The sequence below is a fragment of the Nonomuraea sp. NPDC049400 genome, assembly GCF_044466425.1.
GTDB lineage: Bacteria > Actinomycetota > Actinomycetes > Streptosporangiales > Streptosporangiaceae > Nonomuraea.
Genome location: NZ_JBITMP010000061.1, coordinates 1 through 53,870, shown reverse-complemented (window position 1 = coordinate 53,870; position 53,870 = coordinate 1). Strand labels below are relative to the sequence as shown.

Annotated in this window: 62 protein-coding genes and 2 pseudogenes (1 of these 64 running past the window's edge); 26 read left to right on the top strand and 38 right to left on the bottom strand. The window is 67.5% G+C overall.

Features of this window, described 5'->3' with window-relative positions:
- Window positions 1-586, top strand: the 3' portion of a protein-coding gene (locus tag ACIBVN_RS51750) for a class I SAM-dependent methyltransferase (RefSeq protein ID WP_397148783.1). 233 nt of this gene lie to the left of the window's left edge; 586 of the gene's 819 nt are visible here — the last part of the coding sequence; the start codon falls outside the window, past its left edge; the stop codon is at window positions 584-586.
- A gap of 17 nt (window positions 587-603) precedes the next feature.
- Here ACIBVN_RS51750 and ACIBVN_RS51745 read toward each other — a convergent pair whose 3' ends face one another.
- Window positions 604-915 (bottom strand): hypothetical protein, encoded by a 312-nt coding sequence (locus tag ACIBVN_RS51745; RefSeq protein WP_397148781.1) that lies wholly within the window; start codon window positions 913-915, stop codon window positions 604-606.
- Between the two features lie 50 nt (window positions 916-965).
- On the opposite strand from ACIBVN_RS51745, the gene ACIBVN_RS51740 reads away from it, so the two are divergent.
- The 3 genes from ACIBVN_RS51740 (at window position 966) to ACIBVN_RS51730 (ending at window position 2,254) form a co-directional block, all read left to right on the top strand.
- Window positions 966-1,121 carry an alpha/beta fold hydrolase gene (locus ACIBVN_RS51740; RefSeq protein ID WP_397148779.1) on the top strand — a complete coding sequence of 52 codons (156 nt, stop codon included), beginning with the start codon at window positions 966-968 and terminating at the stop codon, window positions 1,119-1,121.
- A gap of 201 nt (window positions 1,122-1,322) precedes the next feature.
- Window positions 1,323-1,580 carry a hypothetical protein gene (locus tag ACIBVN_RS51735; RefSeq protein ID WP_397148777.1) on the top strand — a complete coding sequence of 86 codons (258 nt, stop codon included), beginning with the start codon at window positions 1,323-1,325 and terminating at the stop codon, window positions 1,578-1,580.
- A gap of 506 nt (window positions 1,581-2,086) precedes the next feature.
- Window positions 2,087-2,254, top strand: a complete 168-nt coding sequence (locus ACIBVN_RS51730; protein ID WP_397148775.1) for a hypothetical protein — start codon at window positions 2,087-2,089, stop codon at window positions 2,252-2,254.
- A 21-nt stretch (window positions 2,255-2,275) separates the two neighbouring features.
- On the opposite strand, the gene ACIBVN_RS51725 is transcribed toward ACIBVN_RS51730, so the two are convergent.
- The 5 genes from ACIBVN_RS51725 to ACIBVN_RS51705 all read right to left on the bottom strand — a co-directional run bounded on the left by ACIBVN_RS51725 (window position 2,276) and on the right by ACIBVN_RS51705 (window position 5,499).
- Window positions 2,276-3,013 carry a hypothetical protein gene (locus tag ACIBVN_RS51725; protein ID WP_397148773.1) on the bottom strand — a complete coding sequence of 246 codons (738 nt, stop codon included), beginning with the start codon at window positions 3,011-3,013 and terminating at the stop codon, window positions 2,276-2,278.
- A 10-nt stretch (window positions 3,014-3,023) separates the two neighbouring features.
- Window positions 3,024-3,596 (bottom strand): hypothetical protein, encoded by a 573-nt coding sequence (locus ACIBVN_RS51720; RefSeq protein WP_397148772.1) that lies wholly within the window; start codon window positions 3,594-3,596, stop codon window positions 3,024-3,026.
- Between the two features lie 154 nt (window positions 3,597-3,750).
- Window positions 3,751-4,143, bottom strand: a complete 393-nt coding sequence (locus tag ACIBVN_RS51715) for a hypothetical protein (RefSeq protein ID WP_397148770.1) — start codon at window positions 4,141-4,143, stop codon at window positions 3,751-3,753.
- A 9-nt stretch (window positions 4,144-4,152) separates the two neighbouring features.
- Window positions 4,153-4,617, bottom strand: a complete 465-nt coding sequence (locus ACIBVN_RS51710) for a hypothetical protein (protein ID WP_397148768.1) — start codon at window positions 4,615-4,617, stop codon at window positions 4,153-4,155.
- Window positions 4,618-5,148: 531 nt separating this feature from the next.
- Window positions 5,149-5,499 carry a hypothetical protein gene (locus ACIBVN_RS51705; protein WP_397148766.1) on the bottom strand — a complete coding sequence of 117 codons (351 nt, stop codon included), beginning with the start codon at window positions 5,497-5,499 and terminating at the stop codon, window positions 5,149-5,151.
- Window positions 5,500-6,341: 842 nt separating this feature from the next.
- Between ACIBVN_RS51705 and ACIBVN_RS51700 the strand changes: the two genes are divergently transcribed.
- Both ACIBVN_RS51700 and ACIBVN_RS51695 read left to right on the top strand, forming a co-directional pair.
- A complete protein-coding gene (locus tag ACIBVN_RS51700) occupies window positions 6,342-6,968 on the top strand; it encodes a hypothetical protein (protein ID WP_397148764.1) in 627 nt (208 codons plus the stop codon).
- 647 nt (window positions 6,969-7,615) lie between these two features.
- Entirely contained in the window at window positions 7,616-8,119 is a 504-nt protein-coding gene (locus tag ACIBVN_RS51695; RefSeq protein ID WP_397148762.1) for a GbsR/MarR family transcriptional regulator, read from the top strand.
- Between the two features lie 146 nt (window positions 8,120-8,265).
- On the opposite strand, the gene ACIBVN_RS51690 is transcribed toward ACIBVN_RS51695, so the two are convergent.
- The 3 genes from ACIBVN_RS51690 to ACIBVN_RS51680 form a co-directional block, all read right to left on the bottom strand.
- Window positions 8,266-8,475 (bottom strand): hypothetical protein, encoded by a 210-nt coding sequence (locus ACIBVN_RS51690; protein ID WP_397148760.1) that lies wholly within the window; start codon window positions 8,473-8,475, stop codon window positions 8,266-8,268.
- Window positions 8,476-8,580: 105 nt separating this feature from the next.
- Window positions 8,581-9,321, bottom strand: a complete 741-nt coding sequence (locus ACIBVN_RS51685) for a cytochrome P450 (protein ID WP_397148758.1) — start codon at window positions 9,319-9,321, stop codon at window positions 8,581-8,583.
- Entirely contained in the window at window positions 9,318-9,671 is a 354-nt protein-coding gene (locus ACIBVN_RS51680; RefSeq protein WP_397148756.1) for a hypothetical protein, read from the bottom strand. Before ACIBVN_RS51680 ends, ACIBVN_RS51685 begins: the two co-directional genes overlap by 4 nt.
- Before the next feature lie 400 nt (window positions 9,672-10,071).
- Between ACIBVN_RS51680 and ACIBVN_RS51675 the strand changes: the two genes are divergently transcribed.
- The 3 genes from ACIBVN_RS51675 to ACIBVN_RS51665 all read left to right on the top strand — a co-directional run bounded on the left by ACIBVN_RS51675 (window position 10,072) and on the right by ACIBVN_RS51665 (window position 11,309).
- Window positions 10,072-10,329: an AbrB/MazE/SpoVT family DNA-binding domain-containing protein gene (locus tag ACIBVN_RS51675; RefSeq protein WP_397148754.1), complete on the top strand. Its 258-nt coding sequence runs from the start codon at window positions 10,072-10,074 to the stop codon at window positions 10,327-10,329.
- Between the two features lie 46 nt (window positions 10,330-10,375).
- Entirely contained in the window at window positions 10,376-10,774 is a 399-nt protein-coding gene (locus ACIBVN_RS51670; RefSeq protein ID WP_397148753.1) for a hypothetical protein, read from the top strand.
- Window positions 10,775-10,964: 190 nt separating this feature from the next.
- Window positions 10,965-11,309 carry an SPW repeat protein gene (locus ACIBVN_RS51665; protein WP_397148751.1) on the top strand — a complete coding sequence of 115 codons (345 nt, stop codon included), beginning with the start codon at window positions 10,965-10,967 and terminating at the stop codon, window positions 11,307-11,309.
- 278 nt (window positions 11,310-11,587) lie between these two features.
- On the opposite strand, the gene ACIBVN_RS51660 is transcribed toward ACIBVN_RS51665, so the two are convergent.
- From ACIBVN_RS51660 to ACIBVN_RS51640, 5 genes and pseudogenes are all read right to left on the bottom strand, one after another.
- A complete protein-coding gene (locus tag ACIBVN_RS51660) occupies window positions 11,588-12,082 on the bottom strand; it encodes a hypothetical protein (RefSeq protein WP_397148749.1) in 495 nt (164 codons plus the stop codon).
- A pseudogene (locus ACIBVN_RS51655) lies at window positions 12,018-12,266 on the bottom strand (ISAs1 family transposase); the annotation flags it as partial. The pseudogene ACIBVN_RS51655 and the gene ACIBVN_RS51660, both read right to left, overlap by 65 nt.
- Window positions 12,267-12,445: 179 nt before the next feature.
- Window positions 12,446-12,754, bottom strand: a pseudogene (locus tag ACIBVN_RS51650) (transposase family protein); the annotation flags it as partial.
- A 194-nt stretch (window positions 12,755-12,948) separates the two neighbouring features.
- On the bottom strand, window positions 12,949-13,365 hold the full coding sequence (locus tag ACIBVN_RS51645) for a hypothetical protein (RefSeq protein ID WP_397148747.1): 417 nt from the start codon (window positions 13,363-13,365) through the stop codon (window positions 12,949-12,951).
- Window positions 13,366-13,875: 510 nt separating this feature from the next.
- Window positions 13,876-14,283, bottom strand: coding sequence for a peptidase inhibitor family I36 protein (locus tag ACIBVN_RS51640; protein ID WP_397148745.1), 408 nt, complete (start codon window positions 14,281-14,283; stop codon window positions 13,876-13,878).
- Window positions 14,284-15,105: 822 nt separating this feature from the next.
- Between ACIBVN_RS51640 and ACIBVN_RS51635 the strand changes: the two genes are divergently transcribed.
- Entirely contained in the window at window positions 15,106-16,284 is a 1,179-nt protein-coding gene (locus tag ACIBVN_RS51635; protein WP_397148743.1) for an MFS transporter, read from the top strand.
- Here ACIBVN_RS51635 and ACIBVN_RS51630 read toward each other — a convergent pair.
- The 9 genes from ACIBVN_RS51630 to ACIBVN_RS51590 form a co-directional block, all read right to left on the bottom strand.
- Window positions 16,270-17,214, bottom strand: coding sequence for a helix-turn-helix transcriptional regulator (locus ACIBVN_RS51630; protein WP_397148741.1), 945 nt, complete (start codon window positions 17,212-17,214; stop codon window positions 16,270-16,272). The two genes, ACIBVN_RS51635 and ACIBVN_RS51630, sit on opposite strands and share 15 nt — an antisense overlap.
- 141 nt (window positions 17,215-17,355) lie before the next feature.
- The gene (locus ACIBVN_RS51625; protein WP_397148739.1) at window positions 17,356-18,213 is read right to left on the bottom strand and encodes an SMP-30/gluconolactonase/LRE family protein; all 858 of its coding nucleotides are present in this window, start codon (window positions 18,211-18,213) and stop codon (window positions 17,356-17,358) included.
- A complete protein-coding gene (locus tag ACIBVN_RS51620; protein ID WP_397148737.1) occupies window positions 18,210-19,652 on the bottom strand; it encodes an aldehyde dehydrogenase family protein in 1,443 nt (480 codons plus the stop codon). Before ACIBVN_RS51620 ends, ACIBVN_RS51625 begins: the two co-directional genes overlap by 4 nt.
- Window positions 19,649-20,248, bottom strand: a complete 600-nt coding sequence (locus ACIBVN_RS51615; protein ID WP_397148735.1) for a bifunctional 4-hydroxy-2-oxoglutarate aldolase/2-dehydro-3-deoxy-phosphogluconate aldolase — start codon at window positions 20,246-20,248, stop codon at window positions 19,649-19,651. The genes ACIBVN_RS51620 and ACIBVN_RS51615 overlap by 4 nt, the downstream gene beginning before the upstream one ends.
- Window positions 20,249-20,271: 23 nt before the next feature.
- Window positions 20,272-21,414, bottom strand: a complete 1,143-nt coding sequence (locus ACIBVN_RS51610) for a mandelate racemase/muconate lactonizing enzyme family protein (RefSeq protein WP_397148733.1) — start codon at window positions 21,412-21,414, stop codon at window positions 20,272-20,274.
- Window positions 21,411-23,480 (bottom strand): dipeptide ABC transporter ATP-binding protein, encoded by a 2,070-nt coding sequence (locus tag ACIBVN_RS51605; RefSeq protein ID WP_397148732.1) that lies wholly within the window; start codon window positions 23,478-23,480, stop codon window positions 21,411-21,413. Before ACIBVN_RS51605 ends, ACIBVN_RS51610 begins: the two co-directional genes overlap by 4 nt.
- Window positions 23,481-23,495: 15 nt before the next feature.
- Window positions 23,496-24,308, bottom strand: a complete 813-nt coding sequence (locus tag ACIBVN_RS51600) for an ABC transporter permease (RefSeq protein WP_397148730.1) — start codon at window positions 24,306-24,308, stop codon at window positions 23,496-23,498.
- On the bottom strand, window positions 24,305-25,261 hold the full coding sequence (locus tag ACIBVN_RS51595; RefSeq protein ID WP_397148728.1) for an ABC transporter permease: 957 nt from the start codon (window positions 25,259-25,261) through the stop codon (window positions 24,305-24,307). Before ACIBVN_RS51595 ends, ACIBVN_RS51600 begins: the two co-directional genes overlap by 4 nt.
- Window positions 25,262-25,264: 3 nt before the next feature.
- Complete coding sequence (locus ACIBVN_RS51590; RefSeq protein ID WP_397148726.1) at window positions 25,265-26,818, bottom strand: ABC transporter substrate-binding protein; 1,554 nt, start codon at window positions 26,816-26,818, stop codon at window positions 25,265-25,267.
- Window positions 26,819-26,989: 171 nt separating this feature from the next.
- Between ACIBVN_RS51590 and ACIBVN_RS51585 the strand changes: the two genes are divergently transcribed.
- Together ACIBVN_RS51585 and ACIBVN_RS51580 are read left to right on the top strand one after the other, a co-directional pair.
- On the top strand, window positions 26,990-28,099 hold the full coding sequence (locus ACIBVN_RS51585; protein WP_397148724.1) for a mandelate racemase/muconate lactonizing enzyme family protein: 1,110 nt from the start codon (window positions 26,990-26,992) through the stop codon (window positions 28,097-28,099).
- The gene (locus ACIBVN_RS51580) at window positions 28,096-29,022 is read left to right on the top strand and encodes a dihydrodipicolinate synthase family protein (protein WP_397148722.1); all 927 of its coding nucleotides are present in this window, start codon (window positions 28,096-28,098) and stop codon (window positions 29,020-29,022) included. The genes ACIBVN_RS51585 and ACIBVN_RS51580 overlap by 4 nt, the downstream gene beginning before the upstream one ends.
- Before the next feature lie 46 nt (window positions 29,023-29,068).
- On the opposite strand, the gene ACIBVN_RS51575 is transcribed toward ACIBVN_RS51580, so the two are convergent.
- On the bottom strand, window positions 29,069-29,938 hold the full coding sequence (locus ACIBVN_RS51575) for an NAD-dependent epimerase/dehydratase family protein (protein WP_397148720.1): 870 nt from the start codon (window positions 29,936-29,938) through the stop codon (window positions 29,069-29,071).
- A 9-nt stretch (window positions 29,939-29,947) separates the two neighbouring features.
- Entirely contained in the window at window positions 29,948-30,916 is a 969-nt protein-coding gene (locus tag ACIBVN_RS51570; protein ID WP_397148718.1) for a hypothetical protein, read from the bottom strand.
- A gap of 168 nt (window positions 30,917-31,084) precedes the next feature.
- Between ACIBVN_RS51570 and ACIBVN_RS51565 the strand changes: the two genes are divergently transcribed.
- The gene (locus ACIBVN_RS51565; protein ID WP_397148717.1) at window positions 31,085-32,281 is read left to right on the top strand and encodes an ROK family protein; all 1,197 of its coding nucleotides are present in this window, start codon (window positions 31,085-31,087) and stop codon (window positions 32,279-32,281) included.
- A gap of 99 nt (window positions 32,282-32,380) precedes the next feature.
- On the opposite strand, the gene ACIBVN_RS51560 is transcribed toward ACIBVN_RS51565, so the two are convergent.
- From ACIBVN_RS51560 to ACIBVN_RS51545, 4 genes are all read right to left on the bottom strand, one after another.
- Window positions 32,381-33,211, bottom strand: coding sequence for a hypothetical protein (locus tag ACIBVN_RS51560; RefSeq protein ID WP_397148715.1), 831 nt, complete (start codon window positions 33,209-33,211; stop codon window positions 32,381-32,383).
- A gap of 177 nt (window positions 33,212-33,388) precedes the next feature.
- Window positions 33,389-34,432 carry a hypothetical protein gene (locus ACIBVN_RS51555; protein ID WP_397148713.1) on the bottom strand — a complete coding sequence of 348 codons (1,044 nt, stop codon included), beginning with the start codon at window positions 34,430-34,432 and terminating at the stop codon, window positions 33,389-33,391.
- A complete protein-coding gene (locus ACIBVN_RS51550; RefSeq protein WP_397148711.1) occupies window positions 34,429-35,346 on the bottom strand; it encodes an ATP-binding cassette domain-containing protein in 918 nt (305 codons plus the stop codon). Before ACIBVN_RS51550 ends, ACIBVN_RS51555 begins: the two co-directional genes overlap by 4 nt.
- Window positions 35,347-35,790: 444 nt before the next feature.
- The gene (locus ACIBVN_RS51545; protein WP_397148709.1) at window positions 35,791-35,979 is read right to left on the bottom strand and encodes a hypothetical protein; all 189 of its coding nucleotides are present in this window, start codon (window positions 35,977-35,979) and stop codon (window positions 35,791-35,793) included.
- Between the two features lie 213 nt (window positions 35,980-36,192).
- Between ACIBVN_RS51545 and ACIBVN_RS51540 the strand changes: the two genes are divergently transcribed.
- Complete coding sequence (locus tag ACIBVN_RS51540; protein WP_397148708.1) at window positions 36,193-37,179, top strand: hypothetical protein; 987 nt, start codon at window positions 36,193-36,195, stop codon at window positions 37,177-37,179.
- Window positions 37,180-37,896: 717 nt separating this feature from the next.
- Here ACIBVN_RS51540 and ACIBVN_RS51535 read toward each other — a convergent pair.
- The gene (locus ACIBVN_RS51535; RefSeq protein WP_397148706.1) at window positions 37,897-38,241 is read right to left on the bottom strand and encodes a hypothetical protein; all 345 of its coding nucleotides are present in this window, start codon (window positions 38,239-38,241) and stop codon (window positions 37,897-37,899) included.
- Between the two features lie 256 nt (window positions 38,242-38,497).
- The gene (locus ACIBVN_RS51530; protein ID WP_397148809.1) at window positions 38,498-38,755 is read right to left on the bottom strand and encodes a hypothetical protein; all 258 of its coding nucleotides are present in this window, start codon (window positions 38,753-38,755) and stop codon (window positions 38,498-38,500) included.
- Here ACIBVN_RS51530 and ACIBVN_RS51525 point away from each other — a divergent pair.
- The 5 genes from ACIBVN_RS51525 to ACIBVN_RS51505 all read left to right on the top strand — a co-directional run bounded on the left by ACIBVN_RS51525 (window position 38,660) and on the right by ACIBVN_RS51505 (window position 43,627).
- Window positions 38,660-38,968, top strand: a complete 309-nt coding sequence (locus tag ACIBVN_RS51525) for a carboxymuconolactone decarboxylase family protein (RefSeq protein WP_397148807.1) — start codon at window positions 38,660-38,662, stop codon at window positions 38,966-38,968. The genes ACIBVN_RS51530 and ACIBVN_RS51525 overlap by 96 nt on opposite strands.
- Window positions 38,969-39,341: 373 nt before the next feature.
- On the top strand, window positions 39,342-39,890 hold the full coding sequence (locus ACIBVN_RS51520) for a sigma factor (RefSeq protein ID WP_397148704.1): 549 nt from the start codon (window positions 39,342-39,344) through the stop codon (window positions 39,888-39,890).
- The gene (locus tag ACIBVN_RS51515) at window positions 39,887-41,092 is read left to right on the top strand and encodes an NAD(P)/FAD-dependent oxidoreductase (protein ID WP_397148702.1); all 1,206 of its coding nucleotides are present in this window, start codon (window positions 39,887-39,889) and stop codon (window positions 41,090-41,092) included. Before ACIBVN_RS51520 ends, ACIBVN_RS51515 begins: the two co-directional genes overlap by 4 nt.
- Before the next feature lie 292 nt (window positions 41,093-41,384).
- Window positions 41,385-42,281, top strand: coding sequence for an RNA polymerase sigma-70 factor (locus ACIBVN_RS51510; protein ID WP_397148701.1), 897 nt, complete (start codon window positions 41,385-41,387; stop codon window positions 42,279-42,281).
- 389 nt (window positions 42,282-42,670) lie between these two features.
- Window positions 42,671-43,627 carry a helix-turn-helix transcriptional regulator gene (locus tag ACIBVN_RS51505; RefSeq protein ID WP_397148699.1) on the top strand — a complete coding sequence of 319 codons (957 nt, stop codon included), beginning with the start codon at window positions 42,671-42,673 and terminating at the stop codon, window positions 43,625-43,627.
- A 226-nt stretch (window positions 43,628-43,853) separates the two neighbouring features.
- Here ACIBVN_RS51505 and ACIBVN_RS51500 read toward each other — a convergent pair whose 3' ends face one another.
- Window positions 43,854-44,153 carry an ATP-binding cassette domain-containing protein gene (locus tag ACIBVN_RS51500; RefSeq protein WP_397148697.1) on the bottom strand — a complete coding sequence of 100 codons (300 nt, stop codon included), beginning with the start codon at window positions 44,151-44,153 and terminating at the stop codon, window positions 43,854-43,856.
- Window positions 44,154-45,002: 849 nt separating this feature from the next.
- On the opposite strand from ACIBVN_RS51500, the gene ACIBVN_RS51495 reads away from it, so the two are divergent.
- The 5 genes from ACIBVN_RS51495 to ACIBVN_RS51475 all read left to right on the top strand — a co-directional run bounded on the left by ACIBVN_RS51495 (window position 45,003) and on the right by ACIBVN_RS51475 (window position 48,160).
- Window positions 45,003-45,467, top strand: a complete 465-nt coding sequence (locus ACIBVN_RS51495; protein ID WP_397148695.1) for a hypothetical protein — start codon at window positions 45,003-45,005, stop codon at window positions 45,465-45,467.
- Between the two features lie 218 nt (window positions 45,468-45,685).
- Entirely contained in the window at window positions 45,686-46,147 is a 462-nt protein-coding gene (locus ACIBVN_RS51490; RefSeq protein WP_397148694.1) for a hypothetical protein, read from the top strand.
- A 37-nt stretch (window positions 46,148-46,184) separates the two neighbouring features.
- Window positions 46,185-46,403, top strand: a complete 219-nt coding sequence (locus ACIBVN_RS51485) for a hypothetical protein (protein ID WP_397148692.1) — start codon at window positions 46,185-46,187, stop codon at window positions 46,401-46,403.
- Window positions 46,400-46,555, top strand: coding sequence for a hypothetical protein (locus tag ACIBVN_RS51480; protein WP_397148690.1), 156 nt, complete (start codon window positions 46,400-46,402; stop codon window positions 46,553-46,555). Before ACIBVN_RS51485 ends, ACIBVN_RS51480 begins: the two co-directional genes overlap by 4 nt.
- 168 nt (window positions 46,556-46,723) lie before the next feature.
- A complete protein-coding gene (locus ACIBVN_RS51475; protein WP_397148688.1) occupies window positions 46,724-48,160 on the top strand; it encodes a serine hydrolase domain-containing protein in 1,437 nt (478 codons plus the stop codon).
- Window positions 48,161-48,223: 63 nt separating this feature from the next.
- Here ACIBVN_RS51475 and ACIBVN_RS51470 read toward each other — a convergent pair whose 3' ends face one another.
- Window positions 48,224-48,778: a peptidase dimerization domain-containing protein gene (locus ACIBVN_RS51470; RefSeq protein ID WP_397148686.1), complete on the bottom strand. Its 555-nt coding sequence runs from the start codon at window positions 48,776-48,778 to the stop codon at window positions 48,224-48,226.
- On the opposite strand from ACIBVN_RS51470, the gene ACIBVN_RS51465 reads away from it, so the two are divergent.
- Complete coding sequence (locus ACIBVN_RS51465; RefSeq protein ID WP_397148684.1) at window positions 48,777-49,157, top strand: hypothetical protein; 381 nt, start codon at window positions 48,777-48,779, stop codon at window positions 49,155-49,157. The genes ACIBVN_RS51470 and ACIBVN_RS51465 overlap by 2 nt on opposite strands.
- On the opposite strand, the gene ACIBVN_RS51460 is transcribed toward ACIBVN_RS51465, so the two are convergent.
- The 4 genes from ACIBVN_RS51460 to ACIBVN_RS51445 form a co-directional block, all read right to left on the bottom strand.
- Window positions 49,133-50,347, bottom strand: coding sequence for a cytochrome P450 (locus ACIBVN_RS51460; protein WP_397148682.1), 1,215 nt, complete (start codon window positions 50,345-50,347; stop codon window positions 49,133-49,135). The two genes, ACIBVN_RS51465 and ACIBVN_RS51460, sit on opposite strands and share 25 nt — an antisense overlap.
- Before the next feature lie 106 nt (window positions 50,348-50,453).
- Window positions 50,454-51,101, bottom strand: a complete 648-nt coding sequence (locus ACIBVN_RS51455) for a TetR/AcrR family transcriptional regulator (protein ID WP_397148680.1) — start codon at window positions 51,099-51,101, stop codon at window positions 50,454-50,456.
- Window positions 51,102-51,286: 185 nt separating this feature from the next.
- Window positions 51,287-51,457, bottom strand: a complete 171-nt coding sequence (locus tag ACIBVN_RS51450) for a hypothetical protein (protein WP_397148678.1) — start codon at window positions 51,455-51,457, stop codon at window positions 51,287-51,289.
- Window positions 51,458-51,634: 177 nt separating this feature from the next.
- Window positions 51,635-52,597, bottom strand: a complete 963-nt coding sequence (locus tag ACIBVN_RS51445; RefSeq protein WP_397148676.1) for a VOC family protein — start codon at window positions 52,595-52,597, stop codon at window positions 51,635-51,637.
- 91 nt (window positions 52,598-52,688) lie between these two features.
- On the opposite strand from ACIBVN_RS51445, the gene ACIBVN_RS51440 reads away from it, so the two are divergent.
- The gene (locus ACIBVN_RS51440; RefSeq protein ID WP_397148674.1) at window positions 52,689-53,267 is read left to right on the top strand and encodes a TetR family transcriptional regulator; all 579 of its coding nucleotides are present in this window, start codon (window positions 52,689-52,691) and stop codon (window positions 53,265-53,267) included.
- A gap of 158 nt (window positions 53,268-53,425) precedes the next feature.
- Here the strand turns inward: ACIBVN_RS51440 and ACIBVN_RS51435 are convergent, their stop codons facing one another.
- Window positions 53,426-53,719, bottom strand: coding sequence for an SDR family oxidoreductase (locus ACIBVN_RS51435; protein WP_397148672.1), 294 nt, complete (start codon window positions 53,717-53,719; stop codon window positions 53,426-53,428).
- Window positions 53,720-53,870: the final 151 nt, after the last annotated feature.

Genomic DNA, 53,870 nt, shown 5'->3' with positions numbered 1-53,870 from the left:
CCGCCATCCCGACGCGATCGGCATCGACCTGGGGGCCGGCCTCGACAGCCGGGCCCTCCGCATCGACCCGCCGCCCACAGCGGACTGGTACGACGTCGACTTCCCCGAAGTCGTGGACGCCCGGCACCGGGTCATCCCCGTTCGGCCGCACACGCACACGATCGGCGCGGACCTGACCGATCCCGGCTGGCTGGAGGCGCTCCCCGCCGACCGCCCCGCCGTGATCGTCGCCGACGGCGTGCTGCCCTTCCTCTCCCAGGAAGAGATGATCATCCTGCTGGACCGTCTCACCAGCCACTTTCCCAGCGGGGAGATCGCATTCAACGTCTACACCCGATTCACCGTCTGGGCCGCGAAACACTACTCCGGCAGCCGATTCCTGGTCCCGCTCTTCAAGTCCCCCGGCTTCGACCGCCTCGACCCCATACGGTGGAACCCGCGACTGACCCTGATCCGGCACATCCTGCTCACCCGGGAGCCCGAGGTCGACCAGTTCCCGACGGCCCTGCGCCTGTGGACTCGCCTGTCGGCGCTCAGCGCGGCTTTCTCCAGGCTGGGCACCACGGTCGCGCACTATCGTTTCTGATGATTCCGGCCGGCGACTCACGCTGGGTCGGGCAGGTCCATCGCCGCCAGCCGGGCCGGGTCGACCAGGGCCGCGATGCCCGTGATCCGCCCGGCGGCGACGGTGAACATGAGGACCGATAGTGGAGCGCCGTCCTCGCGCCAGGAGAGCATCCCGGGCAGGCCGTTGACCAGCACCGCCCGCCCCCGTGCGGCCGAGCCGGAGAACAGCTGCGCGCGGCCTGCGATCTCGGTGGCGCCAAGGGCGACGACCACGCCGCCGGGGGTGTCGACGGTCAGCTTCACCTCGGGGTCGAGCACGCGCAACCGCGCGGTGGCTCGACCGAGCACAACGGCACAGCGAACGCGCCGAGCTACGGACACTTGCCGCCACCTGCCCGGTGCCGGTTCGCCTCGTCACCGGCGAATTGGATCCGCTGATCGACGCCACCCTTGACGCTCGGGTGACCGTCATCCCCGGCACCGGCCACCATCCACAGCTCACCCATCCGGCCCACGTGGCCGCCGTCGCAAAAGCAAACGTCCCGATCTGCTGATCCCAAAAACTGGGGAGAACCTCGCAATCGAGATTGTGGATGCTGCGCTGAGATTTAGGCGATTCTCTACGCAGGACATCCTGAAATACGCCGGTAATGCTGACTTCTGCCCTGACTTTGGGAAATGAAGATACGGGTGAACGGAGACAAACGTCTCGTTCGCGTGTGATGACTTGGAGAGACTGGACCGCTGGCGCGGATATGGGCCGGGAGATCGACAAAGGGGGTCTCTGCGCCAGCGCACGTGTGCTCGATCTCGGCGTGGCCGTGCTGGAGGTGAAAAGGTTTCATCCGGTGACGGCTCAACGCGAGCCGTGCCGCGCGGGCACCGAGCATGAGGACGTAGTCCATCTCATTGTGCCGCTGCACGGCACCGTGAACGCGACCTGGTCGGGGCTGCAAGACACCGTAACCGTCGATGATCTTTACGTGCACGACCTCACAGGCTGGAGGAGATGAGCTTGCAGACCGACGGACGTGATCATCTATCTTGAGTTGGTCATGCTCGCCCTCCCGAAGCCGCTGCTGCCGCTGCTTTCGGGTCAGCTCGGTCGCGGTTGTGTACCAGCATGTGGGAGACCTGAGCGGCGACATCCGGATTCGCTGATCCTGAGGTAGTTGCCGACGAGTTCTCCGATCAGGTGGAGGGCGCGGGCCTCAGCCGCCTTGCGGTCGCCGATGGGTCGGGCACGGTCGTACCTGCAGTTGCTCCCCATCGCGGTCTCCTGCTGCATCGCCGTCCGGGGCGTCGGTCGCCACGGGAAGCATGGCGGGCCGCCGTAGACCTGCAACGGAACCATTTCGTACGGTAAGCGCATCCCTGCAGGCCAGGATGGTGAACCGTATGAGGCTTGCTCGGAGGCGTTGGCGTACGTTCCGGTACGGATGCAGGCCCACCCCCGAACGCCTCTTGGAAGGACGTGCCTTGGGAGGCGAGAGACCCTTGGGCGATTACGGAAGAGGAGATGGGGCGCTCGTCGCGGATCGTGCTGCAGCACGACCTGCCTCGCGGCAAGGTCCTGCGGGTCAGCATGTGGGAGTACATCACCGACGCCGAACGCGAACAGATGCGCGCTGAACGGCTGGCCCGCGGCGAGCCTTACGACTATGACCTGTGGGACGACGAAGCCTGAGGCGGGCGGTCGCCGGCGGCGTCAGCGGGGGCCGAAGTCCTGCCGCTCGCCGGGCCGCGCCGCGTCCAGAGCCGCGGCGAGGTCGGCCGCGCTCTTGCCCATCATCGTCTCCTCAAGGGATGGGCCGTCCGGCCCTTCGGACGCCCGCTCATCCATGGTCGCCGCGGCGGACTGGATCCGGCCCTCGGACTCACCGTCACCGATGACCCCGCCGTCGTACGGCAGCACCGAACTCTCCCCGAGTCCACGCCACTGGCCGGGGACGGTCTCCCCGCCATCGGTGAAGGCGGGCACCCAGACGATGGCCAGGACGTAGGTGTGCCCGACCTCAATGCGGGGCCGGCCTTGCACCGCCAGCGGGCGCCTTCCCTGCTCGCCGAACGTCCAGCCGGCGGCCGGCCAGGCGAACTCCGCCACCGGGGCCGACTTCGCCGCGCCATCGCGGGACCACAGCGTGTCCTCGACCTCGAGGGTGACCTCACGGGGCAGGTAGCCCTGTCCGGCCTCGATCTCCTCCTGGTCTGCGGGCAGCTCACGCTCCGCTTTGGCGGTGACGACCACCACGTGGTCAGCGTAGGTCACCCAGTCCGAGGCGGTGTGGTTCGGCAGCCGGTCCGACCCGTGCGCCAGGACGGCTTCGCCCGCGCGGCCGCCGTCGTGCCCAGCCCGCCCCCCGTTCGCCGCGAGGGCCGACGCGATGACGACGCCGGCAAGAACCGCGCCCGCCGTGGCGGCCACCCGTAGTCTCCCAAGTTTCACGGCCGGCTCCTCAGTAGACGCCGTTGATGTTGTCCTTGTTGACGCTGCCGAGCACGGCGTCGTACGGCGGGGTCTTCTTCATGCAGCCGAGCTGGTGGTGCTGGTTGCCCACCTGCGGCCAGGCGTTCTGCCCGTGCAGCAGCCCGACGGCATGCCCCGCCTCATGGCAGATGAGCCCGTTGGTGTAGGAGCCCTTCTGGATGCGCACCATGTGCTGGTCGCACTCGTACATTTGCATGGGGTCATCGCACCAGGTAATACCTTCGTTGTCCCCCGGCACATCGCCTTCGGCGAAAATGAGGTCCGTTTCGTTGTCGCCGGTCCATACCGGGTCGCTCGGGAAGTGGACCTCCAAGGCAGTGGGACCGAACTGCTCCTGCAGCACCGTCTTCACGCGAGCCTTGTCAGCCGCCTCGAGCGTGTTCTCCCGGAAGATCGTCCAGTAGGCGTTGTCGGTTTGGCAAACGGTCCCGCTGCCGTACTTGTCGCCCTTCACGCAGATATTGTCGTAGTTGCTGTTCGGCACGATGTTCTGGATCTCGGCGGCCCACGCCGCGCTAGTGGTCACCACGAGCGCCGCCACGGGGACGGCGATGAAACGCCGCCACCGTCCTCGTACGAATATCCTGACACTGGACACGTCCACCTCATCTCTGGAAGTCCCATGCCGATGAGGGAGGGGCCTGGACCCTGCCGTCGTTAGCCTGGCATCCAAACAGTGAAAGGTCGGTTGGCCGCTACAGGCAGCCCCACTTGATCGTGTTCATCAGTCCCCAGTCCACCACGATCTGGGTGCACCAATTGGAGCCCTCAGCTTTGAAAATGGTGTCGGTGTAGGCGATACACTTCTTCTCCTGCTTGCAGTCCTTCGTGGCGCGCGACTTGATGGTGTCGCCCTTCCGCAGGTTGATGGATATCTGAGGCCGTCGTGCAGAAGAGCATTTCACGATTCCGCGGCCGACGATCGTGCGCATGCCGACCTCGTGGCCCTGGATCGTCTTCACGCTTACCGAGCAGTTGGAGGGAATGTCGGCCGAGCTCGCCATAGCCGCGGGCCCGGCCACGAGCGCGCCACTCACCGGCAGCAGCACGCTCAGCCGGGCGAGAACCTTGGTAACGGAGCGCAACACGGCGATCTCCTATGCCTTGAACAATTTGGTGTAGGACTTTGTGACCTTGTCGAGGTCGGAGGCGATCCACTGCGCCTTGACCTTCACCTTCCAGGTCTGGATCCCCGACGGGTTCTTCACCCGGAGGTTGACCTCGCAGGCCATGTCCCGGGGCGGGTTGCCTACCGGGTTGATCGGGCCCTCCTGGCAGATCTTCTTCTGACCCACTTTGACGCCGTCCCTGTAGAGGGTCATCTCCAGCTTCACCCCGTAGACGTAGTCGCACGTCGAGCGGGCGTGGGCGTATACCTTCATGGGCGGCTGGCCCGGCGCCGCCGAGGGGCCGCCCGCCACGTATGTAGTGCAGGTCGACGCGGCCGCCACCGACGCAGGGGCCAGGCTACTGTCCGCGGATGCTGTGGGGTACGCCCCGGCCGCCGCCGAGGCGATGGAGCCTGCCGCGAGCACGCAGGCGATCCGTCTGCTGTTGAACATGGTTACGACTCTCCGATCGCGGGAGGTTACTTCACGAACTTGGCCGTAAGCGGGTTGCCGGGTGGTTGAGACGGGGCGTCCATGGTGATCTCCTTGTCGTGTTGGCTGTGGGTGTACGCCGACGAGTCCTGGACGCTGACCGGGTGGCTGACATGCGGAACACGTCTTTGGAAGCTGAACACTGGTGGGGCTCGGTCGTGCCTACGACGATCTGAGAGATCGGGAACAGGCCAGAGAATGCCGGAGCAAATGCGTCGCCATCCTCGATGAGCTCAGTCTGATCAGCCCCGACGAGATGCACGCGATCGAAAGCGACGAGAGACCGGATCCGCCTGAGGTCATCCGCAGGAACATGTAGGGCTCACCGGCTGGCGCGGATCGGGACAGGGAAGGTCAGTCTGCCTTGAAACGGGCCGTTGCGCTCGACGCCGGGCCGCCTGACTTGCCGAGGGTAACGGCGATCATGTACCACTTACCCTTCTTGAGCTTCGTACCCTTGGAGTAGCGGGCAACGCTGGGTTTCTCGAATCGTCATGTAGGGCACTTGAACTTCGCATACGACACTCTGTCGAGTTGTGGATGCGTGTATACGGCGACGATAATCTCTTTGCAATTCTTCGGCTTACCGGGCGCCCACATCACCTCAGCGTACGGCCGACCACCGATGCTGTTTCCCTGCCCAGAGCGGGCACGCAGATAATACGCTCCGAACGTCTGCTGCATGGCGTTGATGCTCGTCCATGAGTCGGCGCAGGCTTCGCCCAACGCCGACAGAGTCTCCGCGGCGACGGGACCGGCGAACACCGGCGTGAGAGCGACAGTGACAACTGCTGCCGATGCCGCAGCCGCGAGCGCGTGCCATATATTGCCCTTGCCCATCAAGATCGATCTCCTTATTCACTGCTCGGCGATTGCGTTGCCATAGCAGGCGTGAATAGAAGGGATTCCCGGACGCCGATGATGTGGGCCCGATTATTATGCGTTGTGTCGAGCGTTGATGTCGGCGTAGACCACTCTTTCGCGTGGCTGGGATTGTGCAGAGCTGTTGTCGCTTAGCCCGCCTTCGGGTCGATCATGTCAGCTAGAATGCGCTGTTGTCGTTAGCGAGCGCTCCACAGGATTTCGCTTTCCGTCTACTACAGATCGGAGACGACGGCAGAGTTCAGGTCGTGCGCCGCCGCGGGCGAAGCGGCGATCGTGATAGGGGCGACCGCAAGGCCGATGGCCAGGGCAGCGTGCTTAAGGAGGCGCGAGTGTGCGCGGGGGCATGACGGTTCCTCTCGCGTGCGGTCTGTGTTGTCGTGCGTATGTTTATCTGACCGGTCATACTCTCTGGCGAAAACACGCATGGAAGCGTGACGCGGATCGTAGGATTGCGATCCATGTCTCAGCGTGCCGTCGTTGTGACGGGGCATGCCGAGCATCGGAACTGTGATTCTTGACCTGCGGCCCGTTAGGCCGGCCACGCCCGACGCCGGCACTTGGTGTGACTCACATTCGGAACTGGCGTCCGGTACGGGGCTGCCTTGTTTTTGAGATGTCTACAGGTACCGCCGTCGGCCTGGCCTTGCGCCTGCCGATAATCTCATCCGCCCAGGTCATGGCCTTGTAGAGCTTCCTCCAGGGTGTGCGGCCGCTGATCCCCAGGAATGGAAACGCGTGCGACATGATGATCGGCTGTGCTCCTTCGCCTGGCCTACCTGACCGTCACGAACGCTTACTCCGTGCTGCGGATGCTGCCGATGAGCGATCGGGGCAAGGATGTCGAGATACTCGCCCTGCGTCATCAGATCACCGTTCTTGAACGGCAACTCGGTGCCGGTACCAGGGTGAGATTCGCCCCCGAGGATCGGACCTTTCTCGCCGCGCTGCTGGCATCGCTACCGCGCGAGGTCCTGCGTCGGCTGCGGCTTCTCGTTCGCCCAGATACGGTTCTGCGCTGGCGCCGCGATCTGCTGAAGCGGCGTCATGCTCGTACCTGCCGGCCGAGGCGGCCGCCTAACGTGCGCTCCATCCGCGCTCTCATCCTGCGCCTGGTTAGCGAGAACCCGGCATGGGGATATCGGCGGGTGTACGGCGAGCTCGCCGCCCTAGGCGTCAAGGTCGCCCCGTCCACGGTCTGGGAGATCCTCAAGCAGGAAGGTCTCAACCCGGCGCCTGAGCGGGCGTCCACCACGTGGGCCGACTTCCTGCGCTCACAAGCCGAGGCGTTGCTGGCCTGCGACTTCATCGAGACCGTCACCTTGGACGGGCGCGTCAGTACATCCTGGCCGTCATCGAGCACGCCAGCAGGCGCGTCCGCGTACTGTGCACCACCGCTCACCCGACCGCAGCCTGGGTCGTCCAGGTGATCAGGAATCTCGTGATGGACTTGGAGGACGTCGGTTGCCGGGCGCGCTATCTGAACCGGAATCGGGATGGGAGGTCTCGGCCCTCATGGAGTAGATCCTCGCCGATGCCGGTATTCAAACGGTGCTACCGGAGTCCGCATACCGCAGATGAACTCCGTCATGGAGCTCGTGCCGCCGTGAGCTTCTGGACCGCTGCCTGCTCTGGAACGAACGCCACCTACGGCACGCTCTGCGCGAGTACGAACACTTCTACAACCAGCACCGAGCCCACCAAGCCCTGGCTCAGGCGGCTCCACTACGCGCCGTCCAGGATCCGATCAGCGATCTGGCCAGAATGGCCAACCTCGACGTACGCCGACGAGACCGGCTCGGCGGAGCTCTCCACGAATACCGACATGCCGCTTGAACTGCATAGACGGAGATTCCGGCAGGCGCAGAGTCACGGCGATCTGACCGCCGCACAGCGGGCGGCGTTCACGATCGACGCATGCGTGCCCCAGTCGGACTCCGCCACGGCTGATTCTGCGAGATCGCGGAGAGTTACTGCGCGGCCCACGTGGCGTCTTTTGAGGAAGATGCAATATTCACATGTGTGTGAAGCTAATGAAGTAGGTACACTCCTTGAAGGACTTAAGGAGGCAGGGCCAATGGATGTGAGTGCCAGCTCAGCGGCCGGGCGCGACGAGCAGGCGGTTGGGCAGTTTGTCGAGAGCCTCGCCAGGCTGATGGCGGAATGGGGATTCCCGCGCATGTCGGCGCGGGTGCTGCTGACCATGATGAGCTCCGATGAGGATGGCCTGACGGCTGCCGATCTCGCTGACCGTCTTGATGTGAGCCCTCCCGCGATCTCGGGTGCCGTCCGCTATCTCGTCCAAGTAGGTCTGGTCGAGCGGCGCCCTGTCCCCGGCTCACGCCGTGACTTGTACCGGATTCGAGACAACGCGTGGTATACCTCCAGCGCTACGGTGGGCGGCGTTTATCAAGCCTTGGCCGACCTGTCTGCGGAAGGCGTGCGAGCGCTCGGTGGGGGCGACTCGCCCGCCGGCGCCCGCATCGCCGAGATGCACGACTTCTTTACCTTCGTCCAGAAGGAGATCGCCGCTATCCTCAACCGCTGGCAACAGACCAGGACATCCACCAGATCCAGCTGACCCTCTCCATCCCGCGCTGCCGGGAGCCCACGCAACAATGCGAAAGCGCTCCACCGCCACCGTTCCCGATAGTGCACTTCGGTCAGCGAACTGTGCTGGACCTCCAGCGGGACGCGCGAGAACAAGGTCCCGCGTCCGACTCTCCATCACGGAGTCTGCCGCACCGCCGAGGCATGAGATGGACAGGGTTCTTGTGCATCGGTGCCATGACCATCAAGCCCACCGAAAGGGGTGGAAGCCACCCGCGAGTGGTGGCTTTGGGGTTCTCCCTCGTAGCCCGTACGATCGGCGACGAATCCGTCGAGCGTTCCCACGAGCGTGTCGCCGAGAAGCATCATCCAGAGCCACTTGAACACGTCTGTCCTCACGTCATACAGCCGTCATGCAGGTCGCAGGGGAATTTCCGGATATAGCGTGGTTTGGCTGGTGCCGGGGTGTCTTCCGCTGAACGTGATCGTCAGCTACCAGGCGACGGGGAGGCGGTCCACTCCGTATACCAGTGACGTTTCCCGTAGTGGGATCTCCTGGGCGGGTACGGCCAGACGCAGTGTTGGGAAGTTGCTCAGCAGGGCGGTGAGCGCGATGCGCATCTCGATTCTGGACAGTTGCTGGCCGAGGCATTGGTGGATGCCGTGGCTGAATGCGAGGTGTCCGCTGGCCGAGCGGGTGATGTCGAGCCGGTCGGGGTCGGGGAATCGGCTGGGATCGCGGTTGGCCGCGGGCAGGGAGATGGTGACGGCCTCTCCTTTCTTGATGAGATGGCCGTCGATCTCGATGTCTTCCAGGGCGGCCCTGCCTGGGCCGATGTGCGCCACGCTGAGGTAGCGCAGGAGCTCTTCGACTGCCCCGTCTATCAGCGCCGGGTTCTCGCGGAGTGCGGACAGTTGGTCTGGGTTTTCCAGCAGGGCGAAGGTGCCGAGGGAGAGCTTGTTGGCGGTGGTCTCGTGTCCGGCGATCAGCAACGTCATGCCGATGGCTGTGAGCTCTTGATCATCCAGCTCCCCGCCGTCGATCAGGTCGCTGAGCAGGTCGTCGTCCGGGTCGGAGCGCTTGCGCTGGATGAGCTCGCCGATATAGCCGGCGAGGCTGACGATGGACGCTGTGACTTCCTCGATGGGGGCGTTCAGGGTGAACATCACCTTGGTGTCGTGCTGGAACCGGTCGCGGTCGGCATACGGCACGCCGAGCAGGTCGCAGATCACCAGGGAAGGGATGGGCAGCGCGAACGCCTGGACCAGATCGACGGGGGGCCTTGGCGGCGCATCGCCTCGATGTGGTCCTCGGTTATCTTCTGGATGCCTGGCTCCAGTTGCTTGAGGCGACGCACGGTGAACTTCCCTGTCAGCATCCGCCGGTAGTGGGTGTGCTCCGGCGGGTCCAGACGGCTGATCGCGCCAGGGGCGGCGGGCTTGGCTTCGTTCTGAGGGTACGGGGTGGGCACGAGGAAGTGGCGCAGTTCGGCCCGGGAACTGAAGCGGGTGTCGGCGAGGATGGCGCGGCCGGCGGCGTAACTGGTGACCAGCCAGCCTTCGTGCCCGTCCGGATAGGTCATACGGCTGATCGGACGTTCCGCACGCAACCGGGTCAGCTCTGCAGGAGGGTCGAAGGGGCATCCGCCACGACGGGTGGGCAGACCATGGGGGATCTTCGGAGTCTCTGTCATGCCGTCCTCTCAAGGTACGGGGAGTTGAGATCAGAGATCGCCGACAGTGCGCCTTCCGGGACGCGCATGCCATGAAGGCTGGATGCGCCTCGGTCCACACGGCGAACTGGTCAACGATCAGAGCGTTGCGACATCCTTGTTATGAACATACCTTAGATTCATAACTATGTGAAGTTTAATAAGCCGACGAAGGAGGGGTTCCCGTGGGCTGCGAAGTATGATTTGTTGTACATTTCATACTCACTGCTTGGGGGAGTCCGGCGAGTGAAACGACCAAGGGGGCCTGCTCATGGCTGTACCACCTCCGCCGCCGGGCAAGCTGGCGGGCACCGCAAGGGTCGGCGAGAAGGGGCAGATCGTCATCCCGAAGGACATCCGTGACATGTTCGGGATCAGGCCGGGCGACACCCTGCTACTGCTCGCCGACGTCGGCAAAGGCATCGCCGTCCTGCCCAAGGAGATGGCGGTCGGCCTGGTCGAGGCCGTCCTCGGCGAGTCGCCCGCCGCAACGTTCGACAATCGGGGAGAGGTCGATGGACCAGTCTGAGCAGACTCAGCTACGTCGTGCAGGAAGACCGTGGCATCTGTATGCGGTGGGGCTCGTCTTACTGGCCCTGTACCTCGTCGGTGCGCGTGACTACGTCTTGACCAGGACGCTGAATCAGGGGTACTTCGGCGAACAGGGCTACGGACCTGCCCAGATCGCGTACTTCACCGACTATCCGGCGATTCCGGCTGTCTTCTGGACCATCAACATCGCCGCCGGCCTGGCGGCGGCCCTGCTGCTGCTGTTCCGCTCCCGCCGGGCGACCCCGGCCGCGTTGATCGCCGCAACGTCCCAGTTGTGCCTACTCGTCATCACGTTCGGATTCATGGATCGATGGGCCATCCTCGGACCCAGGTTCTCCCTCATCGACATCGGCGTGTGGGTGCTGACCGTCGGTCTCTGGCTGTACTGCTACGCGATACACCGGCGAGGCGTCCTCCGGTGACGCCGGGCCGGCGGCGCAACGGCCACGATCGTCGCGGCCGCAAGGGGCATGACTCGCGCCCCGCGGCGCTGCCACAACCTGAACACGAAAACGTGGGAATGATGGCTCCGTCCCGGAGTGGAACAGCCGGACGGACCAACGGTTTCTGGAATCAGCTGACCGGAGGTCTCCGGTCTGTGCGGAGGTTGATATGAAAGCATGGTCACGCTGGCAGGACTGGGCGATCCTGGCCGCCGGCCTCTACGGGATTCTCTCCCCACTCTGGTTCGACGGCGAGCGAGGAGCCACCGGCACACTGCTCACTTTTGGAATCCTCATCGTCGGCACCGCCGTCGTAGCTCTCGCGAGACCGGCCATGGTGTGGGCGGAATGGGTGAATACCGTGTGGGGCACCTTGATGCTCACCGCCCCGTGGGCGTACGGGACGTACGACGACAACTGGGACGTGACGTTGACATCGGCGATCGTCGGTCTCGTCACGATGGCCCTCAGCCTCCATGTGGCGAACAAGGGCAAGGCAGCACAAGGTAGCTGAAACCGGCCTGCCGGCCGGGTCGCCGCCTTCTGGCCACTTCGTCGTGGCACGCCGGATGATGGGGATCAAGACGGTCTGAGACGCCGCGGGCAGCCGCGCCGGTGAGTGAGCTCGTCGCGCTGCTCCGCGGGTCGGCGGCCGCCGGACTGCTGCCGTCGATGGACAGGGCTGGCCCCAGGGCCAAAGCGTTCTCATGTTGTGGGACGGAGTAGCTGAAGGCCGTCGGTGGGGTTGGCTGTGGTAGTGGTCGGTGGCAGCGGCGATGTTGCTCCAGCCGATCAGGCGGGCCAGGCCGATGGCCAGGTTGCGAAGGCCGGCCATAATTCTGGGTGCGGTGCCGGTGCGGACCGGGAGGCGTCTTCGCGGTAGGTGACGTCGCGGATGTGGTGCAGGGCTTCGATGCCCCAGTGGCCGCGGATGACTGCGGCAAGCTGGGTGTGGGCGATCCGGCCTGGTGGGAGGCTGGTGATGGCGTAGAGGGTGACGATGGTGGTCTTGCTGGTGCGGTGGTCGGTGCCGCTGCGTTTGACCTGGATGGCCTGGGCGGCGTGGGGGAAGGGCAGTCCGGGGCCGGCGGTGCAGATCTTCATGGGGCGGATTTCGCGGCGGCCGTGCCCGGTCTCGTCGGTGCGGTCGTTGAGGATCGCCTCGCGCCAGGGCAGGGCCTTGAGCCGGCTCAGGAGTGTGGGCTGGTTGCCCTTTGACGATGAACAGGTAGTGGCCTCGCGCCTCGACGATCTGCTGGGCGTGTTCCTGCTGGGTGTGCAGGGCATCGGCGGTGACCACCACTTCGGTCAGGTCGAGCCCGGACAGCAGGGGTGTGAACGCGGGGATCTCGTTGCTCTTGGCCTCGACCTGTCGTTGGGGCACGACGATCTGTGTGTTGTGGTGGGTGGCGGCCAGCAGGTGGACGGTGCCGTTCGGGGTGCGGCTGCCGCGCAGGGTCTTGCCGTCCACGGCCAGGCCGGACAGCGGGGTCCGGTCTGCGGGCTGGTTACCTGAGGTGGCGGGCGGGGCGCAGGTGGCAAGCGCGGCCAGATAGGCAGGTCGCTGCGTCGAAGGCGTCGCCGTCGAGGCGGGCGAAACAGTCGTCCCAGGGTGCTGGTGGCCAGGTGCATCGTGCCGGGCAGGCCGGCACGGGCGCGCAGATCGGGGTCGTACCCGGTGATGAATCGGGCGATCTTCGCCAGGGAAGTCGCGCCGCCGAGTACGGCGAGCAGGGATAACGCGAGCAGCTGGCCCAGCCGGTAGCGGCGTCGTCCCCGGCGGCTGCGCGGGTCCGGGATGGTGTCCAGGAGCTCGGCGAGCGTGGGCAGATCGAGCGGTTCGGCGGGCAGTCTGGCGACGGTGACGTGCTTCAAGTGGCGGGAGAGCACGTCGATCGGGGATGATGGCACGCGAACGCGGCCCCTGTTCTTGATCGACTGGCTGACACCGACGATCATCAGGGGTCGCGTTCGTCATGTGCACCCCGAGGTGCCCTCAACACCTGCCTCACCGAGCTGGCGAGCGTCCATCAACACGCAACGGCCTTGGCTGCGTACCCCGGACAACCGGCGTCGTAGCGGATGGGCGTCAGGTTGAATCGGAAATTCCGATATTCTCTTCCCTATGCCGTGGCCCTGTCGTGGATTCAGGCTCAGGGGCATTTCTTCTTTAGAAGTCGGACGTCGATATCGTCGGTTGTTCTTCCGATCTTCTTCCTGCCCTTGGTGTGCGGGTTGACCTCGATACAGTCCACTACTTGGTCGGTGCCCTCGGGATAGACGAAGATGCGACGTTTCTTGTCGCAGTGATTATTGAAGTAGAAAGTCGTTGACTGTCCCCCTTCGCCCCAGGAGACATTGAAGCGCTTGCCCTTCGGAGAGTTGCACTTGGAGCTCCTGCGTGTGACGGCCAGGGTTTGAGATGCCGGTAGGGCTGTCTGCATGGATACGGAGTCTGGGATTTGCCCTCCTGCTGATCCGGCCGGTCCAGCCGCGGCTGTAGCCGAACCAGTTAGAACGGATGTGCTGGCAATAGCACCGAGTGCCAGCGTCGTGATGATAGAGCGCACTATTCCCCCGTAGGAGGTCTCGACGTTGCGGAATGGCGGACTGTAGCCAATTCCTCAAGACCAGGATCTGTCGCATGTCGTACGCCTGTCGATAGCGAAGCATTCACTGCTATTGGCAGAGCGTCTACAGTCGAACCCCTTGGGTGGGCCGGCGGCTGGGTGAGGACCGGATCCACTTCCCGCATCCTGGCCAGCCAGCGCAACCTGGCCATCGGCCTGCCACGCTTGATCTGCTGGACCGACATCGCCGCCGCCACCGACCACCGCAGCCGTCCCGAAGACGGCCTTCAGCTACTCGGTCTCACAACATGAGAACGCTTTGGCCCTGGGGTCGGGGACTGCTTCGATAATGCCGTGATGAGGTGACCCGTGCCCGGCAAAGCGACTACCGGCGACGAAAACGGGCGGCCGGCATGGCAATCGCCACAGCAATGAAAGAGAATTTCACCCTCGGGAGTAATGCGCCCTTCGCGAGGGTGGTCGGTTGCTTCTCATGCGCACCGAGATTCGTCAGCAGATCAACCGAAGTGAACTCGCCCGGTTGTCGCCAACGGAATTGTTCGACAGCTTGCCGTCGTCGTATCTTGCATCCGGTTTCACCCAGGTCGCTGCACCCTCGTATCCGACGTGCTGGTAGAGCGTGGCGTAACACCCGCTTCTGTTCCTGGCCGAACTGGTCTCGTTGTCCATGCCGTCGCCGCAGTCCTTACCCCAGGCGTCGCGCCAGTTAAAATCCCCGAAGTCCCTATTGTTTTCCCGGAAATTGTGCCAGTTGTCGCCCTCCACGCCCTTGTCGGCATTGAGATCCTCTTTCGTACAGGCTGGCCCGTCCGCTGCTGCGTGGGCCGTCATCGTCCGCGGCCGCAGGTACCCACCGGTGAATGTGGCGGTGGCCGTCACAGCGGTGGCGACCGCCATCGGGCCGAGTGCATGTCCAACCCTCATTGGCATTCCCTATCTATCGGAAGTCTGCCGAGAATTAAGGGGGCAGCTTCAGCGTGGAATGGACACTTTGTTGGCGTTGCGTCTACTCGAGCAGAGAGGATCGCAGGATGATCCGGTGAGGTCGCTGTCGCCGTGGCCTTTCAGGCCGGCCGCTTCTACGGACCGGTAGGCGAACGGGGCGGGTGGCACGACCATGGCGGGGACGCGTGCGCTGCCGAAGGAACGGGACGTCCCGTCGCCAACGGCGATGGTAGGCCAGTGCCGGGGCTCGAGGAAACACGAATATTGCAGCGGATCGCGTGGGCGCTTGAAACCCGGTCTGCACGCCGAGCGAATAACTTGTCGATCCCAGGCCAACGACATCGGGAAAGAAGTCTTGAAGGCTTGTATCTGATCGGTTGTGACGAGAGGGGGTGTGTCATGCGTACCAGTGGCTGGGGCTAAAACCGGGGTGAAGGTGCAACAGCACTCGAGGTGATCCTCGAGTGCTGTTCTACGCCATGCCCCCTCTGCGCACCAGACGGGACTCCTGCAATGGCCCTACGACAGCGGCACGCCGCACAAGGTGGAGGAATGCGGAAATTGAAAAGACTGTTGATGCTCGTGTTGCCCGCCCCTCTGCTGGTGTCACCCGCCACCGCGGCGGCGCAGCGAACCGTCGCGCGGGATCGTCCCCACACCGGTGGGGATTCTCTTGCCCGCCGTTACCCGCGCACGTCCGGGGCGAAGCTGTACCGGGCCCCCGTTCACGCGAAGTGACTCTCTGCGATGGCCAGCTTTGCGAGTCTTTTCAGGGTGCGGGAATTCCGCTATCTCTACCCGGCCTATGCCCTTTCCTACGTGGGTGACCAGCTCTCGTCCGTCGCCGTGGCTGTTTTGGTGTTCGACCGGACCGGTTCCGCGGCGGTCACCGCGGTGGCGTTCGCCGCGTCGTTCCTGCCGTCCGCTCTCGGCCCGGTGCTGGGTTCATTCGCCGACAGGTTCGCCCGCCGGGGCCTGCTCATCGTCTGCGATCTGGCCCGGGCCGTGCTGGTCGCAGCACTGGCGATTCCGGGAATGCCGATCGGCGCGGCGATCGCACTGCTCTATCTCGCACATTTGTTCACTCCGCCATTCACGAGCGCACGTGCCGCGTTGATGCCGGAAGTGCTCAGCGGCGAGGCGTACATCGCCGGAAACGGCCTGACCAACCTCACCTACCAGATCAGCCAGGTGGCCGGATTCGCGATCGGCGGCGCCACCGTCCTGCTGATCACACCTACGGGCGCCTTGCTCGTGAACGCCGTGACATTCGCGATCTCCGCGCTGCTCATCTGGCGAGGGGTCCGGCCTCGGCCCGCGCGGGAAAACCACGGCGTCCGCTGGTCGCCCCTCGCAGAGGCGCTGGAAGGGGTGCGCTACGTCTTCACCGATCCCTGGTTGCGATGCTGCCTTCTCCTGGTCTGGCTGGTGCCGGCCTTCGCCTTCGGCGTCGAGGCGATCGCCTATCCTCTCGCGGGTGAATTGGGCGGTGGCCCGTCGCTCGCCGGAATGCTCATGGCCACGATCGCCCTCGGTTACGCGACCGGGGCGATGATCCTGACCCGCTGGATCCCCTCCTCCGTTCGCGACCGCATCCTGGCGCCGCTCGCCGTGCTCCCCGGGGTCGCGCTGCTGCCCATGCTCGCGCACCCGCCGGCCCCCGTGGTTCTCCTCCTGCTGTTCTGCTGCGGCGTGGGGTGCTCGTTCGGCACGCCGCTCAACGCGATGTTCGTCCAGCGGACGGATCCGGCTTACCGGGGACGGGCCATGGGTGTCGCGGTCGCCGGCATCGCCGCGGGTCAGGGCGGCGGGTTTCTGCTGACCGGATGGGTGTCCGAGCTCGGTATCACCGCCTCGGCCGCCGTGGGACTGTGCGGTGCCGGCGCCCTCGCCGCCGCGCTGTGCTGCGGTGCAGCCTATTCATCGGTGTCCGCGCGTTCAGGTGCTCGGTAGGGATGACCTGAACTGGCGCGGGGATTGGCCGTAGGCGGTGCGGAAGGCGCGGCTGAAGTCGGCGGCGCGGCGAAATCCCCAGCGGGTGGCGATTTTGTGGATCGGGATGTTGATCAGGGCGGTGTCGGCGAGGTCGCGTCGGGCGCGTTGGAGTCGTTGGTCGCGTATCCAGGCTGAGACGGTGTGGCCGTGTTGTTGGAAAAGGCGGTGCAGGTAGCTGACGGAGATGTGGTGTGCGGCGGCGATGGAGCGTGGGCTGAGGTCGGGGTCGTGGAGATGGCGTTGGATGGTGGCGCGTATGCGTTGGGTGAGGGCTTGTGGTTGGGAGCCTGGTCGTGGGATGGGGCTGGATTCGAGGAGGCTGGAGAAACACGCGGTCACGAGGTCTACCAGCACCATTCCGAGCCGTTGTCCGTCGGCTGGAGTGAGTGTCAGTTTCTCGTTGGCCAGGTCCTGGATGAATCGTTTGAGGAGAGCGCCTACTCCGGTGTCGACGGGCATGCCTTGCCCGAGCAGGGGTGTCATCGCATCGTCTGGTAGGGGGAGTACTGGTTTGGGGATGGTGACAAGGGCCAGTTCGAGGGTGTCTCGTCCGTCGGATTGCAGGTTCATTTCTTCGAGGTGGGTGAGGTCGTGGGCGTAGAGGTCGCCTTCGTTGACTGTGTCGTGTCGCCCGGCCCATGTGGCGTCGACGGTGCCGCGCATGGGCAGGATGAGTTGGACGATGTCCTCGTCGTGGGCCGGTGGGTGATGGGTCTCTCGCTGGAGGCATACCGGGCGAAATCGCATGATCCTCAGAAGAGCCACACCGAGATCGACCACACGCCCACCGGTAGAGAGATCGCATTCGTCGGCGGCAATGATCTCGGGGTATGAATCCGTGCCGGTGCGCCGATCTCTCCAGGGCGTCGTCCGCAAGCGATCTGTCACTTTCCCACTCACTGGTATCTCCGCTTCGCATCTTCAATCTGTGGTGCGACGAGCCTTGTCCGCCTCGCGGGCTCCACGGCGACGACATCGACGCCCTGATCGCCGGCGCGCGATCGTTATGACTGGGTTCGAGCCAGTCGATCAGCCGTACACCCCTGGGTGTTGTCCCCGCCCTGCGGTCGTCACCGCGAAGATTCCTCCGGCGTGTGGCTGCTCGCGCAGTTCCTCCTCGGACAGGCCCACGCGGGCGGTGGTCACATACAGGGTGTCGAGGCGAGGGCCGCCGAAGGCGCAGCTCGTCACCTTGCGTGCGGGGATCTCGACGGTCGTGACGAGCCGGCCCTGCGGCGAGAACCGCTGCACGGCCCATCCCTCCCACAGCGCCACCCACAGGAATCCCTCGGCGTCGATGGTCAGCCCGTCGGGGCGGCCGCGGTCGATGTCGATCAGGCGCCGCCGGTTGCCGAGCGCGCCCGTCTCCGGATTGTGGTCGAAGGCGTCCACGCCGCCCGTGGGTGAGTCCGCGTAGTAGAACGTGCGCCCGCCGGGACTCCAGCCGAGGCCGTTGGAGACCGAGACGCCGGTCACCATGGTGTGGAGCGTGTTGTCGGGGTCGAGGCGGTAGAGCGCGCCCGCGCCCCTGGCAGCAGGGAGCAGGGTCCCTGCCCAGAAGCGTCCCCATGGGTCGGCCTTGCCGTCGTTGCAGCGTCCGCCCGATGGGTTGGTTTGCACCTCGTGCAGGACAGTACGTCCCGAGCCGTCCGCGGCGCAGCCGACGATCCCCGTCGCCGTCGCCAGTAGCAGACCGCCGTCGCGGCGGGTGGCCACGGCGCCGGTCGGCTCGCCCGCGGCGAAGCTCACGTCCTCGCCGGTGGCGGGGGAGAAGTGATGCACCCGCCCCGCCGGGATGTCCACCCACCACAGCGCCTGCCGCCCGGGGTCCCAGGCGGGGCTCTCCGCGACCGTCGCGTGCGCGTCGAGCGCCAGGTCGGCGGTCATGGGTGGGGCACCGCGGTGCTCTGATGGGTGAGGAACGGAAGCAGGCCGGGCAGTCCGCCCTCGTAGCCGATGCCGCTGTCGCCGCGGCCGCCGAAGGGGATCTCTGGCGTGGCGGGAGTGGCCACGTTGACGCCCCCGATGCCTACGTCGAGCCGGGCGAGCAGCTTCGCGCCCGCGGCGGCGTCGCCGGTGCAGATGTACCCGGCCAGGCCGTGCGCGGTGGTCGAGGCGTCGGCGATCGGCTCCTTCAGGTCGGTGAAGGAGCGGACCAGCGCGACGGGACCGAAGACCTCCTCCCGCCACTCCGGCCCATCCGTAGCCGGATCGACGACCAGCGCCGGTGGCACGTACCAGCCGCTCGCCTCCGCTCGCCGGCCCCAGTGCACCCGCGCGCCTGCGGAGTCCAGCGCGGCGATGAGACCTTCCAGACGCGCGGCCATCTCGTGGGTGCGTACGGGGCCGAGGGTCGTGCGCTCGTCCAGCGGGTCGCCGGGAACCAGGGCCGAGATCCGCCCGGCGAGGCGGTTGAGGAACTCCGCACGCACCTCCTCGTGGACCCAGACGTTGTTGGCGGCGATGCACGAGGCCCCGTTGTTGCGGAACTTCGCCACCATCAGCGTGTCCGCGGCGTCGTCGAGGTCGGCGTCGGGCAGCACGATGAACGGCGCGCGCCCGCCCAGCTCCATCACCACGGGTGTGAGTGCCGCCCCGGCCGCCCGGGCGATGCTCCGCCCGACGGCGGTGGAGCCGGTGAAGTGCAGCAGGCGCACGCGCCGATCGTCCAGCCAGGCGCCGGTGATCTCCGGACCGTCCCCCGCCACCGTGTTCAGCAGGCCCTCGGGGAGCTCGGACTCGCAGAGCTCGGCGAAGGCGAGGCTGGCCAGCAGCGACAGCTCGGACGGCTTGAAGACCACGGCGCAACCGGCGGCGAGAGCGGGCGCGATCTTGCGGGCCGGAATGGAGACGGGGAAGTTCCACGGCGTCAGCACGGCGGCCACGCCGATCGGTCCGGTGCGCACGTGGTGCCGCAGGCCGGGGCGTACCGAGAGCACTTGGTCGGTGAGGGTGTGCGCGAGGCCCGCGTACCAGTCGAAGTAGTCCGCGGCCAGGGCGAGTTCGGCGCTCGCCTCACGGCGGCACTTGCCGGTCTCGCGGGCGACGGTCTCGGCCAGGCCGCTGGCGGCGCGCAGCCGCCCGGCGATCGCGCGTAGTACGGCGCCCCGTCGCGGGACCGACGTGGTGCGCCATTCCTCCAGCGCGGCGGCGGCGACGTCCACGGCTCGTGCGGCGTCGCGGCCGGTGCCCGTGGCGACGTGCCCGATCGGCCGCCCGGTCGCGGGCTCGACCACCTCGTAACGCGGCCCGTCACCGGCATGGGGGCGGCCGCTCAGCCGTACCCCGGAGATGTCGTCATGCATGATCGGTCCCTTCTCCGTCATTCATCCTTGTCGCGCAGCACGGCCAGGTAGCGGCGCGCGCCGTCCGCCAGCCGATCCCAATCCCTGTACTTGACAGCGTCCGCGTCGATGAGCCCGGCGCCGACGCCCACCGTTGCGCAGCCGGCCACAAGGCATTGCTTGCCGAGCTCGGCGGTGACCCCGCCGGTGGCCAGCAGCGGCACGTCGGGAAGCGGCTGGCGCAGCTGCTCGACGTACGCGGCGCCGGCAGGTGCGATGGGGAAGATCTTGACGAGGTCCGCGCCGGCGGCGTGTGCCTGGACGACCTCGGTCGGCGTGAATGCTCCGGGGATCGAGACCATCCCGGCCGCCTTCGTCGCCGCGACCAGGCCCTCGTCCAAGTGAGGCGAGAGCAGGAACGACGCGCCGGCGTCCGCGGCCGCCCTGACGTGGCCGATCGTTCGTACGCTGCCCGCCCCGACCAGCGCGCCGCCGCCGAGGCGCCGCGACAGCCCGGCGATCGAGTCGAGCGCGCCGGGGCTGTCCATGGTCGTCTCGAAGGCCGTCACCCCCGCGGCGTGGAGCGCGTCGCTGGCCGCGAGGACGTCGCAGGGCGCCAGGCCACGGTAAATGACCAAGAGTTCAGGAAATTCCATGCATCTCACCAGTTCGTGAAGGAACCGTCGCCGCGGAACAGGCGCGGCGGCTCGTTCCAGACAGACGTATGGGCAGCCGCCAGCGCGTCGAGGTCGACCTGCAGGCCGAGGCCCGGCCCCTCCAGTGGCAGCAGACTCCCGTCGCGCCACTCCGGTGCCGCGGGGAACACTCCGGGCAGCAGGTCGCCGGGAATGTAGGGCTGCTCTTGGACGCCGAACGCGGTGCACGCCAGGTTGAAGTGGAGCGCCGCGGCGGTGGCCACCGGACCGAGGGGGTTGTGCACGGCCACGCGAATGTAGTGCGTCTCGCACCAGCCGGCGATCTTCGCGGCCTCGGTGAGCCCGCCCGCGATGCACAGGTCGATCCGGGCGTAGTCGACGAGCTCCTCCTCGATCAGGGGCCGGAACTCCCACTTCGACGCCAGTTGCTCGCCGGCCGCCAGCGGTACGGCGGTGCGCTCGCGCAGCCTGCGGTAGGCCCCGAGGTTCTCGCACCGCAGCGGGTCCTCCACGAACAGCGGGCGCAGGGGTTCCAGCTCGCGGCAGAGCTGCACCGCCTCGGGCGGGTCGAGACGGGTGTGCACGTCGAGAATCAGGTCGACGTCCTCGCCCACCGCCTCCCTGGCCGCCGCGAAACACTCGACGCCCGCGCGTACCGCCGCGCGCGGCTCGAACGCCTCCCCGGGTACGGGCAGTGCCAGCCGCAGCGCCCGCCACCCCGCCTCGCGCAGCTCCGCGCAGGCCCGTGCGATTCCGGTGGGATCGCTTCCCTCCGCCCGTACGTGCGTGTAACAAGGGACGCGGTCGCGGACCCGCCCGCCCAGCAGGACGTGCACGGGCACGCCCAGCGCCTTGCCCTTGATGTCCCACAGCGCGATGTCGATGGCCGCGATGGCCGAGGCCGGCACCCGGTCGGCGGGGAAGAATCCGCCGCGCGACATCACCTGCCACAGCTGCTCCGTGCGCATCGGGTCCTGGCCGACCAGCATCGGCCTGATGTGCTCGAGTGCCCCGCACACCGCCGCTCCGCGGCTGGCGAGCCCCGACTCGCCGAGGCCGAGCACGCCCTCGTCGGTGTCGACGAGCACGAACAGATAGGTACGCCGCCCACTCCGCACAGGTGCCGCACGAATGTCGGTGATCTTCATGCCGTCTCCTCGCTGAAGTGGCAGGCCGACCAGCGGCCCGGTGCGACCTCGTGCGCGACCGGCCGCTCCGCGCGGCAGATCTCCCGCCCTGCCCCCAGGGCGCATCGCGTGTGGAAGGGACAGCCTGAGGGCGGCGCCAGCGGGCTGGGCACCTCCCCGGACAGCGCCACCCGGCTCCGATGGCGTTCGAGCGCAGGATCGGGCTCGGGCACCGCCGACAGCAGCGCAGCCGTGTACGGGTGCAGCGGCTTGGCACAGACCTCGTCGGCAGGGCCTTCCTCCATGATCTGACCCAGGTACATCACGGCGATGCGGTCGCTCATGTGCCTGACCACGGCTATGTCGTGGGCGACCAGCAGGTATGCGATGCCGAGCCGGTCCTTCAGGTCGAGCAGCAGGTTCACGATCTGTGCCTGGAGCGAGACGTCCAGCGCGGAGACGGGCTCGTCCAGCACCAGCACCGACGGGTCCACGGCCAGGGCCCTGGCCAGGGCGATGCGCTGGCGCTGGCCGCCGGAGAAGTCGCGCGGCAGCCGGGCCGCCATGGCCGAGTCGAGCCCGACCAGCTCCAGCAGTTCGGCCACCTTGCGCTCGATCTGGCCCGACTCCGCCAGCCCATGGATGCGCAGCGGCTCGGCGACCAGGCGGCCGACGGTGTGCCGCGGATTGAGCGAGGCGTACGGGTCCTGCAGGACGAGCTGCACCTGCCGGCGCAGATCCGTCAGCCTGCGGCCGTCGGTGGCCGTCAGGTCGTGGTCCCGCACGAGCACGGACCCTGAATCGGCTTTCTCCAGGCCCAGGAGGATGCGGGTGAGCGTGGATTTGCCGCAGCCCGACTCGCCGACCAGCCCGAGCGTCTCGCCGGGGGCCAGCCGCAGGCTCACGCCGCGTACGGCCTTGACCTCGCCCTTGGTGCGCCGGCCGAGCCCGCGCCTCTGCACCGGGTAGCTCTTGTGCACGTCGCACAGCACGAGAACATCGGCGACGGGCTCGCGCTGGCCGTGCTCGGCATCGGTTCCGTCGTGCTGGGGTGGGAGCGCGGGGGACGACTCGGCAGGCGTATGCGAGCGGCTGGCAACGGTGAGGCGCAGCCCGCCGTCGGTGACCCAGCAGGCGGCCTGGTGGCTGGGGTCCCGTGCGGTCAGCGGTGGCGCTGCCGCGTGGCAGCGATCCTCGGCGAACGCGCAGCGCGGCGCGAACGCGCAGCCATCGGGCGGGCGGCGCAGGTCAGGTGGCCGGCCCGGGATTGTTTCCAGCCGGTTCGCGCCGCCGGTGAGCCGGGGCACCGACTTGAGCAGGCTCCACGCGTACGGATGCCGCGGCGCGTCGTGCAGCGCGGCCACGGAGGCCTCCTCGACGATCTGGCCCGCGTACATGACCAGGGCCCGGTCACACAGCCGGGCCACCAGGCCGAGGTTGTGGGTGATGACGGCGACCGCGGTGCCCAGCTCCTTGTTCAGCCGCCCGAACACCTCCAGGATCTGCGCCTGCACCGTGACGTCCAGGGCGGTGGTGGGTTCGTCGGCGATGATGAGCGACGGGTCGCCCGCCAGCGCGATGGCGATCATGACACGCTGGCGCATGCCGCCGGAGAACTGGTGCGGATAGTCGGCCAGCCGCCGCGCGGGGTCGGGCACGCCCACGAGCTCCAGCAGCTCCGCGGCCCTGGCACGGGCGTGGCGGCGGTCGTGGCCGTGTGCCCGTACGGCCTCGGCGACCTGCTCGCCGATGGTCATGACAGGGTTCAGCGAGGACAGGGGGTCCTGGAAGACCATGCTGATCTCGCCGCCGCGTAGCCGGGCGAGCTCGGCCCTGGACATGTCGAGGACCTCGCGTCCCCTGTAACGGATGGAACCGGAGACGATCCGGCCCGGGTCGCGTACGAGCCGCAGCACGCTGCGGGCCGTCACCGACTTGCCCGAGCCCGATTCGCCGACAATGGCGAGCGACTCGCCGGGATGGACGTCGAAGCTCACCCCGCGCACGGCCTGCACGCGGCCCGGCCGGCTTGGGAAGTCGACCCGCAGGTCGCGCACCTGGAGCATGGGGTCTTGGCTGTCGTTCACGGATTCTCCAGGGGGTCATCCGCGGCGCAGGGCCGCGTTCAGTGCGTCGCCGAGCAGGTTGAGTCCGATGACCAGCCCGGTGAGCACGGCGATGGGCGCCAGAACGCCCCAGTGCTGCTCCGCCAGGTAGGGAAGCCCCTTCTCGATCATTCCGCCGAGCGACGGGGCAGGTGGCTGGATGCCGAAGCCCAGCAGGCTGAGCGCCCCCTCCAGGAACACGGCGCCCGCCGCGGACATCACGAAGTTCACCACGAGCGCGTCGACCGCGTTCGGCAGGATGTGCCTCACCAGGATCGCGGTGCGGGAGGCGCCCACGACGCGGGCTCCGGTGACGTACTCCCGCTCGCGCTCGGTGAGCACCGCCGTCCTGGTCAACCGGGCGGTGACGGGGATGCCGCTGATCACGATGACGATCAGCACCGTGGAGAACCCCGGGCCGAGGAACGCCGCCAGCGCCGCTCCCATGATCACCGTCGGGAAGGCCAGCTTGACGTCGAGCAGGCGCTGGATGAGGACGTCGGCGGCGCGGTGCGTGGTCGCGAGCAGCCCGAAAGCGATGCCGACGGCCTTGCTGAGCGGCACGGCCAGGACGATGATGACCACGTCCTGCCTGATGCCGTACAGCAGCCGGGACAGCACGTCTCTGCCCAGGTCGTCGGTTCCGAACCAATGGCCCGCCGACGGTCCCTCGAGCACCGCGCCCGCCTGCTGGAAGTCTGGCGCGTACGGACTGAGCCACGGCGCGAGCAGGCCCACCGCGACCAGCACCAGGACGATCGCCGCGCCCGCCGCGCCTCCTGGGGCGCGCAGCACCCGGGGCGTTCTCATGACGCCTCACCCTCCAGCCTGACGCGCGGGTCGAGAGCCGCGTGGATGAGGTCACCCGCCACCTGCACGGCGATGAAGACGACGACGAAGTAGACGACCAGGTCCTGGATGATCAAATAGTCATGGTTGACGACCGCGTTCGCCAGCACCTGGCCGAGCCCGGGCCAGGCGAACACCGCCTCGATGACCACGGCGCCGCCGAGCAGGTGGCCGACGCGCATGCCCAGCACCGTGACGACCGGCGGCAGGGCGTTGGGTAAGGCGTGCCGCCAGAGCACCCGCCGGGCGGAGACGCCTTTGGCGTGCGCGGTGTCGAGGTACTCCCCCTCGAGCTGCCTGCGCAACTCGGTCTCCAGGAACCTGCCCACGACCACCCCGGAGTGCAGCCCCAGCGCGATGGCGGGCATGGCCAGGTACTGGATGCCGATCTCCGGGTCGGCCAGCAGCGGCTCGCGGCCGCCGGCGGGCAGCAGGCGCACGCTGATCGCGAAGAGCAGGATCAGCAGGATGCCCAGCACGTACTCCGGCACGCCGAAGATCAGGGCGCTGGCACCGCGGATAAGCGTCTGGGGCACCCGCCGCCGGGCCATGGCCCCTGCGATGCCGAAACCCGCGCCGGTGAGGACGGTGACGACCAGGCTGGCCAGAGCCAGCTCCACGGTCGCACCCGCTGCCGCGCCGAGTGTGTCGGCGATCGGCGCGCCGGAGACGTAGGAGGTGCCGAGGTCGCCGGTGACCAGTCCGCGGGCCCAGTCGGCGTACTGCTGCAGCATCGGACGGTCCAGGCCCATGCGCTGCTCCAGGGCGGCCACGGCGGCCGGGTCGGCCTGGTCGCCGAGGATGACCGAGGCGGGGCTGCCGGGCAGCAGGCCGATCAGCAGGAAGACTACGACCGAGGTCAAAAGGACGGTTAGTGCCGCGGTCGGGACGCGGCGGGCGAGGTAGGACAGCACGCGTCAGACCACCGTCGAGTTTCCCAGCAGGACGTCGTCCCAGACGGTGTAGTCCCAGCCGGAGACGCCACTGGTGACTGCGGTGCTGGTGGCGTGGACGAGGTCACAGCAGAACGCCTCGTCCAGGATGAACTCGGTGACGGCGTCGTAGGCCGTGCGCTGCTCCGCCTCGCCCGTGGCGCGGAGGGCGGCCTGGACGAGCTTCTCGTACTGCTCCGAGTCGAAGTTGAACAGGTTCTGCGTGGCCCGGTAGGGCATGGCGCTGTAGAGGAGGTTGGTGGGGGAGAGGTTGTTGTACCCGTGCTGGCCCATCCACATGCCCTCGAAGCTGCGGCTCTCGATGCGCTCCTGCTGCTGGGTGGTGTTGAGCACGCGCAGCCGCGGCTGGAGCCCGGCCTCGCGCAGGTTGAACTCGACGATCTCCGCGGACTTGCTCACCGGCTGGGCCGACTCCAGGATCAGCTCTGCGCCGTCAGCTCCGGCCTCCTTCAGCATGCTCACTGCCCTGGGCAGGTCGCGGGCGTAGTGGTCGGCGAGTGTCTGGTTGTGAGCCGGGCTGGTGGCCGACCACGGGGTGGCGTTCGGGGTGGCCTTGCCTCGGTAGATTTCCTCTGCGACCCGGCGCCGGTCCAGCGCGTAGTGGATGGCCTGGCGTACTCGCTTGTCCTTCAGCGGACCCGCGTTGACGTTGCAGCCGAGGTAGACGCCGGAGCTGTAGGTGTCGTACGGAGTGATGGCGAACTTCTGGTCGGACTCGACCTGCTTGAGCTCCATGGGGCCGACCCCGGTGGCCAGGTGCACCTGGCCCGAGCGCAGCGCGGACATGCGGGCTTCCGGCTTGGTGATCACCCTGACCAGGACGCTGTCGAGGCCGGGCCTGCCGGACTCCCAGTACTTGGCGTAGCGGTCGAGCCGCAGGCTGGTGCCCTGCTGGTACTCCGCGAAGGTGAACGGTCCGGTGCCGACCACCTTGGCGCCGGTGATGAGTTCTTGGGCCGACTCCCGGTCCAGGACGATCATCAGGGACAGCGCGTCGAAGAGGTTGTTGACCGGTTCGTCGAAGGCCAGCCGCACGGTATCGGAGTTCACTGCCTTGACTTCGGAGAGCTGCTTGAGCAGCCAGGCGAAGGCGAACGGCGGCTGCATGTCGCTCTGGAACTCCACCGAGAATCGCACGTCGTCGGCGGTGAACGGCCGGCCGGAGTGCCAGGTGACGCCCTCGCGGAGAGTCAGGGTGGCGACGCGGCCGCCTTCGCTCGTCTCCCAGGCGGTCGCCAGCTCGGGGAGCACTTCGTGCGTCTTTCTGTCGAGGCGGACCAGACTGTTGAAGACCTGTCTGCGCCAGGTGGCGTTCTGCGCGGACTGGTTGACCACGGTCTTGGGGACTATGTCGGTGCCCTGTGCGATGACGAGCCGGCCGCCACGCGTCCCCGCGGCACTCTTGCTCCTGGCCTCCCGTTCGACGGCGGAGGTACAGCCGGCGGCGCCTGCGCCCAGCAGAGCCAGGCTCGTGGCTCCCCAACGCAGGACGTCTCTTCGAGCGGGCGGGTTGCTCATGGTGGAATACCTCCGTCGGCCCGCAGGATTAATTCCTGTCTGAAGTTAATGTTGGAGTAACGGCGCCGTCAAGACATTTGGCGCCAGAAGGTCAAGCCTGGCGACATGTTGACGCCCAAGGGTCCGCCTATTATCTTCCGAGCACAACTTATAGGGAAGGAAGGGCCCCGTATGAGCATGCGCATCACCGACCTCCGCCTGCGCCGTTTCCGCGCCACACAGAGATCGACATGGATGTTCCTCGAGGTCGAGACCGAGGACGGCCTGGTGGGGACCGGCGAGTGCTCCGACAGCGGGTGGCCGGAGCGGGTCCCGGAGACGGTCGCGGAGCTGGCACCCCGTGTGCGCGGGACCGACGTGCAGGCCGGGGGACAGGACCTCTGCGAGCGGCTGCGTCGCGAGTGCGCGGCACACGGCGACCCGCGTACGCGCTTCCTGCGGCGTACCGTGATCGGCGGCCTCGACATGGCACTGGCCGACCTCGCCGCGCAGGCGGAGGGCGTGCCGCTGTGGCAGTGGATGGGCGGTGAGCGGCGCGAGAGCGTCCCGGTGTACGCCAACATCAACCGCAGCGGCGGCAGACGCCGCCCGCAGGACTTCGCCGCCAAGGCCGCTGCCGCGGTCGCCGACGGCCACGGCAAGATCAAGGTCGCGCCGTTCGACGGACCGCCGCTGCCCGGCATGTCCATCGTCGACACCGGGCTCGCGATCGCCCAGGCCGTACGCGAGGCCATCGGCCAGGACGCCGAGCTGATGATCGACGTGCATCACAAGCTGTCCAGGGAAGAACTCGCCGTGGCCGTGCCGCGGCTGGACGCGCTCGGTGTCGCGTGGCTGGAGGACGCCGTGGACGTCACCGACCCCGAGGCCGTGCGCTGGCTGGCGGCCCTCGCCAGGGCGCCCATCGCCGGCGGCGAGACGCTCCACACCGCGGAGCAGCTGGCCGCCGCCCTTTCCACGGGCCATCTGAGGGTGCTGCTGCTCGACCCCAAATACACCGCGGGCCTGACGCCGCTGCTGCGCCTGGCGGAGAAGGTCACGGGCGTCGACGTGACGTACCACAATCCCTGCGGCCCGATCAGCACCGCCGTGTGCGCCCATCTGTCGACTGTCCACCCCGATGTCACGCTGGTGGAGTTCATGTACGGCGAGGATGTGGACCGCGCCGCCGTGGTCACCCCGCAGGAGACCGTGACGGGGGCGGGCCTGCCCCTTCCCACGGGCCCGGGACTCGGCATCGCCCTCACTCCCGGCCTCGCATTCCTCCCGGAAACGGCGTGAGCGTGGTCCGTCCGGTGATCCAGGGCGTCAGCCCTGTGCTGCCGACGCCTTTCCGCGCCGACGGGTCGCTGGACCGCCGCTCCTTCGAGCGGGTAAGCAGGCACACGTGGGAACTGGGCGTCGGGTCGGTCATGTTCCCCGGATTCGCCTCGGAGTACTTCGCGCTGGGCGACCTCGAGCGGCTGCAACTCATGGCGGACCTGGCCGGGACCGTGCCACCGGGACACCTGCTGATCGCCTCCGTGGCCGAGCACGCCACCTGCCTGGCCACCCGGCAGGTCAGGCGGTACGCCGGCCTCGGCGCGGGCGCGATCAACGTGCTGCCGCCGCATTTCGGCGACCCTCCCCGCGCCATGGTCCTCGACCATCTGTCCGCGGTGCTCGAGGCGGCCGGGCCGCTGCCGGTGGTCGTGCAGTTCGCCCCGCGCGACACCGGCGCCCGGCTCGACCCCGGCGATCTCGCGGGGCTGCGCGCCGCCCATCCCAACCTGGCCGCGGTGAAGGTCGAATGCCGCTCCCCCGGGGCGTACATCCGCGCGCTCAGCGAGCGCGGCGTGCCGTGCCTTGCCGGGAACGCGGGCATCGACCTGCCCGAGGCGCTGGAGGCGGGGGCGGTGGGCGTGCAGCCCGGCGGCGGCTTCGTGGAGCTCTACCTTCGCCTCCTGCGCCTGTGGCAGGCGGGGGAGCACAAGGCCGCCCTGGCCCTGCACGCGCGGCTGGCTGCCCGGCTGGAGTCGTGGTGGCCCGTGCCGGGCAGACCGCTCGCGATGGGCAAGGCGATCGCCTGGCGGCGCGGGCTCATCGACGGGCCGTACTGCCGGGCGCCAGGCCCGACGATCCCCGACGGCCCGGGAGATCCCAACCTGACCGAGGTGGACGGGTTCATCCGGAAGTTCTCCCTCGACAGCCACGACCCACGCTGACCGCCGTCAACCGGGACGCGTTGCGCCGCGTCCCGGCCGACCGTGGTCACGCCGGTGCGCGTTCCGACTCCCGCCAGGTGAACTCCGGCCGCCAGCCGAGCACCCGGGCCGCCTTGCCGACGTCCCACACGGACGCGTGCCCGGGCAGTGGCCGGCGGATGGCGGTGTCCGGGTGGTGGCGGCGCAGGAGCTCCTCGGTGGGCACCTCACTCAGGGTGTCGGCCGCGGCCACCGCGATAACCTCCCAGCCGATGCCCTCGGCGGTCACCGCGGCGGCGAAGGCCCGGGCCAGGTCGCGCACCTCGACGTACGCCCACAGGCCCCGGCGCAGGAAACCCGGCTCGGCCCGCTCCCGGCGGATCCGCTCCCACAGCAGCTCGGGGGTACCGATGGCGGGGAAGCGTAGCGCCGCCACCGACAGCCCGGTGGCCCGGTGGAACATCGCGCAGGCAGCCTCGTCTGCCTGCTTGGACAGGGCGTAGCCGTCCTGCGGGCGTACCGGGTGCGCCTCGTCGACCGGAGCGTACAGCGGGGACAGCTCGCGCGGCCCGCCGGAGATGCCCAGTACCGACCCGCTCGACGCCGTCACCACGCGCGGCACGCCCTCGGCGGCGGCGGCGTCGAGCACGGCGTACGTGGCCGCGGTGTTGGTGGTGTAGATCGTGTGCCCTGGGCCGGTGCGCGGGTTGGGCATGGCGGCGAGGTGGATGACCGCCCGGGCACCCCGGAAGACGGTCCGCAGCGCACCGGGGTGCCCGATGGGCATGGTGTACACGCGCACGCCGGGAGGCGCCGGCGCGGCCACGCGGTCCACGCCGACCACCTCAACGCCCGCCGTCACCAGGTGCTCGACGACCGCCCTGCCGAGCCGTCCCGCCGAGCCGGTGACGACGACGGCCTCCTGCCGCTGGATCATGGTCGATCCTCACACCATGTGAACGGATTCGGGGCGGTGGATGAGCTTCTTGAAGGCGTCGAGCCGCTCGCCTTCGAGCACCCAGGTGCCGTTCGGGGACTCCACGCCCGAGTTGAAGTACGACAGTGCCACCAGCCCATGATCCAGCGCGTACTCGTACGCGTCGACCAGCCAGGCGGCGGACTTGCCCGGCTCCCGGGAGGCGTGGCGGACGCCGTACTCGGCCACGAACACGGGTTTGCCCCACTTGCGGCAGGTGGCGACGGGGCCGCCCCAGATCTTCTCCGGTGTCTTCCACGGGCGGTACTTGGGCTCCGAGGTGTCGTAGGTCCACCAGGGGTTGTAGTCGTCGACGCCGATGAGGTCGGCCTCGGGGATGTGCCACGCCTCGACGTCGTCGCCGCCCTGCCAGATCCAGCCGTTGAGTATCGGGGTCACGGCGATGTTGGGGAACCGGTGCAGGATCGGGGTGGCGTGCTTGTACATCGCGCGGTAGGCCGCGGGGGTCTGCTCGCCGCGCGGCTCGTGGTGCAGGCAGAACCAGACCGGGCCCGGCACGCTGCCGAGCGCCGAGGCCACCTTGCGCAGCCAGGCGTCGTGCTTGCCGTCGGCCACCTCCTGCCAGGGGCCCGGCAGCTTGGTCGAGATGACGGGGATGCGATGGTGCTTGATGTCGTCCAGGGCGACCCGCCGCATGTCACGCCACTGCTCGTCATTGACGTACTTGAAGTAGCTGCGGTGGCAGCCGAGCGTCGTGCCGATGCCGGCCTCGAAGCTCGGCACGGTCTGCTGCGGGCCCATCGAGGACCCGTACACGATCTTGTTCTTGCCAGGGTCGCCGGGGAAGCGCCCCCTTCGCCACCGGGGCGTGGCCGCCACGGCCGGGTCGGCTGGCAGCAGGCCGAGGCCTGCGGCGCCGAGCACGGCCGCGCCGCCGCGCAGGATCGAACGCCGCGAAGGCGTGCTGTCGACGGTCATTTCCTTCTCCTTCCATCAAAGGCCAGGTTAAACTTCTAACAGAAGTTAATCTCCGTGACCAGCCCCTGGTACGATCTAAAGCAGGATGGCTCGCCCGTTGACGGGCTTGGTCTTCGAGCCGTTTAATTCCACTACGCAGAAAATCTGTGCGTAAGGGGAGTGATGGCCATGCGGAGCCCGACTGCGGCCTCTCGTGCCGCGGCGACGTTCGACGTGCGCAGGCACAACGTGGCCGCGTTGCTGCGGGCCCTGCTCAGGGAGGGGCCTGCTCCGCGCATCGATCTCGCCGAACGGCTCCGCCTGAGCTCGGGGGCGACCACCCGCATCACGGCCGAGCTCACCCGGGCGGGGCTGCTGGAGGAGCTGCCCGCACTCGTGTCGGGCGATGCCGGCCGCCCGCGCGTGCCGCTCGACCTCGCCTCCACGCGTTTCCATGCCGTGGGCATCCACGTCGGCCTGCGCCGCACCACCATTGGCCTGGTGGACCTGCGCGGCCGGCTCGTCGGCAGCTCCGTGCGGATCGCGCACGACGGCGAGCTCGACCCCGCGGTGGTCGTCGCCGAGGCCGCCGATCGGGTGGCCGAGCTCGCCCGGGAGACGACCGCGCAGATCATCGGCACCGGCTTCACCACGGTCGGCCGGGTCGACGGGGCCTCCGGCCGCATAAGAGACCAGGACGTGCTCGGCTGGACCGACGTCGACGTCCCGGCGCTGGCAGCCAGCCGCTTTCCCGGTCTCCTCGTCGTCGAGTCGACCCAGCGCGCCCTGTGTAGGGCGGAGATGTGGTTCGGGGCCGATCGGACCATTCAGGACTTCGTGCACCTGTTCATCGGCAACGTGATCGGCGCCGGCATCGTCATCGGCCGCGAGTTGCACCGCGGTCAGGGTGAGGGTGCCGGGCAGATCGCCCATCTCCCGCTCTCCCGGCCCGCTCAGATGCCGTGCGAGTGCGGCCGCGGCGGCTGTCTCATGTCGATCGCCGGCGATCGTGCCGTCGTCGGCAGGGCCGTACGCGAAGGGCTGCTCGGTGAGGGGCAGACGATCCACGATCTGGCCGAGCTCGCCCGTGGCGGTGATGCCCTGGCCGACTATCTGCTGCGCGAGCGCGCCCGCGCGATCGGCGAGGCCGTCGTGATCGTGATGGACCTGCTCGCCCCCGACCGGGTCATCGTCTTCGGCACGCCATTGCTGGTGCCCGACCACATCGACGAGATCCGTGGAGAGGCGCGGCGGTGGATGCGGCGGGAGTTCGACGCGGAAAACATGATCACACCGAGCGCCCTCGACGACAACGCGCCCGTGATCTCCGCTGCCACCTGCGTGCTCGAGCGCTTCTACGCCGACCCGTTCGCGCTCATCGGCTGAGCTTTTTTCTGCCTGCTGAAGCCAGTTAGCGCTATTAATTTATAGTCGAAGTTAATAGCAGCTCCTGCCCTGGGCGGGGGCCGGCGGTCCGCTTTCGCGTCAAGTCTTGACGAAGACGGCCGCGTAACGACCGCTCTCGCTGTTCACTTGAACGGGGTAGAGGCCTCGGGCGCGCTGCTGGTCGAAACGCCACTGGTAGCCCGAGCTCGACATGTCGATGAAGTGGGACCAGGTGCGCAGGCCGTCCTTGCGCCAGACGGCCGTATATGTGCCGTCCGGACCCACGGCCACCTGCGTCGGCCGGAAGCCCTGCTTGGTGCGCTTGACGTACTCGGCCTGGTGCTGTGCGGACGTCTTCCCGGAGGTGTAGAACCAGCTCCCGCCCGGGTTGGCCGTCCAGACCCCCACGTAACGCGGGTCGGCGGCACCGCCGTACACGTCGACGGACGTGAGCACGTAGCCGGCCGATGACAGCTTCTGGTTGATCGATGCGAACTGGGAGGCGCTGATGTTGTACCGCGTCTGGAACTTGCCGCTCTTCTTCTCGAAGATGGCGGCGAACTTCACGCTGCTGCCCGAGCCGGTCGCGGACACCGAGGCCGGCTGGTACCCCTTCTTGATGTAGTTGGCATACCGCCTTAGATAGGCGGGGTATGACATCTCGTGATAAATCCCCCAAGCCGGGCCGGTGCGCCTGATCCACACCGCGGCGTACTTGCCGTCGTCCGAGACGTTGACGGTGATGGGGCGGTAGCCCTGCTTCGTGAGGGCCCTGGTGTATGTGGCGTGCCGCCCGGCGCTCGCCGCGTGGTAAGCGAGGTAGGCGGGATTCACCGAGGTCTCCGCCCTTGCCGGCGAAACGGCTGCTGCGGGCGCTATGACACCGGCCGCCACCGCCATGGCGGTGGCGATTTTCCCGGTCGTACGCATGTTTCCTCCGAGGGTGCTAATTTCTGTGGACGGAAGTTAAACCTAGCCTGACTGGAGCTGTCAACCGGGGTTAGCTGTTATCTGGAGAAATTCGGCCGGAGCGGTCAAGGTAGTGCCCTCGGCCGTGGGGGTGCCGGAACCGCATCGCCGCCATCACGGCCAGGCTGGATGGGCTCCTCATCGTCGGAGCTCCTTCAGGTGAGGTCGCGGCGCTGGAGGGCGGTCAGGCCGAGGACGGCGAGCAGGAGGCTCACGAAGGTCAGGATGAGCAGCGGCCATGCCGGGCGCGACGCTGGCACCGGCGGCGCTGAGCGCGGTGAGTCCGGCCGTCCAGCCCAGCAGTTGTCCACGCTGGCTGCGCCAGGCCAGGTTCAGCGGGCTGCGCAGGCCGGGGGCGGCCTCGACCGGGCCGATGTGGGCGGGCAGCACGCCGGCGCCCAGGTCTCTGCGGGTGTTCAGCCGGTAGGCGAGGACGGTGAGCGCCGCGGTGACGGCCAGCGGCACGAGGAGTACCCACCAGCGGTTGTCGCCGAACGGCTGCGCCAGGTGGCTCCAGCCGTTGGGAGACAGCCAGCGCAGCCACAGCACGCCGCTGCCGTCGGCGAGGAAGCGGATCATGTATCCCGCTCCGAGCACCGAGGAGGCCATCGCGATCGCGGTACGGGCCCGTTCGGACAGTTGTGCGGTCACCGCCGCGACCGCTGCCAGCACCAGGCCAGGCGCGGACAGGGCCAGCCCGAATACCACCGCCCCGGCGGGATCCAGTCCGAAACCGGCCAGGCCCAGTGCGGTGAGAGCACCGCTCAGCAGGATGAGGCCGCCGGTTTCGATCAAGCTCGCCGTCATGGGGGCCAGGCGGCCAATCACGCCGGCGCCCAGCAATTCGGCCCGGCCGGATTCTTCCTCGGCGCGGGTGTGCCTGATCACGTTCAGCACCGCCATCAGGGCGATGAGGGTGAAGGCGATGTCACCTATCTTCCACAAGGTCAGGTTGCCCAGGCCGTCGCCGTACAACTGCCCGGTGAACGCGGTGAGCGCGGCATTGTGGTGGATCTGGGCCACGAAGTCGGCGCGGTGCCGCGCGGTGGGCAGCAGCCCGGAGTACTGCTCGGCGACGCCGATCACCAGCAGGAGCAGGAAGAGCACCCAAACGGTCCCGGTCAGGCGGTCCTGGCGCAGGTAGAGCCGGACGAGCGGTCCGGTCCCTGTGAAGGAGTTCATCGCTTGGCCTCCGCCGCGTGCTTGCCGCCGTTCGAGCTGGTGGTGTAGTGGCGCAGGAATAGCTCCTCCAGGGTGGGCGGATGACTGGTCAGGGCGCGGACGCCGGCGTGGCTGAGCAGTTCGAGTAGCGCCGGCAGGGCGACGGCGTCGGCCTGACAGTGCACCCGCCCGCCCCGCACGTCCACGTCGTGGACATCGGGGACGCGGCTCAGGTCAGGAAGGGGGCCGGTGATCTCGGCGGTGACGGACGTGCGCGCGAGGTGGCGAAGGTCGGCCAGAGTGCCGCTTTCGACCGTGCGGCCGTTGCGGATGCTGACTCGGTCGCACAGGGCTTCGACCTCGGACAGGATGTGGCTGGACAGCAGGACGGTGCGGCCACGCTGCCGCTCTTCGGCGATGCACTCCTGGAAGACGGCCTCCATCAGCGGGTCCAGGCCCGAGGTCGGCTCGTCGAGGATGAGCAGGTCGGCGTTGGAGGAGAAGGCGGCCACCAGGGCGACCTTCTGCCGGTTTCCCTTGGAGTAGGTGCGGCTTTTCTTGCGTGGGTCGAGTTCGAACCGCTGCAGCAGCTCGGCGCGGCGTTCGGAGTCGTTACCGCCGCGCAGCCGGCCGAGCAGGTCGATGACCTCGCCTCCGGTCAGGTTGGGCCAGAGGGCGACGTCGCCGGGCACGTAGGCCAGGCGACGGTGTAGTTCGGCGACGTCGGTCCAGGGGTCGCCGCCCAGCAGGCGCACCATGCCCGCGTCGGCGCGGATGAGGCCGAGCAGGACACGGATGGTGGTGGACTTGCCGGCCCCGTTGGGGCCGAGGAATCCATGGACCTCGCCGCTGCGCACGGTGAGGTCGAGGTGGTCGAGCGCGCGAGTCGGGCCGAAGGTCTTCACCAGGCCGGAGATCAGGATTGTCGATGACACTCTTAGGAAGATACATAAGCTTCACCAGCTTGTGAAGTTAGTTAAGAAAATTCATTGCCTGAAGGACTTGATGGGGCGAGACCATGGGCGCCCCGACGGCAACGGGACAAAGCGGCCAAGGATCCGACACGGGCAGTCTCGCCCGGCACACGGAGCGCGAGCGGCGGCATCGGGTGAATGCCCGGCCCCGTTCGACTACGCCGCTCAGCGGTCCGTCACTCGACTTCACCACCGCCTCGATCAGGTCCCGGATCGGCCGCGACGCGTCCAGGAACGCGGGCAGGTCGCTGTGCCGGGCCTCGAGCAGTCCCGTGTTGATGTTGGAGAACGTCGGGATCGTGTGGCCCCCACCTGGCATGTCGGCAACCCCGTCAGCAGTTGCCACGTTCCGCCAAGCGGCGTCGTCCGATATTTGACGGGCCCATCCGAGTGCTCCGGTCAGTGTCAGCGCGAAGCCGTGTCCGCCGACGCCGTCCAGCCCCTCCAGCTCGTACGTGCGCGCCCGGCATGCCGCCGCGGCACGCCCGCCGCCACGTCGGACCAGGCCGTGGCCGAAACGCGCACGGCCACGGCGGCCAGGTCGTCACGCGCCACGACCGAGACCCGCCTGTCGCCGAGCGGCGTGGCGAACATGCCGCTCTCCGCTGCGGAGGCCGCGCCAGCCGGTGCGCATCGACGGGCTCACCGGCGCCGTGGCAGCCGAGATCATCGATTTATGTGACGAAGGACACGGGCATCGAGCCCGCTGGGGCGTCACCGCTGTCAGGCGGCGTTGTCACTACGTCTTGGGACGCAGCCGCGCGCACGTCTACATCTCTGGTAGTAGCCGCAACTGTCGTCGTCCGGGTGACGACGCCCAGGATCTTCTGGGGAAGTATCGCCGCCATGACGAATTCAGGGCGTTCAGCAACCGTGCTCTTGGTTCTGGCCATGGCCGTAGGGGGTGTTGCCGGCATCGGCTGGCCTGGCCCGGCGGCCGCCGAAACCGGTCTGGACAAGTACCTGGGGATCTGGAACTACGATCAGCCGGACCGCGAGAGCATGGGGAATATCGCGGAACTCACGTGTCCGGCCACGCATCCTGAGTGTGCGAGTCCGAATCCCTCGTCACCACCGGGATCGGCGTTGCAGATCCCGCAGATCGGCTGGATCGTGTTCTCGAAGAAGGCCGACGGAAGAGTCGTGGGGCGAACCGACCGAGGCTGCACATGGCAGTTCGCCGCTCGGCCAGATTCCCTCCAACTCGATCCACCCTCGCAATACTGCTTCAACAAGGTGATCAACTCGGGCTACACCCTGACCCGCTGGTCCGTGACCGTCTCGGGGCGGCACGAGAAAGAGACCATCACAGGCGTGAGCCACCATCCGAACGGTGACTACGACTTCACGCTGGAGCGTGGAGCCCGTACCAAAGCCACGCCGGAGTCATGGAGCAAGGTAGCGAGGCGATTCACAGGTACGTGGAAGTACGTCACAGCGGACCCGTCACGCCTGATCAATATCATCACGTACCGATCGGGTGGGGAGGACGGTGCGCCGCAGGTCACCCAAGTGCCGCTGCGCGGCCTGGTCGAGATGAGGGTGAAGCGGGACCTTACGGTGGTCGCTCGGACGGAGGACGGCTGCCGGTGGACCATGACGGCACGCGGGAACACGGCCGAGCTGAGCCCACGCGAGCAGGTCTGTCGCCTCCCCGGCCAGACCGTCATCATGGCTTTCTGGCAGGTGGCGAGCGACGGTAAACAGCAAGCGTCCATCATGAACGGTACCGTTCAGCATGACGGTCTCACATCGAGCTTCGTGCTGAACATTGGGGCCCTTTCCAGGCACTGACTGGGTGACCTGGCCCGGCGGCAGTTGCCTGGCCGGTCTCGCAGTAGCGGTGCCCTCGATTGGGCCGTTTCGCCGGTCACGCCTTTCGGTGGGATATCGCCGCGGAGCCGACCTTCTGACCTCGGCTGGAACCGATCGTTTTGGCCGTGGACGCCCCGGTCCCGGCCGAACCGGAATGGTGGGCCACCTCGACCAGCATGAACGGCACCGCTCTCGGCCAACTGCCCATTCCCATAGCCGACGATGCACTACCGCTCGCCACAGCGCTGACTGAACCTGGCACCTGGCGCCAGCACACAGGCAACAGCCGCGTAGTCCAACCTCGGCTCACGACTGCTTTGGCCGGAGAGTTCATTATTCGCCTGACTGCGGTGACATGCCTTATTACGTTCCGGTCCGGGCACGTTGACCGACGTTGCGGCGCTTGTAGGTGAGGGCGTCGAAGGGCGTGAGGGCGGCCCCCGCGGCTGCCCTTGTGTTTGCGGTTGGCGAGCTGATCTCGCCGCTCGAGGATGTCCGCCTTGATCCCGCGTCAGTGCAGGTCAAGGCGGATTTTGTGAGTGGAGTACCCCTTATCGGCGATCACCGTATCCGGCCGTATGCGCGGGCGGCCGCTGCTGGGCCCACGTTCCGCCTAATTCGGAATCTCTGGAGCGACAGAATGCCTGCTGGCCTGCGGCTTTGCCTTCTCGGCTGCCATAGGCCGTTTCTCTAGGCTCAAGCATTTCCGCAGGTAGCAGGGCCAGGCGGCGCGATCTGCATCCGCCACGCCAGCCCGAGCGGTCGGCGCAGGCGGTCCGGCGCATGGGCGGGGCAGAGCCGCGGCGGCACAAGGCCGGCGCCGACGTCCCGGCGGCGGGCCGACAGCCTGTAGGCCACACCGATCAGGGCCGCGACGAACGCTGCCACCAGCAGGAACACCCACCATTGCGCGCCGCCGAAGGCGCGAGCCCGCAGGATCCAGCCGTTCGGCATGAGACAGCCCAGCCATTCCATGCCCTGGCCGCCCATGTCACTGACGCGTCGGACCAGGTAGGCGGCGAAGAACACGGTGAAGGCCATGGCGCAGGGCATGTGGGCGCGGGGCGCACAGTGCTGGTCGTGCCGCCGTACACGATCCGCTGCAGCTTCTGGCCTTTGGGTCCGTGAGCCTGCGGACCCTGACCGGTTGCCTAACCAGGCCTTCCGAGCGTCGATCGAACGCGATCAGCACCATCCAACCGGCAGCAGCGCCCTACACGCCAACCCGGTGATCGTTTTCGGTCACAGCGCCAGCGACCATGCCCGTAGCGTCGCGGCTGGTAGACGCAGGTCACATTCAGTTGGCTGTGACATCTGGCCGGGCTGTGTCGTCGGTGGGGTGTACAGCCGAAACGACAAGGAGAACAGTGTGGACGCCCGTCTCAACTTTCTTGGCAGCCCGATCGCGAAGCTCCTGAAGCATGTCCTGTCCGCGGGCAAGGTCGTACATGATTCGCCCCTGCTCGCCACAACGCAGGAGCTGGTAGCGCTTCGCGTCAGCCAGATCAACGGTTGCAGCGTCTACGTCGACATGCGCACCAAGGAAGCCGCGCACGCCGGGGAATCCTCGGTACGCCTCAACCTGGTCGCGGCGTGGCGGGAGGCAAAGGTTTTACCGAGGCGGAGCGGGCCGCCCTGGAACTGGGCGAACAGGGCACCCGCATCGCCGACGCCGCCGGTGGTGTCAGCGATGAGGCCTGGGCGAACGCCGCCAAGCACTTTGACGAGGATGAGCTCGCCGTCCTGGTGGGCCTCATCGCCATCATGAACACCGTCAACCGTTTGAACGTCATCACCCAACAGCCCGTCGGCGACTACCAGCCCGGCCAGCACGGATAGTGATGTCGATCTGCGTCAGGCTGGGTGGGACGAACTCCAGCAGCCCACTCCCACCTCTGACCTCTGAAGTTCAAGATACGCAGGACGGAACACGTGCCGCTGAGTCCGTGGCAGCGCCACCGAGGGCTCTGGCAGGCCTTGTTGAGGTCCCGCGTGCGTGTGGAGGGCGCGTTTCAGCGTCAGATCGCCTCGAGGTTGGCGTTGACGAACGATGTTTCATCTCGGCGGTACGACGGCGCAACCCCTCGGAGCGTGAGGCGACGCGTCAATTTCACAGTTCGGTGCGTTGTCTCGTCGAACCGGTGAGGGCAGTTGCGACCAACGGGGTCGGCAACATCATGAGCATCCCATCCGAGCCAGGAGATGGCCGGCTGGATCCGGGCCTGAGCGCGATCATGAGCGAACGGCGCCAGCTGATCAATCTCGCCTACCGGCTCCTCGGCTCTCTGACCGATGCCGAAGATGTCGTCCAGGAGACCTACGCCCGCTGGTACGCCATGACTCGCCAGCAGCAGGAGGCCATCGAATCGCCTGGCGCCTGGCTCACTACGGTCGCCGGCCGCATCTGCCTCGACTTGCTCGGCTCCGCACGGGCCCGGCATGAGAGGTATGTGGGCGAGTGGATCCCGGAGCCGCTGCCCGATCGTACAGAGTGGAACAACGGGTGGCCGGGCGGTGGTCCGGTCGACCCGGCTGACCGGGTCACCCTTGAAAGACTCGTGTCGCCACAACTCTGGGTTGTTGCTCAGCCGAGCCCGCACCTGTGGAGTGACCTGCCTCACAAACTGTCACAACCACCGATCACGCGGTGTCTTGAGGTCAAACGCCAAGAAGTGAAGGAGACACCATGACTGGGAACACTCATGTGGTCGTGATCGGCGGCGGATACGCGGGAGTCATGGCCGCCAATCGCCTGACGCAGCGCGACGACGTGGCCGTGACCCTGATCAACCCGCGCCCGGCCTTCGTAGATCGGATCCGCCTTCACCAACTGGTGGGCGGGTCCAACGACGCGGTCGTCGGATACAAAGACGTCCTGGCCGACGGCGTCAGGCTGGTGGTCGACACCGCGACCAGGATCGATGCGGCCGGACACAGCGTGATACTGGCGACCGGCGGCACGGTCGACTACGACTACCTGATCTACGCAGTGGGCAGCGGCAGCGCCGACCCGGGCGTGCCCGGAGCGGCCGAGTTCGCCTACCCGATCGCCACCCTGGAGGAGGCGCAGCGGCTGCGGCCAGTGCTAGACGCCGCGCCCGCAACGGCCGCCGTGACGGTGGTCGGAGCTGGTCCGACCGGCATCGAGACCGCCGCCGAACTGGCGGAGGCCGGCCGCACCGTGACCCTGGTGTGCGGCGGGGTGCTGGGCCCGTACCTGCACCCGCGGGGGCGGCGCTCGGTCGCCAGGCAGCTGGCCGATCTCGGTGTGACCGTCCTCGACGGCCCCCACTCGACAGTGACGGCCGTGACCCGCGGTACCGTCCAGCTCCGTGACGGCCGCGAGCTGCCGAGCACAGTTACCATCTGGACCGTCGGCTTCGGCGTGCCGGACCTGGCCGCCCGCAGCGGGCTGAGCACCGACGCCCTGGGCCGCCTGCGCACGGACGAGACGTTGACCAGCGTGGACGACGTACGCATCGTCGCGGCGGGGGACTCGGTGGCACCGTCGGACCTGCCGTTTCGGATGAGCTGCCAGGCCGCGGTTCAGCTGGGCCCGCACGCCGCCGACACGGTGCTCAGCCGGATCGCGGGCCGGCACCCTGCGCCTCTCGCCCTGGCGCTCGTCGCCGAGTGCATCAGCCTGGGGCGCCGGGCCGGCATCTTCCAGCTCGCCCACAGGAACGACGTCGCGATGAGGCTCTACATCAGCGGCCGCCCGGGCGCGAAGATCAAGGAGTTCATCTGCCAGGGCATCCTCTGGCAGCTGGCGTATCAGGCACGCAAGCCCGGTTCGCTCAACTGGCCAGCCTGGGCCAAGGATGCCAAGCGCCGGCAGCTGCTGCAGGCCAAGCGCGGCGAGGCTCTGGCCACCGCTGAGCAGACATCCTAGGCCACGTGTCGGTGGGCCGATCCGGTCGACCTTCAACGGATCTGGACGGCACGTCGGGCGTCGGCGCCCCCAATTGCGGTGCACCGCCACACGCACGCGTTCATCGACGGCCACAGCAACGCATCGTTGGCAGTTTGGATGTCACAGCCGTGCGCATGCTGGTGCCTCGCTGTCGTTCGCACCAAACAGGGGGTCGGATCGAACGGCTACCAACAAAAGAGGGCCTTGCCGTGGATACACGCTTGAAGGCCGTCGGCGACCAGGCCCGACCGCGAAGGAGAGAGGGCGAGATATGAGCGACCACGCCGCCGACCCGGTGACCGAGACTTTCCTCGCCTACCGCAACCTGCTCTTCACCGTCGCTTACGAGATGCTCGGATCTGCGGCCGATGCCGAAGATGTCCTGCAGGAAACCTGGCTGCGATGGGTCAAGGCCGACGTGGATCAGGTACACGACCAGCGTGCCTACCTAGTCCGGATCACGACCCGGCAGACGCTCAACCGTCTGCGCAGCATGAAGCGCCGCAAGGAGGCGTACGTCGGCCCTTGGCTACCCGAGCCGCTGCTCACCGCACCGGACGTGACGGAGGACATCGAACTCGCCGAGAGCGTGTCGATGGCGCTGATGATCGTCCTCGAGACGCTGTCGCCGACAGAGCGCGCCGTCTTCGTGCTGCGCGAGGTCTTCGACGTCGGCTACGACGAGATCGGGGCCGCCGTCGGCAAGAGCCCTGCGGCCGTCCGCCAGATCGCGCATCGCGCCCGCCGGCATGTCGAAGCCCGACGCCCTCGCAAGACAGCCACCCCGAGCCAGACCCGGGCAGCTCTGGAGTCGTTCCAGCGCGCACTCGAAGTCGGGGACGTGCAGGGCCTCTTGGACGTGCTCGCCCCTGAGGTCGTCTTGGTGAGCGACGGCGGCGGCGTCAAGCAGGCCGCGCTGCGGCCAATCATCGGCGCCGAGAAGGTGGTCCGCTCCATCGCCGGCGGCCTCGGCAAGGCCGACGTCACGCTCACTGGTGATCCCACCGTGGTCAACGGCAACCCGGCACTCCTCGTACGCGTGGACGGCGAGATCGACGGCGTCCTGGCGATCCGCGTCGAGGACGCCCGCATCACCGGCCTCTACTACGTCCGCAACCCGCAGAAGCTGACCCGCATCGAATCCGAGGCCCCACTCACCCTGCGATGAATGCCGGTGGCGCAATAGCTGCGACTGACCAGGCACCGCGGCTGGCTTCGCTACCGAAGAGTTTCCACAAACTCAGCCAGATCTCTTGCTGGAAGGTCGTTCATGATGAAGAGCGTGGTCGGCGAATTGGCCTGTCTGGACCTGCCGCTCGAGCGTGGCTCCCGTTCGACCCACCCGCCGAGTACGAGCGACTACGCGATGAGCAGGTCGACGTCTCGGCAGCGTCCTGAACGTCGTCGCGTTTCAGGATCAGCATCCTGAGTCCCTGGCTGCAGGGGCTCTTGCCAACGCCTCCACACCGGAACCAGAGCGGTTGCCCCAGACACACCACGACCGGAACGCAGCCGGTCGGACTACTCAGACTCATGAAGGTCGGAATAGGGACACGAATGCGCGAGGAAGGGACGGATCGCTTGCGGGCGACGACCTGGAGAGGCTGGACCACTAATCCCGATGTGTGCCGCGAGCTCGTTGCCGCAGGCATGGATGATCTCTCTGCCGACGGTCGGCTCGTCGATCTCGGCGTGGCTGTATTGGAGGTGAAGCGATTCCGCCCGGTACACCTCCAGCGAGAGGCTGAGCAGGTGCGGGCCGAAGATGAGGACATTGTCCAGCTCATCCTGCCCATGCACGGCACCGTCAGCGCGACATGGGCCGGACGGGAAGACACCGTGACCGTGGGAGATCTGTACGCGCACGACCTTGCCCGCCTCGAGCAGATGAGCCTGCAATCGGACGGGCATGATTCACTGGAACTGGCCCTGGTCGCCATCCCGAAGCCGGTGCTGCCACTGCGAGGCGATGCGATGACTCCTCTGCTCGGGCAGGGCGTGCCCGTCGACGGCGGAGTGAGCGCGCTACTCAAGGGATTCGTCGAGAACCTGTTTGACGAGAAGTTGTCGCTCAACCCGGCAGATCGGCAGCGGCTGGGCATGGTACTGGTGGATCTCGTAACGGCGTGCTTTTCTAGCCTGCTCGAATCCGGGCCGGGCCCGCGGCCAGGCTCCCGACGACAGTCCCTCACCCTGCATATTCGTACCTACATTCAGCTTCATCTGCATGATCCTCAGCTCACTCCGCAGTCGGTCGCGGCGGCACACCACATCTCGGTCAGCTACCTGCACCGGCTCTTCCAGGAGCAAGGCGACACGGTCTCGGCGTGGATACGCGACCAACGGCTGGAACGCGCACGACGTGACCTCGCCGACGCGGCCCTGATCGCCGTCCCGATCCACCGGATCGCCACCCAGTGGGGGTTCGCCCGGGCCGCCGACTTCAGCCGTACTTTCCGCACTGCCTACGGCGAATCTCCGCGCGAGTTCAGATCCCGGACGGCATGCCCGTAGAGGTGAGACGTAAGCGTGCTCACGCGGCGATGAGTGACGGTCCTTCGTCGGTGGGTCGGTCGGACCAGGGAGCGCAGAACCTATTGGTCGCGGGCTCCGCCGATCGTGTGAACACCGCTGGGCCCCGGGGTTTAGGGAGGCGCCTTCCCCGGCCGTATCTCGCATGCGCGGAACGTGGAAAGGGCGGTGCGGTGGCTCCATTCGCCGGTCACCGTGAGAATGCCGATCACGGGGAGTAAGGTGCCGAACGTCTCCCGGCCGGTCCGGCCGGGATGCTGCGCGCCGGCGTCAAGAGGACGCCAACCTGGGAACCCGGACAGCCCAACTCAGTGTACGGGCGGCCCAGCACGGTGGCCGAGCCCGAGGTGGGGCGGGACAACCCCACCAGGATGCGCATGGCCGTGGACTTTCCGGCGCCGTTGGGCCAGAGGAACCCGGTGATGCTGCCCGCTTCGGCAGTGAAGGACACGTCGTCAAGTGCCTTCACGTCCTTGTAGAACTTGCTGACGTGGTCGAACTCGATCATGCCGCTACACATCTGCGGAACGCAGGGCAAACGCCTGGGAGCAGTGTTTTCCGCATGGTGTCAGGCCTTTCGTTGTATTCAGGAATTGAACCGGTCACCACCTTTACGGCAGATCTCCACACTGTCAATCGCAAGAGATAACTGCGGGCGACGCGGGAAGGCAGTGCGCAGGTTTTGTAGATGCTATGCGCTGGACAGCGTCGATCAGTTTGACCAGCCTTGGTTGCGCTTTCATCGATCATCTTCGGGAGGTTTCGCGTCATGCGTTTGTCGTTCCTGGCGGCCGGTGTGCTGCTGGCCCTTTCCGTCTCTGCCGGCGCCGTACCCGCCTCGGTTGCCGCTTCCTCCTCCGCAGATGCCGTGCCAGCTTCCACCGCCGCGGCACCATCTCCTTATCCCGGCACATGTGCAGGTGACAGGGCGGACCCCTCCTGTACGGCGTCCAAATGGTATTGATTACCATGGGCCTGTGGCGCGGACGTGGTCAGGGCAGGCCGCCAGCCTCGGAATATAAAACTCATGGTGACGTTGACGCGGTCGAGGAGAAACTCCGCGGGACTGGCGTGCGTCGGGTCGAGAGGACGGCCTCGGCCCACCGCAATACCGCAACTTGGCTGGAAAAACGCGCCGCCCTCGTCGAGTTCCGCGCTCCGCTGTCGACGTGGGCGGCGCCCAGGAAACGGTGTTCCCCGGGAGCCGCGGCAGGATCAGCCCAAACCGCTGGAGCGCATTGCGATCCCCCATTTCGGTTCGGCGGTTTACGCATTCCATCATCCGCGCAGTCCGTGCGATGTCGCTCGCGCCGGATCCACGAATAGTTAGCGAGCACTGGAGAAACGAGAAGACGACATGAAACGACGTTCGTGGGCTGTCGCGGCACTGGTTGGCGCGACCATGCTGTTCTCGACCACGCCACCCGCCGGAGCACAGGCATATCCGACTCCGATCGGGGTGTGCGGCGGCGGCAAGATGCACGTCATCGACAAGCACAGGCTCAAGTTCGGCGACCGTGGAAAGACCTACGCCACGATCTACCTGCTGTACGACGGCAGCAGGAATTGCGTCGTCACCTGGAAAAGCCGCGAATTCGCCGGCTCGACCCGGCTGCGCGTTGAGGCCTATCTGCAGGTCAAGGGTTCACCCACACTCGCGGCCAGGGACCGGCATCCCTATCTGTACGCAGGACCGGTCATCGCCAACGCGGCCAAGAAATGCATCAGATGGGGCGGCCGGATCTTCCTTCAGCCCCGTCCCGGTCATCCCGTGCTCAGCCAGCGCTGGATGCCCAAGAAGCCCGGACACTGCGGCGCCTGACACCGATCCTCATACCGAGTTCGGCCAGCGGTGGTACCGCACGCCGCACGACGTACGCACGCCGCACGACGTACGCACGCCGCACGACGTACGCACGCCGTCAAGCGTGGAGTGAGCGCGTGGATTCTGTGGACTCGGTGAGCTGGACCGGTCGATCGAGGTTGAGCAGCCTGGGTGGCGCTCTAACGAAAACATCCCCACACGAGGAGGTTCACGGAATGCGGAATCGAGCTCTCTGGGCGGGAGCCGCCGTCGCCCTGGCGGCGTCGCTGTCCATCGTGTCGCTGTCCACCGCGTCCGCGTCGACCGCTCTGCACCCGATGGCCGCGGCCACCGTTCAGGGCAAGTGCCTGGGTGACAAGGCGGTCGCGGCGCCGATGCGGTGGAGCCAGTGGCGACACGCGTGCCGGCTGGAACTCGGCGCCAAGCTTCTCTATCGATGGGAGGCATCCAGCCGGGTCTGCGTGCAGGTCCGCGGCTACAAGCAAGACAAGCCATATCGGCGTGCCGCCGAGTGCGGCAGGAAAGGGGAGATCACTGTCACATGGACGGACCATCCCAAGCACGACACCTGCAAGACAGGGGACTGCGCCCCGCGGAAGCGCCTGCCCAAGTTGCGTGCCTACAGCTCATCGGACGTGAGCACCGCCGTGGTCACCTGGGGCGCGGCGAGGCAGTGATGAGCCGTCGTACGGATGAGACCGGAGCAACTGGCACATGTCGGACCGTGTTCCAGGTCTCGTGGTCGAGGCGAAGCGCTTCCGCCCGGTGCATTTCCAGCGCCACGCCGACCAGGTGCGGGCAGAAGCCGAGGACATCGTCCAGCTCATCGTGCCCATCCACGGCACCGTCAGCGCGACATGGGCCGCGGAAGGCGAGACACCGCGAGCGTGGGCGAGTTGTGCGTGCACGACCTTGCCCGGCTCGCGGACATGAGCCTGCAATCTGACGGGCGAGACGCTCTGGAGCTGGCCCTGGTCGCCATCCCCAAGCCCGTGCTGCCCCTGAGAGGTGAGGCGATGGCTCCTCTGCTCGGGCAGGGCGTGCCCGTCGACGGCGGAGTGAGCGCTGTTCAAATAGGTCATTGAGGATCTGGCCGGCCAGAAGCTGTCGCTCACCCCAGCGGACGGGCGCGTCTGGCCGTGCCCGCCCAGGAGATAGCCCTGCGGGAAACGTCACTGGTGTACGGAGTGGACCGCCTCCCCGTTGCCTGGTGACCACGCCTTGCCAGAATCGGTCGTGCTCAGGTGGTTGAAGTGCTCGTGAAAATGATCGCCGCGCTGTCGGCTCTGGTGGCATTCGCTCTCGCCCTGTTCTGGCTCCCACAGCCACCTACGCTCGGCCCGCAGACGACCGGCGACCCTGCTCTCGCCGCCCAGGTGCGAGGTGCGGCCGGGACCGACGGTTACCAGAGCCTGTCGGTGGCGCTGATCGAGCACGGCAGAATCCGGTTCGCAGGGCTCGGCGCCGCCGACGGCACACGCGCCGCCGACCAGCGCACTCCCTACGAGCTGGGCTCGATCGCCAAGGTCATGACAGGCATGCTGCTGGCGGACCTGGCCGAGGAGGGCCTGTCACCCGACACGCCCGTCCGCGACCTGCTGCCGGGGGCGGGCCTGTCCACTACGGCGACTGTGGCCGAGTTGGCCTCGCACCGTTCCGGCCTGCCCCGGCTTCGTACGACGCCACAGGCCATCGCCGGAGCGTTGCTGAGCACGTACACCGGCGGCAATCCTTACCGGGGCGCAGGGCCGGAGGTGGTGTTGGCCGACGCGGCCGCCGTCAGGGTAGGCGAACGAGGCAAGGTCGCCTACTCGAACCTGGGCATGGCGCTGCTCGGCATCGCCCTGGCGGAGCATTCGCACACGACGTACGCCGATCTGCTCCGCACCCGCGTCCTCGTCCCGCTGGGCATGACGTCCACGAAAGCACTCACCCCCCAGGACGGCCTCCCGCCCGGCCATGCCACCGGGCGGGCGGAGAACGGCATGGCCGTGGATCCCTGGCGTGCCCACGGTCACGCGGCGGCGGGCGTCGGCGTCTGGTCCACCGCCGAGGACGTCGCCAAGCTCCTTCATGCCGTCATGACCCGCACCGCTCCAGGCGCCGACGCCGCCAACCCGCGCTGGAGCCAGAACGAGCGCCACCGCGTCGGCTACGGCTGGTTCACCACCCAGTACGGGAACCGGGCCATCACCTGGCACAACGGCGGGACCGGCGGATTCACCTCATACACGGGCTTCGACCGGGCCACCGGGCGCGGCGTGGTCGTCCTGAGCAACACCGACAAGCCGGTGGACGCCGTGGGCCTCCGCCTGCTCGGCATCGAGAAGCCCGACGGTGAGAACCGATCCCCCGTGATGACGGTAGTAATGATCCTTTTCGCGTTCAGCGGCCTCGGGCTCGCGTGGTCAGCGGCTCGCAACCGCGGGGCCGACCGGTTGTCGGTGACCGGCCGGGGGCTGTGGGCGCTGCTACTGCTATGGGTGGCACGCAACGCGGGTCCCTGGAATGGCGTGCCGCCTGTGGTCTGGCTTGCTGGGGCTGGTGTGCTGGCGGCGGCCATCGCCCTTGCCGTCCTCCGGTGGCCGAGCCTGGCGACCGGCTGCACGCCGGTGCCCTGGCGGAGCTGGATATCGGTTGCCCTGCCGTTCGCCCTCCTGATCACGTTCGGAGTGGCAGTGACGCTCTGATCCCCCCGGAGGAGCGCCGGTGCCCCGCGAGCAGCGGCGGGTGGGAACCCGGCTGCGCGGCCGTCAGGTCAGCAGGTCGCCCGCATAGAGGGCGTACACGGCGGCGCATGGCGGCCTCGTCGATGTACTCGTCGGGCCCATGGGAGACGTCCAGGCGGCCCGCGCCGTAGCCGAAGGCGGGAATGCCGAGTTGCGCGTACCAGCGAATCTCGGAATGCCCGCACACATCTCGAACCGGGCCGGGGTGCCCTGGACCTCGCTGACCACGCGCGCCAGCGCGGCCGCCGCCGGATGCTCCTGGTCGGTGCCGGCAGAGGGCTGCAACTGGACCGTCTGGACCGACACACCGGCGCCGATCTCCCGGGCGGCGTCCTCGATTAGGTCGGTCAGACGCTTGAGCTCGCCGTCGAGGTCCTCTTCTGGGTTGTAGCGACCGTCGACGGTGAAGTAGGCCGAGCCGGGGACGACGTTGAAGTTGGAGCCGCCACCGGACAGGCCGCCGACCACGAGCATGGTGCCGGGGGCGTCGTCGGGGTTCATCGGGTAGGAGGTGGGCCGGCTGGCCATTTCGGCGGCATAGCGTTCGACGGGGCGGGCGATTATCCCTTGGGGCGGCATGACTCTCACCTCCCGGTGGCCGACGAGCCGCACCGCTGGCGTTGCGAGCCCCGGGACCCGGCTCCCGCACCTGTGGCTCGCCGGGCTGTCGACGCTCGTCCGCGACGGCCGCTACCTGCTGCTCAACGGCCCCGACGGACGCGCTTGGGCACAGGCCACGCGCGAGGCCGACCCCACGGGCGCTGTCCTCGACGTGGCCCTCCTCCGCAGAACCGATCGCTGCGGCATCGGAGAGAACGGGGCCCTGCTGGTCAGGCCCGACCACGTGACCGCCTGGCGCGCCACCCATGCCACTCCACATGCCCTCGCCGACACCGTGGCTCAGTCCTCGGGTCTTCCGTCCGGCCGGCTTTCTCACCAGGCGACGGGGAGCTCGTGAGGGCCGTAGATGAACTGTTCGTGGGCGAAGGAAAGGCTCGCGGGATCCACGGCGAGCCGCAACGTGGGGATGCGTCGGAAAAGCGTGGTGTAGGTGACCTGAAGCTCCAGACGGGCGAGTGATTGGCCGAGGCACTGGTGCACGCCGAATCCGAACGCCAGGTGCCCGCGGACGTCGCGTTCCAGGTCCAGCCGATCGGGGTCGGGGAATCTCCGCTGATCCCGGTTGCCGAGTTCGGTCGGGACCACGATGGCCTCTCCTGCCCGTATGATCTGGCCGGCCAACTCGAAGTCGTTCCGCGCGATCCTGCGCAGCCCGGCCTGCACCACGCTGAGATACCGGAGGAGCTCCTCAACCGCCGTGGCGATCTCCCCGGGTTCCTCGGCGGCTTTGAGAAGGGCAAGCTGGTCGGGATCGCGCAGCAGGGCCAGGGTGCCCAGGGAGATCATGTTCGTGGTGGTCTCGTGCCCGGCGACCAGCAGCATCATTCCGATCGTGGCCAGTTGTTCCGTGGACATCGCGCCGGTGGCCACCTGCTCCACAGCCAACGCGGACAGCAGGTCGTCCGCCGGATCGGCCGTCTTCTCGGCGATCAGGGCGCCCAGGTAGTCCAGCAGTGCGCGCTGGGCGCGCACGGTGTCCTCGGGCGTCCGATCCCGCCTGACAATGATCTTGCTATTGCGCTGGAAGAACTCGTGGTCGACGTACGGCACGCCGAGTAGCTCGCAGATCACCAGGGACGGCACCGCCAGCGCGAACGCGTTCACGAGGTCGGCGGGAGCAGGGCCGGCCAGCATCTCGTCGATGAGGCCGTGCACGATCTGCTGGACGGCGGGACGGAGGCGTTCGATCCGCCGGACGGTGAACGTGCCCGTCAGCATGCGGCGCAGCCGAGCGTGTTCGGGGTCGTCCATCTGCCCGATTCCTGGGGTGGTCGTGACGACCTGGCGGGTGGCCGCGCTGATGTGCGGGTAGCCGGGTCGGGAGGCGTCGGAACTGATCCGGGGGTGGGCCAGCAACGCGCGTTGGTCGTCGTAGCGGGTCACCGCCCATGCCGTGGTCCCGTCCCACAGGGTGACCTTGGCGAGTGGCTCATCTCGTTGCAGCTCTCGTAGACCCGGTGCCGGGTCGAAGGGGCAAGTCCCAGTCCTGCGCATCGGATATCCGGGGTTCTGGGGCGAGGTGCTCACGTGCGTTCCTCCGACACTGGAGTTGGTGAACGATTGTTCGCCATCTTAACAAACAAGTGTTAGGCAACTTTGGCCGGGGCCACTCGCGAACATTCATCGGAGGTGATCAGGAGGCGATCAGCAAGGAGACGAGCTCGTCGACGAACCGTGCGATGTCGGCGTCGGAATCGTCGATGACGTAGGAGAGCATGACGCGCCCTGGCGCGCTGGTGATCAGGACAAGGGCCGCCCGCTCGGCCGGCAGCCGCAGCCGGATCCCTGCTCGCTCACAGTGCTCCAGGCTGGCGCGCAGCTCGTCGATCACTGTGTGCGACAGGTTGATGTGGCTGCTCTCCTCGCTCATGCGCAGTCCGAGCAGCACGCGGGTGAATCCGCGGTTGTTCAGCGCGTACCCGCAGAGCGCGCGGAGCTTGGCACGGAGGCGGCCGACCGGGTCGGAGGCGTCCACCGCCTGCCCGGCTCGGCCCACGAGGTCGAGCAGCCGGTGTGCCTCGAACTCCAAGAGGGCGCCGATCAGCTCGGATTTGTCGCTGAAGTGCGCGTAGATGCTGGCGGGGGCGATGCCGACACGCCTGGCCACCCCGCGCAGGGTGAGCCCTTCCACCGCGCCGAGCTCGCCGAGCATCTGCCCGGCCGCAACGAGGATCTCGGTGCGCAACCGCCCGCCCTCGCCCCAGCGGTTGCGTTCCCTTGCCCGCACCGGACCCGGCTCGCGGGCGGCGCCGGCTCGGGATTCGCGAGCTTCACCGGTCACATAGACATCTTGCCGCGCCGCGCGGTGACCGCCGTACGCCGGGGACACATGTAGGCCCTGATGGCCTTGGTCTCGCCGCGGATGGTCGCCAGAAAGTTCGCAACCAGGAGGTGTCGGTTCCAGCTGGTCGCCTTGGGCTACCTGTTCGGCGCCCACCACCGACTGCATCACCACGCTGGCATCGTTCAGGTCCGCAAACTCGCCGACATGGTGTTCGGGCCCACTGCTGTGGACCCTGCACTGGAAGAGATCCGCTCTACCTGCCCAAGCAATCCCACGCCGGGCAGTTGCTGGCGGTCAAGGAGGGCATCGAGCAGATGCTGGAACAGCTCGAGCTCACCGACGACGAACGCCAAGCCCTCGAGGGACCGCGACGCTGTCGCCGCGCTGGCCGCACGCCTGGCCGATACCCCGACGCCGGGCGGACCCACCCCCAAGGAACTCGGCACCGGGGTGGCTTTCATCCCGTTGACGACTCTACGCGACAGCCTCCCCGAAGGATCGTCATGAGGCCCCATCGTGCGGAGGTTGCCTCAGTCATCCTGGCGAAAGATGATCGCGGTGCCCAGGGCGGCGTTGGCGGACACGAACATCTCTCCGGTATCGGTGTGGGTGGCCGGGATGTCGTTGTCGCGCAGGAGCTGCTCGGTGGCGGCGATGTCGCGTACGGATACTGTGTAGGCGACGAACGCAGGCAGGGCCGCCGGGCGTTCACCTGGCAGCAGGCTGGCGAGCGCCGATGCTGCCACGATGGTGATGTTCGCCCGGTCGAAACGCGTCACCTGGCCATCCCGCGCCTGGCCGAAGTAGGTGCCGTAGCGGTGCTCAAGCTCGGGCAATGCCGAGTCGGCGACGCACAGCACACATTCGACCAGCCCGGTGGCGCCGTTGGGATGGTCGGTGTGCTGCTCGTCCTCCAGCGCCTCGACTGGAGTGTTCTCGGCGAATCCGATCCTGCCTTCCGGCACCCGCCCGGCGGGCAGATGGGGACGGGAGATCTCCAGGTAGCGGGCGGGCTCCATCTTGGTCCCGGTGCTGGTCTCGACGGGTCGCTGGATGGCGTGCACGCCACCGTGGCTGACGTCAGCGGTGGTCAGCCGCGCGGCGACGCTGTCGATGTCCGGCGTATCGGCGATCATGATGTGAAGGCCCTGGAAACGCTGGAGCAAGGACGTGATGTTGGCGGCGGTGGCGCGGATGGCCGCCATCAGCCCCGGCAGCTTGTCGTCAGGCACCTGCAACGGGATGGGGCGCGCTTCGCCGGGCGTGCGGCCGGTGTCGTCGAGGACGGCTACCAGTTCGATGAAGTTGCGAGGGAAATACACATGGGTGTTGGCCACCCCGAACGGTTCGGCGGGGCCTCCCACGACGCGCGGGAGGACGGGATAGGCAGGTGCCGGCACGGTGAAGCCGAGCTGGCGGTACCGCTCCATCGCCTGGTTCATGTCCTGCACGATGTGCCCGACGTGATGCAGGCCGTTGATGTCGTCGCCCATAGCGGGTCACCTCCGTATCCGGGGATAGATTAGATAGTATACTATCTTTTGATAGTATACTATCATTTGCGTGAACGATAAAATTTGGTGCATGAGTGACAGCGGGCTACGCGAACGCAAGAAAGCCAAGACCCGGGAGGCGATCCTGCGCGAAGCGTTCAGGCTCTTCCGTGAGCGCGGCTACAACGCCACCACCGTCGAGCAGATCGCCGCGGCCGCCGAGATCTCCCCCGCGACCTTCTTCCGCTACTTTCCGACGAAGGAGCACCTGGTCACGCTCGATCGCTTTCCGCCTCTCGTCGAGGCCCTAGCCGCTCAGCCGCCGGGCCCACCGGTCGCCGTGCTGCGCGGCGCATTCCGCACGGCGTTCGCCGCCCTGTCCGCCGAAGAGATCGCCGCGGGACACGCACGAGAGGTGTTCGCGGCCACCGTGCCCGAACTGCTGGTGGCAAACCTGCGCAAGAGTCCGGGCGTGATCCGCGAGGTCGGCGAAATCGTGGCGGACAAGGCCGGATGTGCCGCGGACGACCCGCGGATACGCAACGCCATCGGTGCTGTCATCGGGGTCGTGGCCATGGTCTGGCTCCAATGGGCACAAGATCCCGATATGGACGGGCCCGCCGAGATCGACACGGCGCTGGCGCACCTGGAGTCCGGCCTGGGCCTGTAGACCGACCACTCGGGTCCGCGCTACCCGAGGCAGTTGGCTTGTCTGAGGCTATTTCCCACTCCGCTGGAGGCAGGTCTCGCCCAGGCCCTCGCGTATCTACCTCTGCTGGGACGGCGGACGATCACCTGCCTCTGCAGGATCATCCGGAGATCGTTACCTCATATTCGCAATAGCGTGCCCGTTCCAATGAGCGTTCGAGGATGGTGTGAGGGAAAGGTGATCCGGCCCGCGGTGTGCCATGAGGCGTAGTGGCCGGGCGTGGGGCCGGTCAGAGTTGGGGTGACTCCGCCGTCCACGGCGAGCTCGACGCCCGCGGTGTACGTCGCGTCGAAGGCGAGGAACGCGGCCGCGGTGGCGATCTCGTCGAGGGTGCCGAAACGCCGCATGGGATTGTCCGCGACGCGCTCCGCCTTGAACTGCGCGGCGTTGAGCCTGCCGAAAACTACGTCCATGCAGGTCAAACGGCATGTGAGTACTCGTGAAAGATTCCGCCGAGCCGGTTTTGTCGGCGTTAGCGTCCACGGGAGTGGTGTACGGGTTTGAACCTACTCGTCACCTTGATGCCCGTAAGGGAAGATCGATGTGACATGAGGGCGGCCACTC

Excerpts from the sequence above, each read along its gene's own strand:
- ACIBVN_RS51555 (WP_397148713.1), bottom strand. The coding sequence starts at position 34,432 with ATGAACTCCTTCACAGGGACCGGACCGCTCGTCCGGCTCTACCTGCGC.
- ACIBVN_RS51610 (WP_397148733.1), bottom strand. The coding sequence starts at position 21,414 with ATGAAGATCACCGACATTCGTGCGGCACCTGTGCGGAGTGGGCGGCGT.
- ACIBVN_RS51585 (WP_397148724.1), top strand. The coding sequence starts at position 26,990 with ATGAGCATGCGCATCACCGACCTCCGCCTGCGCCGTTTCCGCGCCACA.
- ACIBVN_RS51440 (WP_397148674.1), top strand. The coding sequence starts at position 52,689 with ATGAGTGACAGCGGGCTACGCGAACGCAAGAAAGCCAAGACCCGGGAG.
- ACIBVN_RS51445 (WP_397148676.1), bottom strand. The coding sequence starts at position 52,597 with ATGGGCGACGACATCAACGGCCTGCATCACGTCGGGCACATCGTGCAG.
- ACIBVN_RS51590 (WP_397148726.1), bottom strand. The coding sequence starts at position 26,818 with ATGAGCAACCCGCCCGCTCGAAGAGACGTCCTGCGTTGGGGAGCCACG.
- ACIBVN_RS51545 (WP_397148709.1), bottom strand. The coding sequence starts at position 35,979 with ATGTTCGCCACGCCGCTCGGCGACAGGCGGGTCTCGGTCGTGGCGCGT.
- ACIBVN_RS51735 (WP_397148777.1), top strand. The coding sequence starts at position 1,323 with ATGGGCCGGGAGATCGACAAAGGGGGTCTCTGCGCCAGCGCACGTGTG.
- ACIBVN_RS51435 (WP_397148672.1), bottom strand. The coding sequence starts at position 53,719 with ATGGACGTAGTTTTCGGCAGGCTCAACGCCGCGCAGTTCAAGGCGGAG.
- ACIBVN_RS51535 (WP_397148706.1), bottom strand. The coding sequence starts at position 38,241 with ATGGCCTTCACCGTGTTCTTCGCCGCCTACCTGGTCCGACGCGTCAGT.
- ACIBVN_RS51710 (WP_397148768.1), bottom strand. The coding sequence starts at position 4,617 with ATGTTCAACAGCAGACGGATCGCCTGCGTGCTCGCGGCAGGCTCCATC.
- ACIBVN_RS51665 (WP_397148751.1), top strand. The coding sequence starts at position 10,965 with ATGAAAGCATGGTCACGCTGGCAGGACTGGGCGATCCTGGCCGCCGGC.
- ACIBVN_RS51480 (WP_397148690.1), top strand. The coding sequence starts at position 46,400 with ATGAGCCTGCAATCTGACGGGCGAGACGCTCTGGAGCTGGCCCTGGTC.
- ACIBVN_RS51600 (WP_397148730.1), bottom strand. The coding sequence starts at position 24,308 with ATGAGAACGCCCCGGGTGCTGCGCGCCCCAGGAGGCGCGGCGGGCGCG.
- ACIBVN_RS51485 (WP_397148692.1), top strand. The coding sequence starts at position 46,185 with ATGTCGGACCGTGTTCCAGGTCTCGTGGTCGAGGCGAAGCGCTTCCGC.
- ACIBVN_RS51620 (WP_397148737.1), bottom strand. The coding sequence starts at position 19,652 with ATGACGGAGAAGGGACCGATCATGCATGACGACATCTCCGGGGTACGG.
- ACIBVN_RS51675 (WP_397148754.1), top strand. The coding sequence starts at position 10,072 with ATGGCTGTACCACCTCCGCCGCCGGGCAAGCTGGCGGGCACCGCAAGG.
- ACIBVN_RS51565 (WP_397148717.1), top strand. The coding sequence starts at position 31,085 with ATGCGGAGCCCGACTGCGGCCTCTCGTGCCGCGGCGACGTTCGACGTG.
- ACIBVN_RS51470 (WP_397148686.1), bottom strand. The coding sequence starts at position 48,778 with ATGCCGCCCCAAGGGATAATCGCCCGCCCCGTCGAACGCTATGCCGCC.
- ACIBVN_RS51465 (WP_397148684.1), top strand. The coding sequence starts at position 48,777 with ATGACTCTCACCTCCCGGTGGCCGACGAGCCGCACCGCTGGCGTTGCG.
- ACIBVN_RS51660 (WP_397148749.1), bottom strand. The coding sequence starts at position 12,082 with ATGCCCTGCACACCCAGCAGGAACACGCCCAGCAGATCGTCGAGGCGC.
- ACIBVN_RS51560 (WP_397148715.1), bottom strand. The coding sequence starts at position 33,211 with ATGCGTACGACCGGGAAAATCGCCACCGCCATGGCGGTGGCGGCCGGT.
- ACIBVN_RS51575 (WP_397148720.1), bottom strand. The coding sequence starts at position 29,938 with ATGATCCAGCGGCAGGAGGCCGTCGTCGTCACCGGCTCGGCGGGACGG.
- ACIBVN_RS51640 (WP_397148745.1), bottom strand. The coding sequence starts at position 14,283 with ATGGCGGTCGCCACCGCTGTGACGGCCACCGCCACATTCACCGGTGGG.
- ACIBVN_RS51505 (WP_397148699.1), top strand. The coding sequence starts at position 42,671 with ATGCGCGAGGAAGGGACGGATCGCTTGCGGGCGACGACCTGGAGAGGC.
- ACIBVN_RS51495 (WP_397148695.1), top strand. The coding sequence starts at position 45,003 with ATGAAACGACGTTCGTGGGCTGTCGCGGCACTGGTTGGCGCGACCATG.
- ACIBVN_RS51730 (WP_397148775.1), top strand. The coding sequence starts at position 2,087 with ATGGGGCGCTCGTCGCGGATCGTGCTGCAGCACGACCTGCCTCGCGGC.
- ACIBVN_RS51680 (WP_397148756.1), bottom strand. The coding sequence starts at position 9,671 with ATGACCTATCCGGACGGGCACGAAGGCTGGCTGGTCACCAGTTACGCC.
- ACIBVN_RS51490 (WP_397148694.1), top strand. The coding sequence starts at position 45,686 with ATGCGGAATCGAGCTCTCTGGGCGGGAGCCGCCGTCGCCCTGGCGGCG.
- ACIBVN_RS51695 (WP_397148762.1), top strand. The coding sequence starts at position 7,616 with ATGGATGTGAGTGCCAGCTCAGCGGCCGGGCGCGACGAGCAGGCGGTT.
- ACIBVN_RS51570 (WP_397148718.1), bottom strand. The coding sequence starts at position 30,916 with ATGACCGTCGACAGCACGCCTTCGCGGCGTTCGATCCTGCGCGGCGGC.
- ACIBVN_RS51515 (WP_397148702.1), top strand. The coding sequence starts at position 39,887 with ATGACTGGGAACACTCATGTGGTCGTGATCGGCGGCGGATACGCGGGA.
- ACIBVN_RS51510 (WP_397148701.1), top strand. The coding sequence starts at position 41,385 with ATGAGCGACCACGCCGCCGACCCGGTGACCGAGACTTTCCTCGCCTAC.
- ACIBVN_RS51500 (WP_397148697.1), bottom strand. The coding sequence starts at position 44,153 with ATGATCGAGTTCGACCACGTCAGCAAGTTCTACAAGGACGTGAAGGCA.
- ACIBVN_RS51625 (WP_397148739.1), bottom strand. The coding sequence starts at position 18,213 with ATGACCGCCGACCTGGCGCTCGACGCGCACGCGACGGTCGCGGAGAGC.